This window comes from Streptomyces sp. NPDC003032 (assembly GCF_053591415.1).
Genome location: NZ_JBSFTT010000002.1, coordinates 339,368 through 395,727 on the forward strand (window position 1 = coordinate 339,368; position 56,360 = coordinate 395,727).

A 56,360-nucleotide genomic window follows, 5' to 3' on the forward strand; every position below is an offset into this window, starting at 1 on the left:
GGCGTGTGGTCGAAAGGTAGCGGATCCTCTGATGTCTGTCTCCACCTCCGTCCCGGACAAGGGCGTGGCCGTCGTCACCGTCGACTATCCGCCCGTCAACGCCCTGCCCGTGCAGGGCTGGTATGCCGTGGCGGACGCCGTCCGCACCGCCGGCCGCGACCCCGCCACGCGCTGTGTGGTGCTTGCGGCCGAGGGCCGTGGGTTCAACGCGGGCGTGGACATCAAGGAGATGCAGCGCGACAGCGGCCACGGCGCGCTGATCGGCGCCAACCGCGGCTGCTACGCGGCGTTCTCGGCGGTGTACGAGTGCGAGGTGCCGGTCGTCGCCGCCGTGCACGGCTTCTGCCTGGGCGGCGGCATAGGCCTGGTGGGCAACGCGGACGCGATCGTGGCGAGCGAGGATGCCACCTTCGGCCTGCCCGAGCTGGACCGGGGCGCGCTCGGCGCGGCCACACATCTGGCCCGCCTGGTCCCGCAGCATCTGATGCGCGCCCTGTACTACACCTCGCGCACCGCGACGGCCACCGAGCTGCACGCGCACGGCTCGGTGTGGCGGGTGGTCCCACGCGCCGAGCTGCACGACGCGGCCCTGGAGTTGGCGTACGAGATCGCCCGCAAGGACGGCACACTGCTGCGCTTCGCGAAGGCCGCGATCAACGGCATCGACCCGGTCGACGTCCACCGCAGCTACCGCTTCGAACAGGGCTTCACCTTCGAGGCGAACCTCAGCGGCCTCGCCGACCGCATCCGGGAGGACTTCGGGACGCAAGGGGAGGTCGGGGCATGACGCACACCGCACAGACAGCCAACGGAACAGCCAAGCGAACAGCCAAGGCGATGACGCCCGACGAGATCGTGGGACGCCTGGAGAGCGGGATGACGCTCGGCATCGGCGGCTGGGGCTCGCGCCGCAAGCCGATGGCGCTGGTGCGTGCGCTGCTGCGGTCCGGCGTCACTGACCTGACCGTCGTCGCGTACGGCGGCCCGGACGTCGGCCTGCTCGCCGCGGCCGGCCGGATCCGCAAGCTGATCACGGCGTTCACGACACTCGACTCGATTCCCCTGGAGCCGCATTTCCGGGCGGCACGCGAGCGTGGTGCCTTCGAACTCGTCGAGCTGGACGAGGCGATGTTCATGCAGGGCCTCACCGCGGGCGCCCAGCGACTGCCGTTCCTGCCGATCCGCGCGGGCCTCGGCTCGGACGTGCTGCGGGTCAACCCCCACCTGCGTACGGTCATTTCGCCGTACGCGGACGGGGAGGAACTGGTCGCCGTGCCCGCCCTGCGGATGGACGCGGCGCTGGTGCACATGAACCGCGCCGACCGGTTCGGCAACGGCCAGTATCTGGGCCCCGACCCCTACTTCGACGACCTGTTCTGCGAGGCCTCCGACACCGCGTACGTCTCGTGCGAGCGCATCGTCGACTCCAGGGAGCTGACCGCGCACGCGGTGCCCCAGACGATGCTGATCTCCCGGCACTCGGTGACGGGCGTGACCGAGACGCCCAAGGGCGCGCACTTCACGTCCTGCGCGCCCGACTACGCCCGCGACGAGCCCTTCCAGAAGACGTACGCCACCGCCGCCGCCGATCCACGCGCCTGGGAGGTCTTCCACGACCGCTTCCTCACCGGTACGGAGCGGGACTACCAACTGGCCGTCCAGGCCTGGCACAAGGAGCAGCGATGACGCGGACCGGTGCGACGACGACCGGGCGGACCGCCACCCGCGCCGAGTACTGCGTGATCGCCTGCGCCGAGGCCTGGCGGGACGGCGGTGAGATCCTCGCCTCCCCCATGGGCACGATCCCGTCCGTCGGCGCGCGCCTCGCCAAGCTCACCTTCTCCCCCGACCTGCTGCTCACGGACGGCGAGGCACTGCTCATCGGCGACGTCCCGGCGGTGGGCGCCGCCTCGGGTGTGACGGAGGGCTGGCTGCCGTACCGCAAGCACCTGACGATGGTGATGGGCGGCAGACGGCACGTGATGATGGGCGCGAGCCAGATCGACCGCTTCGGCAACCAGAACATCTCCTGCATCGGTGACTGGGAGCGCCCCCAGCGGCAGCTGCTCGGCGTGCGCGGCGCCCCGGCCAACACGATCAACAACCCGGTGAGTTACTGGGTCCCGAGGCATTCGACGCGGGTCTTCGTCGAGAAGGTCGACATGATCAGCGGTGTCGGGTACGACAGCGCGGCCGCCGCGGGGCCCTCCGCGACCCGCTTCCACGACCTGCGCCGCGTCGTCTCCGACCTCGGCGTCTTCGACTTCGCCACGCCCGACCACGCGATGCGGCCGGTGTCCCTGCACCCGGGCGTCACGCTCGGCCGGGTGCGCGAGGCGACGGGTTTCGCACTGTCCGTGCCGGATGATGTCCCGCACACGCGTGAGCCGACCGACGAGGAACTGCGGCTGATCCGCGAGGTCGTGGACCCACGGAGCCTGCGCGAGCGCGAGGTGCGCGCGTGACGCCGGCCCCGCCCGTCATCGAGACGCCGCTGACCAGGCTGGTCGGGGTGCGGCACCCGATCGTGCAGACCGGCATGGGCTGGGTCGCGGGCCCCCGTCTGGTCTCGGCCGCGGCCGACGCCGGGGCACTCGGCATCCTGGCCTCCGCGACCATGACGGTCGAGCGGCTGCGCGCGGCGGTGCGCGAGGTCAAGTCCCGTACGGACGCGCCGTTCGGGGTCAATCTGCGGGCCGACGCGAGTGACGCCCGCGACCGCGTCCGGACCATCGTCGACGAGGGCGTGCGGGTCGCGTCCTTCGCGCTGGCACCGTCCAGGGAGCTGATGGCCGAGCTAAAGGACGCGGGCGTGGTGGTCATCCCCTCGGTCGGCGCGCGCCGGCACGCCGAGAAGGTCGCGGCGTGGGGCGCGGACGCGGTGATCGTGCAGGGCGGCGAGGGCGGCGGGCACACCGGCGAGGTCGCCACGACGGTCCTGCTGCCGCAGATCGTGGACGCGGTGGACATCCCGGTGATCGCGGCCGGCGGGTTCCACGACGGGCGCGGCCTGGTCGCCGCGCTCGCGTACGGCGCGGCGGGCGTGGCCATGGGCACACGCTTCCTGCTCACCTCGGACTCGACGGTCCCGGACGCGGTCAAGGCGCGTTATCTGGCGGCCTCCGTCAAGGACATCACGGTCACCACGCGCGTGGACGGCCTTCCGCACCGGATGCTGCGTACGGAGCTGGTGGCGAGTCTGGAGAAGTCGGGCCGGACAGCGTCCCTGGCACGGGCGGTGCGGCACGCGGCGGCGTTCCGCAAGGTCTCCGGGATGGGCTGGACGCGAATGGCACGCGACGGCCTCGCGATGAAGCGCGGCAAGGACCTGACGTGGAGCCAGGTGCTGCTCGCGGCGAACACGCCGATGATGCTGAAGTCGGCGATGGTGGACGGCCGCCCGGACCTGGGAGTGATGGCTTCGGGGCAGGTGGCGGGCGTGATCGAGGACGTGCCGTCGTGCGCGGAGCTGGTGGAGCGGATGATGGTGGAGGCGAGGGAGGTGATGGGCAGGTTGAGGCTGGGCTGATGGAACGCGTCCGGCGACAGAACGAGCCCGTCCGGCGATCGAGGACCGGGGTCCGGGGCCGCGAGCCCCGCGACGTCAGCCCCGAGGCGGCCCGCGCGGCAGGGGCACCACCGGAAGCCCGACCGTCAACGCCGCGCGGGCGACAGGTGGTCCAGCGCCCGGTCGATGAGACCATCCGCCCCGCAACTCCGCGCCAGGGTCAGCCCCCGCTCGAGCTCCGGCACGGACCCCGCCGCGATCCCGTACTCGACGCGCGCCACCGCGTGTTCGTACGCACAGGGCGATGCCTCCAGGTACGTGGCGGCCTGGCGGTAGAGGGCGATGGAGCGCGGCCCGCTCTCCAGAGCGGCGGCACACCGCAGGGCCTCGCCGATCGCCGTGTCCGTGCCGAACCGCTCGGCCTGCATACGGGCGTCGGAGACGAGGAGCGCCGCCCGCTCGGGGTCCTCGTGGGCCAGGGCGCGGGCGAGGTCGTACGCCCACGGCGCGAGCACGGTGTTGTACTGCCCGCGCGCGGTCAACGCCTTGGCCGTGGCCTCCAGTACGCCAAGACCCTCGTCGGCGCGGCCGAGGGCGAGCAGGAGCCTGCCGCGTACGGACAGGGCGTCGGGGACGTAGATCGTGGAGGCGGAGGGCGGCGCGAAGCCGTAGCGGTCGGCGATCGCGCCCGCCTCGTCGATGTGCCCGCGCGCCAGCAGCGTGTCGATGAGCATGCTGGCCGCCTCCCAGTGCATGGGCAGGCCCGTGCCGACGCGGTCGGCGAGGCGCAGGCTCTCGCGCAGGGAGCGCTCGGCGTCGATCAGCCGCCCGCGCCTGCGGTACACATAGCCGAGGAAGGCGTGCGAGAGGGCGAGGTGTCCGCCGCTCCAGCCCGCCGTCTCGTACGCGCGCACGGCCTCGGTGAACAGGCTCTCCGCGCGGTCGAGCCGGTCCGAGAAGGCGTAGGAGCCGCCGAGCATCAGGCGGAGTTCGAAGCTCCATTCCGTGTCGGTCCAGCCGAGTCCTGGTGCGAGGCGGCCGTTGACGAGGGCACGGTCGCAGAGTTCGACGACCAGTTCCGCGTTCTCGCCGCGGGTCATGGCGTCGAAGGCGCGCAGGATCAGCAGGGCGCGTTCGGAGTTGTTCCGGCCGGCGAGTGGACCGGCGAGCGCGGCGAGCCGCCGTGACCGGCCCGGTGAGTCCTCCTCGCCCGCGTGGATGCCCTCCCACATGTAGTGCACGGCCTGCAGGCGCAGCCGCGCGGGCTCGTCGTCGAGCCGCTCCGTCTCCTCGACGATGGCGCGCAGGCCTTCTTCCAGTTGGTCGTTGTGGACGAGTGCCTGGGAGAGGCGGCAGACCGCGTCGACACGCAGGTCCTTGTCGAGGCCGCGCATGGAGAGGGCCTCGCGCAGGTGCCGGATGGTGGTGGCGGGCGAGGTGAGCAGGGTGGCGCAGCCCAGTTCGTAGAGCACGCGCGCGTGGATCTCGGGCAGCGGTGGCTCCTGAAGGGCCCGCTCCAGACAGCGGCGGGCCGCGTCGGGCGCGCCGACGGCGAGGTGTTCGGCCGCGGCCTGGCGCAGCTGCTCGACCAGTTCGGGGTCGTCTTCCGGATGGACCTCCAGCAGGTGCCGGGAGGCGGCCGCGGCGCCCCGGCCGTCGCGGGTGACGACGGCGGCGGCCACACCGTGCATGGCGGTGCGGGTGGCCGCGGGGATCGAGCGGAGGATCGTGCTCGCGATCTGCGGGTGGACGAACTCCAGGCCTTCCGCGTCGGGGAGCAGGATGCGTGCGGCGCAGAGCCGTTCCGCGCAGCGTTCGGCGGTGTCGCGGGGCATGACGGCGAGCGAGGCGGCCATGTCCAGGGAGATGGCGGTGCCGAGGATGGCGGCCGCCCAGGCGAAGCGGGTGGCGTCGGTGCCCAGCTCTTCGAGGCGGGCGATGAGGCCGTTGCCCTTGGCCGTGCGGTTGAGGGCGCGGAGCGCGTCCGCGGTGCTCTCCACCGGTTCCAGTTCGCTGTCCTGCACCTTGGCGAGCAGTTCGACCGACTCGTACGGATTGCCGCCGGTGACGGCCCACACCTCGCGGCAGAACGGGGCGTCGGCGTGCTCGCCGAGTGTGGCGCGGGTCAGGCCCGCGGCGGCGTCCGGGGTGAGCGCGCGCAGCGTGCTGAACGAGCGGGCCGACGCGGCGACCGAGGCCAGATGGCGGGCGCTCTCGCCTCTGGCGTCGCCGGGCCGGTGGGCGATCACGACGAGCACGGGCAGTTCGTCCAGGCGCCGGGCGAAGGCGGCCAGCCAGTGCAGGGTCTCCTGGTCGGCCCAGTGCGCGTCGTCGATGAGCAGGACGAGCGGCCATTTCAGCTGTGCGAGGCGCGAGACCGCTTCGACGAGGCCCTCGCAGACGCCCTGGGGGTCGGCCTGGCCTCCGCCGGGCTCGGTTATGCCGAGGGCGGGTCCCGCGATCTCGTACCAGTCGCCGAGGTATTCGCGGGCCTCGTCGGGCGAGAGGGAGACGAGTGCGGGCTGGAGGAGTTGGCGTACGACGTTGAAGGGGACGGAGGTGACCGCCTCACCGCCGCGTGCGGACCAGACCGTGGCGCGGCGGGCCTCCGCGATGCGCCGCACCTCGGACAGGAGCGCGGTCTTGCCGATGCCGGCCTCTCCGCTGAAGACGAGCAGGCCGCCCGCGTCGCTCGTGGCGTCCGCGCAGAGTTCCTCGACGGCCTGGGTCGCCGCGGCGAGTTCGACCTCGCGCTCCCACAACGGGGCCCAGGCGGCTCCTCCGGGCCGTCCCTGCGTCATCGCGCCACCTCCCGGGATCGCTCATTCGGCGTACAGAAGTCGAGACTAGCCGGGTCGGGGCCGCTGTGGAGCGCGGTCGGCGCAGGTACTGCCGCAAGGGGTGAGGGGGCGTCCGTTTCGCGGGCGGGGCGGGTCTTCGGGACGGCGGTCGGGGGCGGCCGGGGGGGCGGTCAGAGGCGCTCGATGATCGTCACGTTCGCCTGGCCGCCGCCCTCGCACATCGTCTGGAGGCCGAACCGGCCGCCGGTGCGCTCCAGTTCGTGCAAAAGGGTCGTCATCAGCTTCACTCCGGTCGCCCCGAGGGGGTGGCCGAGGGCGATCGCACCGCCGTTGACGTTGACCTTCTCCGGATCGGCTCCGGTCTCCTCGAGCCAGGCGAGGACGACCGGCGCGAACGCTTCGTTGATCTCCACGAGGTCGATGTCGCCGATGCTCATGCCGGTCTTCTTGAGGGCGTACGCGGTGGCGGGGATCGGCGCGGAGAGCATCCGGATGGGGTCCTCGCCGCGCACGGAGAGGTGGTGGACGCGGGCGCGGGGCGTCAACCCGTGTACGCGCACGGCCCTTTCGCCGGCGATGAGCATGGCCGCGGCGCCGTCCGAGACCTGTGAGGAGCAGGCGGCGGTGATCGTGCCGTCGTCCAGGACGGGCCTGAGGCCCGCCATCTTCTCCAGGGTCGTGTCGCGGCGCGGGCCCTCGTCGGTGGTGACGTCGCCGTACGCGACGGTTTCGCGGTCGAAGCGGCCCTCGTCGATGGCGCGGATCGCCCGCTGGTGGGAGCGGAGGGCGAACTCCTCCATGTCGCGGCGGGATATGTCCCACTTGGCGGCGATCGACTGGGCGCCGTGGAACTGGTTCACGGGCCGGTCGCCGTAGCGGGCGCGCCAGCCCTCGCTGCCGGCGTACGGGCCTTCGGTGAGGCCGAGCGGCTCGGCGGCCTGCCGGGACGCGAAGGCGATGGGGATCATCGACATGTTCTGTGTGCCGCCCGCGACGACGAGGTCCTGGGTGCCGGACAGGACACCCTGCGCCGCGAAGTGCACGGCCTGCTGGGACGATCCGCACTGCCGGTCGATCGTCACGCCGGGCACCTCTTCGGGGAGTCCGGCCGCGAGCCAGCTGGTGCGGGCGATGTCCCCGGCCTGGGGCCCGACCGTGTCCAGGCAGCCGAAGACGACGTCCTCCACGGCGGCGGGGTCGATGCCGGTGCGCTCGACGACCGCCTTGAGGACGTGGGCGCCCAGGTCGGCGGGGTGGACCTGGGAGAGCCCGCCCTTGCGCCTGCCGACGGGGGTGCGGACCGCTTCGACGATGTAGGCCTCGGCCATGACTGGGTACTCCTCGGTCGTGGGGCGCCGTGGGACGGCGCGCCGCTTACGTACGTACGGAGATGCCGTCCAGGACCATCGAGAGGTACTGGCGGGCGATCTCCTCGGGGCTGTGGCCGCCGCCGGGGCGGTACCAGGACGCGGCGACCCAGACGGTGTCGCGCACGAAGCGGTAGGCGAGCCGGACGTCCAGGTCGTCGCGGAAGACGCCTTCCGCGACGCCGCGCTCCAGCGTCGTCAGCCACGCCTTCTCGAAGCGCTGCTGGGAGTCGGACAGGTACTGGAAGCGCTGCTGGGCGACCAGGTGCTTGGCCTCCTTCTGGTAGATCGCGACGGCGGCGCGGTGCCGGTCGATCTCCCGGAAGGACTCCGTGACGAGCGCTTCGAGCGTCCGGCGGGGGTCGAGCTGGGCCTGGAGCACGCTGTCGTAGCCGTCCCACAGCTCGGTGAGGAAGGTGCGGAGGATCTCTTCGAGCATCGACTCCTTGGAGTCGAAGTGGTAGTAGAGGCTGCCGGCGAGCATGCCCGCGGCGTCGGCGATCTTGCGGACCGTGGTGGCGTTGTACCCCTGCTCGGCGAAGACGTCGGCGGCGATGCCGAGCAGTTCGCGGCGCCGCTCGGGCGAGGGGCTCACCTGCGCCTTCTTCTTGCTGGTGCGCTGCTTCGGTTCGCTGGTGCGCTGCTCTGGTTCGTCGGTGCTCTGCTTCGGTTCGTTGGTGCTCTGCTTCGGTTTCGACACACGGTCATTCTCCGCCTAGGCGTGCTGGCTGCTGACCGAGACCGTCTCGCCCGTCATGTACGAGGAGTAGCCGCTGGCCAGGAAGACGATGACGTTGGCTATCTCCCACGGCTGCGCGTACCGCCCGAAGGCCTCGCGCTCGGTGAGTTCGTCGAGGAGCTCCGGAGAGGTCACTTTCGCCAGGTGGGGATGGATCGCGAGGCTCGGCGCGACCGCGTTGACCCGGATGCCGTGGGGGGCGGCCTCGATCGCGGCGCAGCGGGTGAGGGCCATGACGCCGGCCTTCGCCGCGGCGTAGTGCGCCTGGCCCGCCTGGGCGCGCCAGCCGAGCACCGAGGCGTTGTTCACCAGCACGCCGCCCCGGCCGGAGGCCCGCATGCGGCGCAGGGCCGCGCGAGTGCAGCGGAACGTGCCGTTCAGCGTGACGTCGATGACCTTGTCCCACTGCTCGTCGGTCATCTCGGTGAGCTGCGCCGTCCCGCCGAGTCCGGCGTTGTTCACCACGACGTCCAGGCGGCCGTGGCGCCGGTCCGCCAGCTCGAACAGGGACTGGACCTGCGCCTCGTCGGTGACGTCGCACGGGATGCCGTCGACGCGGTCGGCGCCGAACTCCTCGGCGAGCGCCGCGACCGTCTCCTTGGTGCGGCGCGGGTGGGCGTCGCCCATGACGATGCGGGCGCCTTCCTCCAGGAAGCGGCGCGCGGTGGCGCCGCCGATGCCGGCTCCGGCGGCCGCCGTGATCACGGCGGTGCGGCCCGCGAGCAGCTCGTGTCCCGGCGGGTACGCGGGTGCGTCCATCGGGCGCCCTCCCAGTTCTGGTTCTGCTTTCTCGCCCTCGACTCGTCTACCGCTTTCAGGGTAATCTACCAAACACTTGTTAGGGAAGAGTGATGGGAGAGGGAAGGCGGGCGCTGATGGACCTCGACTTCACCGCCGGGGAAGAGGAATTCAGGCGGCGGGCGCGCGAGTGGTTGGCCGCGCATGTGCCGGCCGCGCCGCTGCCGTCCCTGGAGACGGAGGAGGGTTTCGCGGCGCACCGGGAGTGGGAGCGCGTGCTCGCGGCCGACCGCTGGTCGGTGGTGTCCTGGCCCGAGGAGTACGGCGGGCGGGGCGTCGACATCGTCAAGTGGCTGGTGTTCGAGGAGGAGTACTACGCGGCGGGGGCGCCGGGCCGCGTCTCGCAGAACGGCATCAATCTGCTCGCGCCGACGCTCTTCGACTTCGGCACCGCCGAGCAGCGTGCGCGGGTGCTGCCGTCCATGGCGACCGGCGAGGTGATCTGGGCGCAGGCCTGGTCGGAGCCGGAGGCGGGGTCGGACCTGGCGTCACTGCGGTCCACCGCGCGGCGTGCGGACGGGGGTTGGGTGCTGCGCGGGCAGAAGACGTGGTCGTCGCGGGCCGCGTTCGCCGACCGCGCGTTCGGACTGTTCCGCAGCGGGCCGTATGACACCGGCGCGGGTGCCGGTGCCGGTGCGGGCGCCAGCGCCGGTGCGGGCGCCAGCGCGGGTGCCGCGGGCAAGCCGCATCGGGGGCTCACCTATCTGATGTTCCCGCTCGACGCGGAGGGCGTGACGGTCCGTCCCGTCGGGCGCCTGGACGGCAAGCCCGCCTTCGCCGAACTCTTCCTCGACGACGTCTTCGTACCGGACGAGGACGTGATCGGCGAGCCGGGCCAGGGCTGGCGGATCGCCATGTCGACCACGGGCAACGAACGCGGCCTCACTCTGCGCTCCCCCGGCCGCTTCCTCGCCTCTGCGGACCGCCTCGCGCGGGGCTGGCGGGCGCACGGGGACCCGGCGGACACCGCTCTGCGCGACCGGGTCGCGGACGCCGTCATCGGGGCGCGTGCCTACGAGTTGTTCACGTGGGCCTGCGCGTCGCGCTTCGCGGCCGGGGAGACGGTCGGCGCCGAGTCCAGCCTCAACAAGGTCTTCTGGTCGGAGTACGACATCGCGCTGCACGAGACGGCGCTGGATCTGCTGGGCGCGGAGGGCGAGCTGACCGACGGCGCGGCGGCGGACTGGACGGAAGGGTATGTCTTCTCCCTCGCCGGGCCCATCTACGCCGGCACCAACGAGATCCAGCGCGACATCATCGCCGAGCGGCTGCTCGGCCTGCCGAAGGGACGCCGCTGATGAGGTTCCTCCTCGATGCCGAGCAGCGGGAGTTCGCGCGCTCGCTGGACGCGATGCTGTCGGCGGCCGACACGGTGACGGCCACGCGCGCGTGGGGCGCGGGCGATCTCGCGCCGGGGCGTGCGGTGTGGGCGCGGCTCGCGGACATGGGGGTCTTCGCGCTGCCGGTTCCGCAGGCGTATGAAGGTGTGGGCCCGCTGCCCGTGGAGACGGTCGTCGCCTTCGTGGAGTTGGGCCGGCACGCCGTGCCGGGTCCGGCCGCCGAGACGGTGGCCGCGGCGGCGCTGCTCACACGCCTGGCGGAGCTGGGCGAGCCGGAACCGGCCAAACGGTTCCTGCCCGGGATCGCCTCGGGCGCGGCGAGCGCGACGCTGACGCTGCCCGGCGGCGGGCCGTTGGCGCTGGACCCCGAGGCGGCGGGCCTGATCCTGGCCGTGGCCGACGGCGAGCTGCGGCTCGCGCCCGGGCACGCGCGCGTACGTCAGTCCCTCGACCCGGCTCGGCGCCTCGCCGCCCCCCTGCCCGGTGGTGAACTGCTCGCCACGGGCCCCGCCGTGACCGCGGCGGCCCGGCACGCGAGGGAGTGGGCGGCGCTCGCGACGGCCGCGCAGTCGCTCGGCGTCGGATGCGCGCTGCTCGACAGGACCGTGGCGTATGTGAAGCAGCGCACGCAGTTCGGGACGCCGATCGGAGCGTTCCAGGCCGTCAAGCACCGGCTCGCGAACGTCCTGCTACGCCTGGAGTTCACCCGCCCCCTGGTGCTCGGCGCCGCGCTGACCCTGGCACCGGCGGATGTCGCCGCCGCCAAGGTGACGGCGAGCGAGGCGGCGTACGGGGCGGCCCGGGCCGCGCTCCAGCTGCACGGGGCTATCGGCTACACCGCGGAGTTCGACCTGTCCCTGTGGCTCACGAAGGCGCGGGCACTGCGGTGTGCCTGGGGTGATCCGGGGGTGTGGCGGGGACAGGTGCTCGCGGCGCGGGGCTGAACGGGGCCCCGCGACGTACCCCAGCCGTGCTCCGGGCAGACCCTCGCAGCACAGAAGTCGGGCGCGCCGCGCACAGCGGTCGGGTGGCGCAGAGGTGGGGCGCCCGGCCGGGGGTTCGCGCGGGAGACGCGGCCCGTGCCTCGGCCCGCTGGTGACGGCGTGTTCCGCGGCCCGGGCGGGACGTTCCGCCACCCGGGCGGGCGGGCTTTCGGCGGGATCGGCGTGGGCGGTGCGCGGCGCTGCACCCCGTGCCGCGTTCGCGGAAGACGCGTCGCCCGCCTCCCACGGGATGCGATGATCAAGCGCATTGGTGAGCCGACCGAGAAGGAGGCCCCACGTGCGCGTGATCGGGCTCATGTCAGGGACCTCGTACGACGCGATCGACGCGGCAGCCGCCGATCTGACCCTCGACGGGGACCGTCTGACGCTCACCCCCCTCGGGCTGATCAGCCGTGGCTACGACGAAGGGCTGCGCGCCGCGCTCGCCGCCGCGCTGCCGCCCGCGACCACCACGCTCGCCGAGGTCTGCCGCCTGGACACCGCCATAGGCCGCGCCTTCGCCGCCGCCGCGGTCGAGGCGGACCGCGAACTGTGCGACTCGCAGGCCCAGTTGGTCGCCTCGCACGGTCAGACGGTCTACCACTGGGTGGCGGACGGCCAGGTGCACGGCACCCTGCAGATCGGACAGCCCGCCTGGATCGCCGAGGCATCGGGACTGCCGGTGGTCGCCGACTTCCGCCCACGCGACATCGCGGCGGGCGGCCAGGGCGCGCCCCTGGTCAGCCTGGTGGACCGGATGTGGCTGCGCGGCCGTCCCGGCGCCCCCGCGGCGCTGAACCTCGGCGGCATCGCCAACATCACCGCCGCCGACGGCACCGCCTTCGACACGGGCCCCGCCAACGCCCTGGTCGACGCCGCGGTGAGCGAGGCGACGGGCGGCCGCCTCGCCTACGACCTGGACGGTGAGTTCGCCGCGCGCGGCGCGGTCCACGCAGGGCTCCTCGACCGTCTCCTCGCCGAGCCCTACTACGCGCTTCCGGCACCGAAGACGACGGGCAAGGAACTCTTCCACCTGCCGTATCTGCGTACGGCCTTGAAGGGGTACGAGGCGCTGCCCACCGAGGACGTCGTCGCCACGCTCATCCGGCTCACCGCCCGCACGGTCGCCGACGCCGTCCGCTCGGTGAAGGCCTCGGAGGTCATCGCCTCCGGCGGCGGCACGCGCAACCCGGCGCTGATGGGCTCCCTGCGGGCGGAGTTGGGCGGCGGCATCCCGGTGCGCACCTCCGACGAGCTCGGCATGCCGTCCGCGGCGAAAGAGGCGTACGCCTTCGCCGTCCTCGGCTTCCTGACTCTGCACGGCCTGCCGGGAACGGTCCCGACGAGCACGGGCGCACGCCACGCGAGCGTGCTGGGCTCGATCACACCGGGGCGACGGGGCATGCCGTGGCCCGAGACGATCCCGGAGAAGGAGGCCCCGGCGCGGCTGGTCATCAACGGCCATGGGAGCCGGGGCCGGTAGGCCGCGACAGCAGCGCCCTAGGGAACTGCGGACCGGGGGACCCTGGGGAATCAGGGGCTCCACGCGTCGAGGGAGGCCGGCGGGGCCGCTCTTGACCGCCCTCTCATGTCGCTTTATGGCCCCCTCTCATGCCGCTTTCACCCGGGGCTCATACTCTGGCGCCCATGACGCAGATGACTCCCCCAGGCTGGTACCCCGATCCCGGCCAGACCGCCGGCGGTCCGCCCACCGAGCGCTGGTGGGACGGGAACATGTGGACGGATCAGGTGCGCGCCGCCGCGGGCACGCACGCGTACCCGACCCAGCCGGCCTTCCCGGCCCATCCGGGACAGGCCCCCGCGCCACGGCGGCGCCTGCGCGTCGCGATAGCCGTCGGAGTGGTGCTCGTCGTCCTCGCCGGGATAGGCGGCGGCGTGTACGCCCTGACCGCCGACGACGACAACAAGGACAACGGCGACTCCACCGCCAAGGAGCCCTCGGCCGGCGCCCCCCAGGACCCCGGGACGCCCGATTCGCCGCGGTCACCGGACGGCTCGGAGACCCCGAACGCCCCGAACGCCCCGAAGGCCCCAGGGCAGGAGCCCGGCTTCGCGAGCGACACGGTGAGCGGCATCAAGATCCCCGTGCCGGACGGCTGGGCGGGCGGCCCCACGCAGGTGGGCGCCGGGGTGCAGACGGACCCGATCCCCTGCCCCGGGAACCCCGAGGAGCGGTGCACTCGCGGCAGCGCGTACTCCCAGCCCGCCGAGAAGCTGGGCATCGACGCCAAGACGCCCGAGGCGGCCGCCAAGGAGGACATCAAGAAGAACGCGAAGGAGGGGTACGGCGGCAAGACGTACGGCCGTATCACCTCGCACAAGGTGCTGGCGTCCAAGTCGATCACCGTGGCGGGCCAGAAGGGGTACTACGTCCGCTGGAAGGCCGTCACGGAGAAGAGCGACGACGGATACGTCGAGTCGCTCGCCTTCCCCTCCCCCGCCGACAAGTCGAAGCTCGTCATCGTCCGCATGGGCATCGACGACAACGCCAAGGCGCCTTCGCCGTCCTACATGGACCAGATCGCCAAGGGCATCAAGGCGGGCCCCACAGGCGGCGGCGGAGGAACCGGACAGGACGTGTAGGACACGGGGCCGGACGTTCAGCACACGGGAACGTGCGGATGATGCCGCGGGCCGGTGCGGCAGCACGCGTGGGCCCGATGGACCGGGCGGGGTTCCTCGCCGCTCAGGAGGAACCCCGTCCGGCCCGGGGGTGCGCGCCGCCCCCGTCCCCACGGTGCGGCGCGGGCAGGCCCGGGTCTCGTCATCCAGCAGACCCGGGCCCACGATCAGGTGAGGCCGAGCGCGGGCAGCACGCACGCCTCGACGAAACGCGTCAGATACTCCTCGTCGGCGTGCGCGCCCTCAAGGACCGGTCTGGCCCGCAGCACGCCGAACAGCTGCACTGTGAGGAACTCCACCGCCGGATGCCCCTCGGCGATCTCACCGCGCTCGACGCCGCGCCGGATGATCACGTCCATGGCCTGGAGCTCCGGCTCGACCAGCGTCTCGCGCAGCACCCGCTGCAGGTCCACGTCCTGGAGGACCGCGTGGCTGAGCGCCTGGACCAGCATCGTGTCCCGCCCCGACTGCTCGCCCGCGGCCCGGGCCGCCTCGCGCAGGTCCCCGGCGAGGCTGCCGGTGTCGATCCCCTCGAACCGCACGCAGCGGTTGGCTCGCAGCGCCGCGGCCACGAATTGGGGCTTGGTCTTCCACTGACGGTAGAGCGTGGACTTGCTGCACCGGGTTCGGGCGGCCACGCCCTCCATGGTCAGCGCCTCATAGCCGCACTCGCGGAGCTGGTCGAGGACGGCGTCGTAGAACTCCTGCTCACGCTCCGGCGTGATCTTCGAGCGACTCGTCGTCGACGTCATGGCTCTTCTCCTCGGTACGGCGGCCGGATCAGCTCGATCAGCCCTCATCGATACGCCAGTGTACCGGTACGCCTTCGTATCGGTACACTGGCGTATCGATGAGCGAGGCGATTCCTCGCTCGGCACCGCACTACCCAGTCATCATGCAAAGGGGCCGGGGGATGGAATCCCGAACCGAGCCTGCCGAACGGGAGCCGGGCATAACGGTCCGGGAGCCGGACATATCCGCCCGACCGCCCGTCGTCCGCGAGCTCCTCCTCGTCGTAGGACTCTTCCTCGTCTACAAGTTCGGCAGGCAGCTCGCCAACGGGCACACCGGCGAGGCCTTCCACAACGCGCACCGCGTGTGGGACGCCGAGCGGGTGCTGCGCCTGCCCGGCGAGGGCGCCGTGCAGGACGCGCTGCTGAGCAGCGAGACGCTGATCCACGTCGCGAACACCTATTACGCGACCGTGCACTTCCCGGCGACGCTGCTCTTCCTGGTCTGGCTGTACGCGCGCCGGCCCCGGCACTACGTCTGGACGCGGCGGGTCCTGGCCGCGCTGACCGCGGCCGCGCTCGTGCTGCACCTGGGCTTCCCGCTCGCGCCGCCTCGGATGCTGGACGCCGCGCGCCTGGTGGACACGGCGCAGGTGTACGGACCCTCGGTCTACGCCTCGAAGCCCGCCACCGACACGATGGCCAACCAGTTCGCGGCCATGCCCTCCCTGCACTTCGGCTGGGCGCTGATGCTCGCCATCGGCATGATCGTCGCGACCTCGACGCGGTGGCGCTGGCTGTGGCTGCTGCATCCGCTCCTTACCCTGCTCGTGGTCGTGGGCACCGCCAACCACTACTGGCTCGACGCGCTCGCGGCGACCGCGCTGCTCGGCATCGCGCTCGCCGTCATCAGGCCGCCGCTTCCGGCACGGTCGCTGGTCGTACGGCGCCGAGGAGCCACGTCCCGGTCCCAGCCCGATGCCGCGCCCTCGCCCGCGCCCGAAGCCGCGCCCGCGCCCGGAGCGGCGCCCGCGCCCCCCTCGCCCGCGTCGGAGCCGGGCCTCTCCCCCGCCGTCCCGGAATTGATCGTCTCGGGGGCCCCACGGTGAGCGCCACACTTCTCGCCGTCGTGCTCTCCCTCGTCTCGGCGGGCGCGTACGCCGCCGCGGCCGTCGCTCAGGAGCGGCTCGCCTCGCGGGTCGCCGAGGGCGAGAGCGGGGTCCTGCGGATGCTCGGCAGCGGCATCTGGTGGTCCTCGGTCGGGCTCAACGCGGCCGCCGCGCTGCTGCACGTGGCCGCCCTGAAGTACGGGCCGCTCACGCTGGTCCAGCCGCTGGGGGCGCTCACCCTCGTCGCCGCCGTGCCGCTCGGCGCGCGGCTCGCGGGGCGCCGGGTCACGCGCCTGGAGTGGCGCGGCACCGGCCTCACGCTCATCGGCCTCGGCGCGCTGCTCCTGACCGCTTCGGGACCGGCGCCGGACGACACCCTGACGGTGCCCGAGGCGCTGGTCGTGGCCGCCGCGACCATGGCGGCCATCGGGATGCTCTCCCGGCCGGGTACGCGGCCGGGGCTGCGGCACGCGACCGCGTCCGGCTTCGCATCCGGCGTCGCGTCGGCGCTCACGCAGACCGTGACGGTCGCCGTGACCGACCGCTCGGGGCCGCTGCTCAGCCCGCAGGTCCTGATCGTCGCGCTGCTGGTCGCGGCGTTCGCCGCCGGTGGCCTGCTGCTCTCGCAGACCGCCTACCGGGGCGGCCTCGGCGCGCCGCTCGCCGTGGTGACCCTGTCCAACCCGCTGGCGGCCTCGGTCATCGGCGTGGCGCTGCTCGGCGAGCGGCTGCGCGGCGGCGCCGGCGGGCTCCTCCTCGCGGTGGCGGGCGCGGCGGTCGCGGCGTACGGCGTCGTGGTCCTCACCCGGTCGCCGTCGCCGCGGGGCCCGGCGGACGAGCCGGAGCCGGACTTCCTGCCGTCGATCCCCGGCCCGGCCGTGGAACCGGCGGCGCTGCGCCTGTCACGGCCCTGACGGACGTACGTACGCATGTCAGTCCGTACGTACGTGAGAAACGGCGTCGGCCGCACTTCCCGGGCGGGGAGTGCGGCCGACGCCGTTGTCGTACGGAACGGGCACGGTCACCCGAAGCCGCGGGAGTCCTGCTTGAGGGCCGTGTCGACCGTCAGGGCCGTCGCCACGACGAGGCTCAGGAGCGGCTCGGGCAGCTGGTAGTGGATCTGGAGGACGTAGTTGTCCGCGGTGGTGAACATGGTCTTGGCGAGACCTTCCCAGGTCTTCGTGATCCGGGCGACCTCGTTGTCCGCGTGGTCGACGATCGAGAAGTTCCAGGCGCGCCAGTTCTCCGCCTTGATCGCGCCGACCTGCTGGCCGTTCACCACCATCGCGAAGTTGATCTTGCCGATCATGTTCTGCTGGACGATCTCACCGACCGGTGAGCCGTCCGCGCGCTCCACGATCACCCGCGACTTCATGAACTTCCGCGGGCGGGTCAGCATCATCTGCGGCTGGCCGTACGCGTCGCGGATCTCCAGCTTGTGCGTCATGAACTGGTCGATGCTCGCGACGAAGCGCGCGGCCTTCTTCAGAAAGCTCTGGCCGACCTGCACGACCGAGCCGAGCGTGTTGCCCGACTGGTCCATGACGCTGTACTCGTTCGTCAGCTCGATGAGTTTGGCCTTCTGGTTCACCACCAGGACCGGCTCGGTGAACAGCGTGCCGCCGCCCTGAGCGGACGGCGCGACGCCGGCCTGCTGCTGGACCTGGCGCTGCACCTTGGCCGGGTCGGCCATCGGTGGCGCCACCGGCGCGGCCTGCGGGTACGCCTGCGGCTGGCCGAACTGACCCTGCGGGGTCTGCGGGGCCTGCGGCTGCTGCGGGACCTGCTGGGCCGGGCTGGTCTGCTGGGTCCACTGGGAGCCGTCCCACCAGCGGAGCTGCTGGGGGTTGCCCTGGGGGTCCGGGTACCAGCCAGCAGGAGTGTTCGAATGCGTTGTCACCCGGGTGACCCTACCTTCCGGGCGGGGCGCGAAGAACCCCCTCAGAACGCCACGTCGACCCGCAGATCGCCCGCCGCCTCCCGCAGCTCCACCGCTCCGATCGTGCCCGCCGCCCGCACATCGGCCTCCGCCGCCGCGAAGCGGTCGAGGGTCGCTCGCGGTGCCGTGGCCGCCGCCCCCGTGACCTCCGCCCGCATCGACAACCGCGCCCGCGACTTGGCCTTGCGGACCGCCGCGATGGCCTCCGACGCCGTGTCGAGGACCGCCGCGTCGCCGGCGTACCGGCGCGGTCCGCCGGCGTCCGGCCAGGCGGCTCGGTGCACCGAGCCGCTCCGCCACCACGACCAGACCTCCTCCGTGGCGAACGGCAGGACCGCGCGCGAGCAGTTCGTCGCGCAGCTTTTCGTCCCGGCCGCTGTTGCGGACGTACCCGCGTTCGCGCGCGGTGCGGGCGGTGGCGCCCGCCCGCTTCGCGTACGCGGCGCCGGCCGCGTGTCGAGCCGCAGTTCGCGCCACCACGTGACGTCGGTGGTGTCGCCGAAGACGGGGACCTCGATGCCGAAGAGCGGGGTGCGGACCGTCGTGCCGAACAGGTCCTGGTACCGCTCGTCGTCCGGGTGGGCGACCAGCGCGACACAGGCGGGCGGCAGTTCGGGGCGGGTCGTCTCGATCAGGACGGCGCGGTCGTCGGCCCGGCGGAAGGAGAGCCGGTGGTACGCGGCGGGCCGCTCCCGGTCCTCCAGCTCGGCCTGGGCGACCGCCGTGCGGAACGTGACGTCCCACAGCGTGGGTGCCTCGGCGACGTACGCCTCACCGCGCGCGAGGTTGTCCAGGAACGCCTGCTGCGAGGTGGCGCGGGCGTCCGCGTCGATGGTCTGGTAGGTGCGCGACCAGTCGACGGAGAGCCCGAGCTTGCGCCACAGCTCCTCGAAGACCTTCTCGTCCTCGACGGTGAGCCGTTCGCACAGCTCGATGAAGTTCCTCCAGGATTTGGGCAGTTGGCGCCTTCCCGGCTTCTCCGGCGGCGTGAAGCCGGGGTCGTACGGCAGGGCGGGGTCGGCAGGCCGTTGTCGTCCCATCCCTGAGCGACCCGCTGACCGTGGGCGGCGGGGTGTCGATGGAGAAGACCTCGTCCCGCGTCTTCGAGCGGTCGAACGCGAATACACCCGACTCGTCCCAGCGCCGCGACCATTTCTCTTCGAGCCCGTCGAGGACGGGCTTGGCGGGGGCCCCGGAGGGGCGCGGGGAGGAGTTCGTCATGCCCCTGGATGCCATCCGCGGCGGTTCACGACGGCCTCTCCTCTATCGGCGCCTCTCCCCATTGCTGCTCCGGGGCCCCGCCGACCCTCAGCCGGTGATGATCGCCGGGTCGCTGACGCCCGCCGCGCCCGTCTCCACGTGGCCCGCGAGCCGCCGCAGGAAGCCCGTGTCCGTGTCGGACTTCACGGTGAGGTCGTACCAGCGCCTGGTCGCCCGCAGATCGACGGTGTGCTGCACGTCGGCGCCCGCCTTGACCTTGAAGGTCTGGGGCGTGCCGCCGTAGGCGTTGGTCAGCGTGAGGTTCACGTCCGCGCTGCCCGCGTTCCTCAGCGTCAGCGTGAGGTTGCCCGTCGTCCGGTCATGGCGGGCGGTGACCTCGGGGCCCGCCTTCTTGCCGGGGCCCTTGAAGGTGCGCAGGAAGCCGTTGGGGCCGAACACCGAGAGGTCGTACGTGCCGCTGGAGTACGCCGAGTTCCAGGTGTCGGAGACGGTCTTGCCGGCCTCCGCGGTGTACGTCCAGGGGCCGTCGGTGCGGTTGGCGGAGCGGACATGGAAGCAGACGCCCGCCTTGTCGCCGCCGCCGAAGGTCAGCGTGAACTTCCCGGCCGCCGGGTCCGCGCCGCCGTCGACCAGCGGGGCGTACGGCAGGGCGCGGGCGGGCCGGGAGCCCGGTTCCTGCCGGGGCAGCTTCGGGTTCGCGGGCGCCTTCGGCACGTAGTCGGGGTGGCGCTTGTTGTCCGGCGGCTCGTAGGCGGCCGTGTCGGGCAGCCGTGCCGGGTCCGTGTCCTTGCCGCTGAAGTCGAAGGCGGAGGTCAGGTCGCCGCAGATCGCGCGGCGCCACGGCGAGATGTTGGGCTCGCGCACGCCGAAGCGCCGCTCCATGAACCGGATGATCGACGTGTGGTCGAAGACCTCGGAGTTCACGAAGCCGCCGGTGCTCCACGGCGAGACGACGATCATCGGGACGCGCTGGCCGAGGCCGTAGTGCCCGGCCGCGTAGGAGGCGTTGCCCGGGAAGTAGTCGAGTGTCGTGTCGACGGTGGACTTGCCCTGGGCCGCGTCCTTCGGCACGTACGGCGGGACGATGTGGTCGAAGTAGCCGTCGTTCTCGTCGTAGGTGACGAACAGCGCCGTCTTGGCCCACACCTCGGGGTTGGAGGTGAGCGCGTCGAGGGCCTGGGCGATGTACCAGGCGCCGAAGTTCACCGGCCAGTTCGGGTGCTCGGTGAAGGCCTCGGGGCAGGCGATGTAGGAGACCTGCGGGAGCTTGTCGGCCTTGACGTCGGCCCTGAGGATGTCGAAGTAGCCGTCGCCCGCCTTGGCGTTGGTGCCGGTGCGGGCCTTGTCGTAGAGCGGGTTTCCGGGCTTGGCGTTGCGGAACTTGTTGAAGTAGAGGAGGGAGTTGTCGCCGTAGTTGCCTCGGTAGGCGTCGTCGATCCAGCCCCAGTGCCCAGCCGCGTCCAGGCCGTCGCCGATGTCCTGGTACACCTTCCAGGAGACGCCCGCCTGCTCCAGGCGCTCGGCGTACGTCGTCCAGTCGTACCCCGCCTCCTGGTTGCCGAGGACCGGCCCGCCACCCTTGCCGTCGTTGCCGACGTGACCGGTGAGCATGTAGTAGCGGTTGGGGTCGGTGGCCCCGATGAACGAGCAGTGGTAATCGTCACAGATGGTGAAAGCGTCGGCGAGCGCGTAATGGAACGGGATGTCGTCCCGTTTCAGGTACGCCATCGTCCGCTCGGACTTCGCCGGGATCCACTGGTCGTACTTGCCGTTGTTGAACGCCTTGTGGCCGCCGGCCCAGTCGTGGTCGAGGCCCGCGATGAACTGCATGCCGAGGTCCTCGGCGGCGGGGTGGAAGGGCAGCACCTCCTTGCCGCCGCTGGGCTGGTTCCAGACGGGCTTGCCGTTCGGCAGCGTCACCGGGCGCGGGTCACCAAAGCCGCGTACGCCCTTCATCGTCCCGAAATAGTGGTCGAAGGAACGGTTCTCCTGCATCAGGACCACGACGTGCTCGACGTCCTGAATGGTGCCGGTGCTGCGCCTCGCGGGCAGGGAGGCGGCGCGGGCGATGCTCTGGTTGAGCACCGCGTAGGCCGCGGTGCCGCCGGCGACCTGCATGAAACGGCGCCGATTGAGTTCAGGCATGAATATTTCGACCTCGTGTTGTGTGGGGGACGCGAGCGGGTGAAGTGTGCCAAGGGGAGCAAGCGATACGGAAGGGCCCGTGTCCGGCGGGTGAAGAGAAGTCCAACCTCTGGCGAGCGGGACACAAGGCGCTGTGATTGACGTTCCTGTCTCGGGGTAGACGGTCCCGTCACGGGGGTAGGTGCCGTAGGCAACCATGCGGCACGATGGGGCGCCGCCGATCCGTCTCACCGCCCAGGGAGAGTCCATGACTGTGCGCGTCCACGGCACGTGTGCGCCCGGATTCGAGCGCGTACGCGAGGAGTTCGAGCGGAATTTCACCGAGCGCGGTGACCTGGGGGCGGCCGTCGCGGCCACGGTCGACGGTACGTTCGTCGTGGACCTGTGGGCCGGTGACGCCGACCGGAGCGGCACGCGTCCCTGGGAGCGGGACACGCTGGTGAACGTGTACTCCACGACCAAGGGGATGACGGCGCTCTGCGCCCATCTGCTGGTGGAGCGCGGTGAGCTGGACCTGGACGCGCCGGTCGCGCGGTACTGGCCCGGGTTCGCACGGGCGGGCAAGGCGGACATCCCGGTGCGCTGGCTGCTGAGCCACCGCAGCGGGCTGATCGCGCCCGGCGAACCCATGGGGCCGGGCGCGGTGTACGACTGGGAGAAGGTCACCGAGGCGCTGGCGGCCACCGCGCCGTGGTGGCGGCCGGGCTCCGCGCAGGGCTATCACGCGGTGACGTTCGGCTTCCTGGTCGGTGAGGTGGTGCGGCGGGTCACCGGCGTCTCACTCGGCACCTTCCTGCGCTCGGAGGTGACCGGGCCGCTGGGCGCCGACGTCTTCATCGGTACCCCGGAGAGCGAGCACGGGCGGTGTGCGGACATCGCACCGCCCGTGAGCGCGGCCGACGGGACGTCCTCGGGGCGCGGTGTGTTCGCCGAGGCTCCCGAGCCCCCGGTCGGCGGGCTCGACGACCATCCGATGGCGCCGGTCACGCTGGCCTTCTCCTACCTGCCGCTGCGCGACGTGAACGGCGCGGCCTACCGCGGCGCGGAGATCCCCGCGGCCAATGGCCACGCCACCGCGCGCGGACTCGCCACGGTGTACGGAGAGTTGGCGGGCGGCAGGCTGCTCGCCGCCGACACGGTGGAGCGGCTGCGCACACCGCAGGGCGGCGCCGACGAACCGGACCTGGTGCTGCGGGTCGGCACGCCGCTCGCCGAGAGGTGGCCGTGGGGCCTCGGCTACATGCCCAACCAGTACGGGCAGGCGGGGCCCAACCCGCGGGCGTTCGGGCACGGGGGCATGGGCGGGTCGTACGCCTTCGCCGATCCGGAGAACCGTGTCTCGTACGCGTACACGATGAACCGCATGGGCGCCGGCACGTCCGGCGAGGATCTGCGCAGCGTCCACCTGGTCGGTGCGCTCTACTCGGCGCTGGGGTCGCGCGGGCGCGGGTGATCCCGGGTCCGATGATGGGGGCATGACTACAAGCAGACGAGCCGTCTTCTTCACGGGAGAAGAGTCCGACGCCCGGTACGAGACCCCCACCACCGGCGACGAACGCGCGATGCTGGTCAACTTCCTGCGGGCCCAGCGCGCGACCCTGGAGATCAAGTGTGCGGGGCTGTCGGGGGAATTGGATCACCGTTCCGTGGCTCCCTCCGCGCTGTCGCTGCTCGGTCTCGTCCGGCACCTCACCGACGTGGAGCGCCGCTGGTTCCGCCGGGACCTCGCCGGGCAGGACGCGGCGCCGCTCTACGCCACGCCGGACAACGCGGACGAGGACTTCGACGGCGCGGTGGCGGAGCCGGGCGCCGTCGCCGCGGCCTGGGCGGCGTGGCGCCAAGAGGTGGAGTTCGCCGAGAAGTTCGTCGCGGAGGCGGCCGACCTCGACGTCGAGGGCAGGGATTCCTGGCTGGGCGCGGTGTCGCTGCGCTGGGTGCTCGTGCACATGGTCGAGGAGTACGCGCGGCACAATGGGCACGCGGATCTGATCCGGGAGCGGATCGACGGTTCGGTGGGACTGTGACATTCCCTCCTTGCCTCGTCCCCTCGGTCGGGGAATAGCCGGGCGATCTTGGTGGTCATCCTGTACGGAAACCGAGACCGGAACCGAGCGGTACGGACCCGAGCGAGGGAGCGAGCCGGATGCCCATGGCGTACGTATTCACCGAACACGGCGGTCCCGAGGTGGAGGCCTTCGTCGACCTGCCGATACCGGAGCCCGGACCGGGGCAACTCCTCGTCGCGGTGCGCGCGGCGGGCGTGAACCCGGTCGACTGGAAGCTGCGGGCGGGCAAGCGCAGGCCCGGGCAGGGGCCGCTGGTGGGGCCGGAGGTCCTGGGCAGCGAGGTCGCCGGGGTCGTGGAGCGCGTCGGGCCCGGGGTGGAGGGGTTCGCGGTCGGGGACGCGGTGTTCGGCAATCCGGTCACCGGCGGGTACGCGCGGTTCACGCTGGTCCCGGCCGACATCGCCGCGCACAAGCCGGACGCCCTCTCCTTCACGGACGCCGCCGCGCTGCCGGTCGCGGCCGCCACCGCGTACGACGGGCTGCGGCAGCTGGATCTGCCCGCCGGGGCGACTCTGCTGATCACCGGCGCCGGGGGCGGGGTCGGAGTGGCCGCGACGCAGATCGCGCGCCACTTCGGGCTGCGTGTGGTGGGCACGGCCGGCGCGGGCAAGAAGGAGTTCGTCGAGTCGCTCGGCGCGGTCCATGTGGCGCGGGGCCCGCGACTGGCCGAGCGCGTGCGGGAGTCGGCGCCGGGCGGCCGTATCGACGCGGTCTTCGACCTGGTCGGCGGCGCGGACCTGGCGGAGGTCGCGGAGCTCCTGACCGACCGCGGCAGACTGATCACGGCAGCCGCCAAGGAGACCGTCACGGAACTGGGCGGCGCCGCGGTCGCGCGCGCCCGGACGGCGGCGGTCCTGGACGAGGTAGCCCTGTTGGCCGTGTCCGACGTCCTGCGCCCACACGTCACGGCCACCTACCCCCTCGCCCGCGCCGACGAGGCGCTGCGCGCGGTGGAGGACGGCCATGCGCGGGGCAAGATCGTGATCGAGGTGGGAGCGTGAGGGGCGCGGCGGCGTCGGACGCGTCTTCCTGAGCCGGCGGGCGAAGCGGCGTCGATGACCTTTCCCGCCCCCGCGCCGCAAGCACCCCGCCCCCGGACGAGTCCCTCGGCTTCCGGCTGCTGCGGCGCGCGACCGAGTCCTGGGCCGCGCGGGCGCCCGCCCACGCGGCCGCCTCAGAGGTACCGGGGAAAAAGAGAGGACGGTTCCGTTTGTCCATTGGTACCTTCCGGATCATGGAATCCGTCAGTGAGAAACAGATCCGCGCCTCCTTCGTGAACTGCTCGAAGGGTGAGGCGACCCGGCTCACGCTGCCGGCGGGCTTCGCCGAGACCGCATGGTCGGACCTGGACTTCCTGGGCTGGCGCGACCCCAAGGCCCCCGAGCGCGGCTATGTGGTGACGTGGCGGGACGGCAAGCCCGTCGGCATCGCGCTGCGCGCCTCGACCGGGCCGCGCAAGAGCCTGCTCAAGTCCAGCATCTGCTCGGTCTGCGTGACCCCGCAGTCCGGCTCCGGCATCACCCTGCTCGTGGCGCCCAAGGCGGGAGCGGCGGGCCGCCAGGGCAACACGGTCGGTCTGTACATCTGCGCGGACCTGGCGTGCTCCCTCTACGTGCGCGGGAAGAAGACGACGGTGTTCGCCCGCCGCATGGAGGAGAGCCTCTCACTGGAGGAGCAGAACGCCAGGACCCTGCGGAATCTGCACGGCTTCCTGGACCAGGTCCTCGCCGGTTAGGTCAGGGCTCCCGCACAGACGGGTCCTACAGCGCGCGGGGGTCCACCAGTTGCAGCGCCAGCGTCGGTGACGGCTCGGCCAGGCCGGGGCCGCCCGCCTGTGCCCAGGCGAGTATCCCCTCCAGCGACTCGTCGTCCGTGACGAAGCCGACCCAGGCCGCCCGGCCGCCCCGCCTGCGCCCCTCGTTCGAGGGCTGGACGACGACGATGTTGGCCTGGCCGCACGGCCCGAGGCAGTCGCTCGTGCGCACCGCGAACCGGCCCCGCGAGGCCGCCGCCGCGGACCGCAGCCGCTCCAGCTGCCAGTCGTGGTCGATGCCGGGGTTCTTGCGGGCGTCGCCGCAGCAGCAGCCCCGGCACACGACGAGCGTGCAGGGGCGGCGGGCGGCGGCACCGATGGAGACGACGGGACTCATCCCGTGATCATGTCAGCTCGGTCCCGCCCGGCTCCCCGCGGCCCAGGTACGCGAGCCCGGGATGCGCCTGGCGGTAGCCGTCCACCAGGCGCCGCGCGACCGTCACCGAGTCGACCAGCGGATGCAGCGCGAACGCCTTGACCGCGGTGGCGAGCGACCCGCTCCGCGCCGCGGCGAGCACCTCGCGCTCGACGGCCTTGACGGAGCACACCAGGCCGGTGGCGTGGCCCGGCAGCGGGTCCACCGTCATGGGATGGGCGCCGTTGGCGTCGACGGAGCACGGCACCTCGATGACGGCGTCCGCGTCCAGGGCGGCCAGGGTCGTGCCGTTGCGCACATTGAGGATCAGCGTCGCCCGTTCGTCCCGCGCGATGGCCCGCATCAGCGCGAGGGCGACCTTCTCGTACCCACCGGACTCCAGGTCCTCCTCGGCCCGCTCCCCCACGCCCGCCGCTTCCCGGTTCTCCGCCATGTACGCCGCCTCGCGCTCGGCGAGGGTGTCGTCCCACGCCTTGAGGGCGGAGGTGCCCGGGTCCTGCACATCGGCGTAGAAACGGGCCTGCTGGTCGTGGAGGAAGGCGCCGCGGGTCCGCTCGGCCTGCTGGTAGGCGCGTACGGTGTCGCGGTTGAAGTAGTAGTAGTGCAGGTATTCGTTGGGGATCGCGCCGAGCGACTGGAGCCAGTCGGCGCCGAAGAGCCTGCCCTGTTCGAACGAGACGAGGAGTCCGGGGTCGGCGAGCAGGCGCGGCAGTTCGTCGCGGCCCGCGACGCGCAGGCCGCGCAGCCAGCCGAGGTGGTTGAGGCCCACGTAGTCGATGAAGGCCTCGTCGGGGTCGGCGCCGAGCACCTGCGCGGCCCTGCGGCCGAGGCCGACGGGCGAGTCGCAGATGCCGATGACGCGGTCGCCGAGGTGGCGTGACATGGCCTCGGTGACCAGGCCCGCGGGGTTGGTGAAGTTGATGACCCAGGCGTCCGGGGCGAGCCGGGCGACGCGCCGTGCGATGTCCACGGCGACGGGCACGGTGCGCAGTCCGTACGCGATGCCGCCCGCGCCGACCGTCTCCTGCCCGAGGACGCCCTCGGCCAGCGCGACGCGTTCGTCGGCGGCACGCCCCTCGAGGCCGCCGACGCGGATCGCGGAGAACACGAAGTCGGCGCCGCGCAGCGCCTCGTCGAGGTCGGTGGTGGCGGTCACGGCGGGCGCTTCGGCGACGCCCGTGGCCTGTTCCGCGAGGACGCGCGCGATGGCGCCGAGCCGCGCCGCGTCCAGGTCGTGCAGGACGACGTCGGTGACGCGGCCCTCGGCACGGTCGCCGAGGAGGGCCCGGTACACCAGCGGAACGCGGAACCCGCCTCCGCCGAGAATTGCCAGCTTCACGTCTACAACCGCCTTCTGTCGGAGCGTTACCACTGGGGCTCACGTTACGTACGATGACGCGGCAGCGTTCCGACCCCCCACGGAGGTAGCGCCCCGATGACCCTTTGGACCGCACCGGCGACGACCCTTCGGCGGGCGTCGACCGCCCTGTTCGGCGCCGTCACCCTGACGGTGGTGATGACGGGCGGCGCGGCATCGGCCTCGCCCGGCGGCTGGCAGGAGTCGGGTACCTCGTACGTCAACTCCCTCACCGGCAGCCAGGGGCTCGCGAGCCGCGCGGACGGCAGCCTCCTCCACCGGGGGCTCGGCTCGATACCGCTGGACCTGCGCGTCAAGGGCTGGGGGCACGTGGGCGACCCCGACATCGCGGACGGGCACACCTTCGACGCCTACCAGGGCGGTGACGGCGCGAAGTCGAAGATGTTCGCGGTGACCACGCCCGGCGGGCAGCGCCACCTCTACGAGCATCGGCTCGACGCGGGCGAGAAGCTCAACAACTCCTTCGCCGCCGTCTCGCCCGACACGCGCTGGCTCGTCTCCGGTGAGTGGGGCGACCAGAAGCGCCTCCAGGTCTTCCCCGCGCCGCTGCTCAACCCCTCCACGCCACCGACCGGCGGGGCGCTCCCCCAGGCCGGGCAGATCACGCTCGACAAGCCCGTGCGCGACATCCAGGGCTGTGACTTCGTCTCCGCCACGCGGCTGGTGTGCGCCTCGAACGACGCGTCCAAGGAACTGTTCCCCGAGGACCGGCCCGTCCTCCGGATCGACCTGGACCGCGCGCTCGACGGGCGGCCCGTGACCGGCCGCGTCTCCTCCCTCTTCGCCTCGCCGCGGCGCAGCGTCTGCTCCGGCTCGTTCGAGACGGAGGGCGTGGACTACGACGCGGCGCGACGGACGCTGCGCGTCGAGGTGGTGCCGCCGACGCCGTGCCTGGTGACGACGGCGGTGTACGCGTACAGGCCGACGACGGGCTGAGAGTAGGGGGGCCCGCTGTCCGCCTGACGGACAGCACGTGTGGGGCGCCGCCTCACAGGGGAAGGTCGTGATCATGACACAGCACGACCAGCAGGTGACCGACGCCTCCCCCGCCCACGAGCGGCGTCCGATACGGCAGTTGCTCGCCGCGTCGGTCGGCAACGCCGTGGAGTGGTACGACTGGTACGCGTACACCTTCCTCGCCACGTACATCGCCGGCCAGGTCTTCCCCAAGGGCTCGGGGAACTCCCTGGTGCCGCTGCTCTCCACGTTCGCCGTCTTCGCCGTCGGCTTCTTCATGCGGCCCGTGGGCGGCCTGCTGATGGGCGCCGTCGCCGACCGGCGCGGCAGGCGGGCCGCGCTGACCGTCACCATCCTGTTGATGGGCGGCAGCAGTCTGCTGGTCGGCCTGACCCCGACGTACGCGTCCGTGGGCGTGCTCGCACCGGTGGTGCTCGTCGCGGCGCGGCTGCTGCAAGGCCTCTCGGTGGGCGGCGAGTTCGCCGCGTCGACGACGTTCCTCGTGGAGTCGGCGGGTCCGGGGCGGCGCGGCCTGTTCTCCAGTTTCCAGTACGTCTCCACGAGCGCGGGCCAGCTGGCCGCGTCGGGCGTCGCGGCCCTGCTGGTCGCCACGCTCTCCGACGGGCAGATGGACGGCTGGGGCTGGCGGCTGCCCTTCCTGCTCGGGGCGGTGCTCAGCCTGGTCGGCTTCTGGATCAGGCAGGGCGCGTACGAGACACACCGGGCGCCCGCCGAGCGGGGCGAGCGGCCCGGACTCCTCGACGCGCTGCGCCACCATCGGCGTCAGTCGCTGCTGATCTGCGGCATCACGGCGGGCGGCACCATCGCCTACTACACGTGGACGTCGTACCTGCCGACGTACGCCGAGCTGAACACCGGCATCGGCAAGAGCCAGGCGCTGCTCGCGGGCACGCTCTCGCTCGCGTTCTTCGCCCTGCTCCAGCCGGTGGGCGGGCTGCTCTCCGACCGCGTCGGGCGCAGGCCGCTGCTGCTCTTCTTCGGCATCGGGTTCGCCGTTCTGAGCGTGCCGCTGCTGAAGTCGCTCTCCGGGTCGTTCGTCTCGCTGCTGCTCGTGCAGTGCGCGGGGATGGTGCTGCTCACCGGGTTCACGTCGATCTCGGCCGCCGTGAACGCGGAGGTGTTCCCGGCGCGGGTGCGGGCCGCCGGGATCGGCTTCCCGTACTCGCTGACCGTGGCGGTGTTCGGCGGCACGGCCCCGTACGTGGGAACCCTGTTCAAGGAGATCGGCTCTCCGGGGTTGTTCCCCTGGTACGTGGCCGTGCTGTGCCTTTTGTCGTCGGTGGTCTATTTGCGGTTGCCGGAGACGGCGCACAAGGAGCTTGAGCGGTGAGCCCCGGCAGGGGCGCGGGGAACGGCGCGACCAGCCACATCCGGCCCGCGGATTCACACGACGGCGATCGAACGGCCCGCCCACTCCGGGGCCGCTTCCGCGAGGCCCTTGAGGTGCTCCCGGATGTCGTCCGGGAAGGGCGCCGCGCGGCCCGCGTTCTGGTCGACGTGGACCGCGAGCAGCTCCGTGGTGGCCACCGGGGCCGCGTCCGGGGCAGGTTCGGCCCCGGCGTCCTCGACGACGTACATCTCGTGCGTGAAGCGCGCCTTCTTGGCGTCGGCGCCCAGCAGGCGGGTGCGGACGGCGAGATGGACGCCTTCCGGGACGTCGTTCAGGTAACGGATATGCGCCTCGACCGTGTAGAGGGAGCAGCCGGTGGACTCGCGGTAGCCCGCGTGCAGGCCCGTCTCGATCATCATGGCGTCGGTGGCGTAGCCGAAGACGAGGACGTAGAAGGCCTCGCTCATATGACCGTTGTAGTCGATCCACTCGGGGCGGACGGTCCGGTACAGGAGGGGCAGGGTCACTTGGCGTCCTTCCGCTGCTTGGGCAGACGGCCCGTCGCCCGCAGTACGTCGATGACGCCCTGGTCACGCTCGGCGACGAGGTCCGCGATGGTGCGCCCGGCCGCCTCCTCGTCGCATCCGGCGACCACGGCGTCGTACAGCCTCTTGTCGAGTTCGGGGGCTTCCAGGCGCGTCCACGGCGACTTCAGGGAAGGGCCGAAGTGGTCGAGCATGTGCGCCATGCCGCCCTCGCCGCCCGCGAGCGCGAAGGTGAGCATGGGGCCCATGAACGCCCAGCGCAGGCCCGGCCCTTCGGTGATGGAGTCGTCGATCTCCTGGACGGTGGCCTCGCCGTTGGCGACCATGTGCAGGGCCTCGCGCCACAGGGCTTCCTGGAGGCGGTTGGCGATGAAGCCGGGGACCTCGCTCTTCATCGTGATCACGGACTTGCCCGCGGTCTCGTAGAAGCGGGACGCCCAGGCGACGGCCTCGGGGTCGGTCCGCTCGCCGCCGACGACCTCGACGAGCGGGATGAGGTACGGCGGGTTGAAGGGATGCCCGACGACGAGGCGGCCGGGCGTCGTGGCCTCGGTCTGCATGTCGGTCATCGGGTAGCCGGAGGTGGAGGAGGCGATGACGACCCCGGCGGGCGCCGCGGGGTCCAGCCGGGCGAGCAGGTCGCGCTTGAGCTCCAGCTTCTCGGGGGCGCTCTCCTGCACGAACTGGGCGTCGGCGACGGCCTCTTCGAGGGACGCGGCGACGGTCAGGCGGTCCTGGGACGCGCCCTCGGCGAGCCCCAGCTGGGTGAGCGCGGGCCAGGCGGCCCCCACGAGGCGGCGCAGCCGCTGCTCGGCGTCGGGGGCGGGGTCCCAGGCGGTGACGTCATAGCCACGGGCCAGAAAATGGGCGACCCAGCCGCCACCGATCACTCCGGCGCCGACACAGGCGACGCGGCGTACTTCTTCAGGGGTGGTGGTCGTGGTCATGAGGGGGTTCCTTTCCAGCTGCGGCGGGGTGGCGCCCTGGGGGGCGCGGGGAACTGCGCGACCAGCCACATCCGGCCCGCGGCTGAGACACCGCACAGTCCGGCGAAGCGCTAGACGCGGGCCTTGAGACCGAGCTTCCGCCGGGCCTCGTCCGGCGTGGCGACGCGCGACCCGAGCGACTCGGTGATCCGCACAGCCCGCTCCACAAGCTGCGCGTTCGTCGCCTTGTCGCCCTTGCCGAGATAGAGGTTGTCCTCCAGACCGACGCGGACCTGGCCACCGAGCAGGATGGACTGGGCGACCCACGGCATCTGCATGCGGCCGAGCGCGAAGCTGGCCCACTGGGCGCCTTCGGGAAGCATGTTGACCATGGACTGCAGGACGCCCGGGTCGGCGGGGGCACCCCACGGGACGCCCATGCAGAGCTGGAAGACGGTGGGGTCGTCGAGCAGCCCCTCGGCGAGGAGCTGCTTGGCGAACCACAGCTGGCCGGTGTCGAAGATCTCCAGCTCGGGGCGGACACCCAGCTCCTGGATGCGCTTGGCGCCCTGACGGAGCATGTCGGGCGTGGAGATGTAGAGGTTGCTGCCGTCGCCGAAGTTGAGCGAGCCGCAGTCGAGCGTGCAGATGTCGGGGAGCAGGTCCTCGACGTGCGGGAGGCGGTCGAGGCCGCTGACGAGGTCGGTGCCCGGCAGGTGCTTGAGCGGCTCGTCCGGGTCGATGACGAGGTCGCCGCCCATGCCCGCGGTGAGGTTGATGACGACGTCGGTGCCGGTCTCCTTGATGCGCTCGACGACCTCGCGGTACAGGCGCGGGTCGCGGGAGGGGGCACCGCTCTCCGGGTCGCGGACGTGGATGTGCACGACGGCGGCACCCGCCTCGGCGGCCTCCACGGCGGACGTGGCTATCTGCTCGGGCGTGACGGGCACGTGCGGGCTCTTGCGGACGGTGTCGCCGGCGCCGGTCAGGGCGCAGGTGATGATGACGTTGTCGTTCACGGGCATGCGGAACTCTTCCTCGGGGGGTCGGGGTCGTAAGGGGGCGTACGAGAAGTCAGTGCGCGGTCAGCGTGGCGTCGACGTAGGCGGTGAGGGCCTCGTGCATGTCGTCGGGGCTCGTGCCGGGGCCGTCGGGTGCGCAGGCGAGGACCTGTGCGGCGAGGCCGTCGATCAGCGCGGTCAGGCGCAGCGCCGCGGCCTCGGGGTCGGCGGGGCGGAATACGCCTTCGGCGACGCCGCGCCGGATGACGTCGGCGACGGTGGTGCGCCACTGCCGGTAGTAGTCGGTGTGCAGGCGGCCCACGGCGGTGGAGCGGGCGGCCTCCGCCCACAGGTCGAGCCAGACGCTCCACTGCCGGCGCTGCCGCGCGCTGCGCGGGATCTGGAGCTCGATGAGCTGGCGCAGTTCGTCGGCGGTGTCGGCCGCGTCCGCGACGCGCGCGGCCCGGCGGGCGGTGTCCTCGTCCATGCACCAGCGCACGGAGGCTTCGAGGAGGTCGTCGCGGCCCGGGAAGTGGTAGTGGATGGCGGCGGTGCTGGTGTCGCAGGCCGCGGCGATGTCCTGGACGCGGACGGCGTGGAAGCCGTGCTCGGCGATGAGGCGCACGGTCTCGCGCACGATCTGCAGGGGCCTGCCGCCCTCCGTGAGCGGCCCCCCGGCGCGCTGCCGCCGGGCCGGGGGCGCGGCGTCCGGCGTACCGAGGAGCCAGCCCGCGTCGACGCCGCCGGTGGCGGCGATGCGGGCCAGCTCGGCCGCGGTGAACCGGCGTGTGCCGCCGAGGGAGCGGGACAGCTTGGAAGGGTCCATGACGATCCGGCGCGCGAACTCCCGCTGGGTCACACCCGCGTCGGCGATGACCTTGCGTACACGCTCGGACACGTCGTCCCGCTGCTCTGGCTGCATGGTGGGCCACCGTACATACGTGTTGCGATGAGCACAACATTCGTACGCCGGAATCCCTGCCCCCCATGGGATTGTGCTGCTGACTGGCGCATCAGTCAGTGGGCGGAGGACGCCCGGGCCCGCCCCGCCCTGCGGGAGTGTTCAGCGGGGAAGGCCGTCGTGCGGCGCCGGATCGCCGCCCTCGATGAGGAGATCATCCGCCTGGCCGGGCGCGAGCGCCTGCCGGCCCGCGTCGGCGCGGCGGGCGGCACGGAGCGCCGAGGCGGGGCGGGCCGCCGCGGGTACCGCGAGGTGGAAGGGGCATTCGGTGCTGCGCGGTGGCGGGGCGTCCCGCAGCACCTCGTCGAGGCGGATCCGCAGCGCCCGCGCGGCCGCCGGGTCGTCCTGCGGGAGCCCGGCGAGGCCGCGCAGAGGCAGGATCTCGGCGAAGGCGCGGCCCGAGAGCTTCGCGGCGCGCAGCGCGTGCGCCCAGCGGATGCGGGCGAGGACCAGGTCGCCGTGGTCGGCGGCGAGCCGCCCCAGCAGGGCCAGTTCATGCGCGGCGCACTCGGGGCGGTGGCCCTCCTGGTAGGCGGACACGGCCGTCAGGTGCAGCCGTTCGGCGGCTTCGATATCGCCGCGTGCGCCGGCGACGAGGGCCCGCAGTGTCGCCGCCTTCGCCCGCAGGAACGCCTCGCCGGTCTCGTCCGCGTAGGCCTCCATGCCCCGCGCGAAGCTCTCCGCGGCCGCCGTGTCGCCGTCGCCCGCGGCCGCGTAGCCGAGCAGGGCCTTCACCCAGGCGGCCTCGTGCTCGGAACCGATGAGCAGAAGCTCCTGGTGGGCGCCGTGCCAGGAGCGCAGGGCGGACGCGCGGTCGCCGAGGCGTTCCTGCGCCATGCCCGTCATGATCCACGCGGTGGCGGCGGAGTGCGGGTCGACGCCCGCCAGGAGCTCCCTGGCGGTGACGGCGGCGGTCAGGGCGGGCCGTGCGCGGTCCTCGGCGACGAGGAGCTCGCTGTGGAAGAGCTGCCAGATGCCGGTCTCCCAGCCGTGCCGGTAGGCGTCGAGGGCGGCTTCGGTGCGGTCGGCCACCGCGCGCGCCTCCGTCAGGCGCTCCTGGCGTACGTGCACGGCGAGGGCGAGCGCGCCCACGAACGCCACGCCCGCGTCCTGGCCCGCCTCCTCGGCCGCGGGCACGGCACGCCGCAGCAGTTCCTCGTCGCCCCGGTCCTGGCGGATGTTGACCCCGAGCCAGCCGCACCACGCCAATGCCTCGGCGTGCCAGGGGGTTCGGGGCGGGGTGTCCCGCAGCGCGCGGGCGAGCCGCTCGCGCCCTTCGGCCTGGCGGCCCGCGGCGGTCCAGTAGAGGGCGAGGCGTGTGGCGATGCGGGAGGCGAGCAGGGCATCGGAGCCGTCGCCGCCGGGGCGTTCCCCGGCGCCCCGGGTGCGGTCCGTGCCCTGGAGCCAGTCGAGGCAGGCGGAGACCTCCGGCGCGACGGCGCCCATCTCCGCGTACGCCTCCCGGAAGCCCCCGGTGCGCATGCGGTGCGCGGTGCGTTCGGCGAGGGCGGCGACCCAGCGGGCGTGGCGGCGCAGCGCCGCGGGCTCCTCGCCGTGCTCGGCGAGGGCGGCGCGCGCGTACTGGCGCACGGAGACCAGCATCCGGTAGGTGGGGCGCTCCGGGGAAGGCGAGAAGACGAGGAGCGACTTGCCGGCGAGGCAGGCCAGCATGGCGGGCGCGCCGGGTCCCGCGACGGCCGCCGCGGCCTCGACGGTGAAGCCGGTCGCGAAGACCGACACGGCCCGCATGACCGCCCGCTCCTCGGGGGTGAGGAGGCGGTAGCTCCAGTCGACGGCGGCGCGCAGCGTGGCATGGCGAGGGTCGGCCGACCACAGCCGGGTGTCCAAGTTGCCGCGGCGGGCCCGGAGTTGACCGACGATGATGTCGAGCGGCGCGGTCACCGCCTTGGCCGCGACGAGTTCGATGCCGAGCGGCATCCGGTCGACGGCGGCGCAGACCTCGCCGATCTCGTGGTCGAGCGCGGCGTCGGCGGCCGCGGGGGCGAGGCGGTGCAGACGGGTGCGGAACAGCCGCGCCGCGTCGTGGGCGCTCATGGGGCACAGTGCGTACGGGTGCTCCCCGGCGACGCCCAGGCACTCCCTGCTGGTCGCGAGGATGCGCAACGCGGGGCAGGAGGTGAGGAGTTCGGCGGCCACCTCGCCCGCGTCGCCGAGGACGTGCTCGCAGTTGTCGAGCAGCAGGAGTGGGCGCGCGCGGCGCGCGGCCGTAGCGCGCACCCGCAGCCGCGCGGCACGCGGCACGAGCCCGCCTGTTGCGATCCCCATGGCCTCGGCGACGGCGGCGGTGACCCCGCCGGGCGGGCACGGCACCAGGTCGACGCGCCACACCTCGGCGCCCGCCTGTTCCTCGCGGGCCGCGACGGCGAGGGCCAGCCGGGTCTTGCCGAGACCGGCGGCGCCAACGACGGTCACCAGTCCGGGCCCCGCCAACCGGCGCGACAGCTCCCGCAGTTCCTCGCCGCGACCCACGAAGTTCCCGTCGCGGGCATGGTCCTGCGGCGCCCATGGTGGTGGCGGGGCGGACCGAGGGGCAGGGGGCGGGGCGGAAGCCGGAGTGGAGACCTCGCCGCGGCCCATGGAGTTCCCGTCCGGGGCATGGTCCTGCGGCGCCCACGGTGGTGGCGGGGCGGACCCGGGAGCAGGGGGCGGGGCGGAAGCCGGAGTGGGGACCTCGCCGCGGCCCATGGAGTTCCCGTCCGGGGCATGGTTCCGCGGCGGGGCGGACTCCGGGGCGGGCCGGCGCTCCGGGGGGCGCGCGGGGGCAGGAGCCGGGGCAGGGGCAGGGGCGCGGGCGGGTGTGGCCGCGAGGACCTCGCGTTGCGCGGCGCGCAGTTCGGGGCCCGGCTCGATGCCGAGGCGTTCACGCAGATCGGCGCGGGCGACGCGGTACACCTCCAGCGCCTCGGCCTGGCGCCCGCTCGCGTGCAGGGCCTTGATGAGCAGGGCGCGCACCCGCTCCCGGTCGGGGTCCTCGTGGACCGCGGCCCGCAGCTCCTCGACGAGCGCGGGCGGATCGGCCGACGGGTCGGGCGCCGTCATGTGCGCGAGGACGTCGAGTTCGGCCTCGGCCCGCTGTTCGAGCGCGGAGAGTCGAAGCGCTTCAATCCTGGCCCGCTCCTGCTCGACGAACGGCAGCGGGGGCAGTCCGGCGAGCGGCGGCCCCGGATGGCCGCGCAGCAGGTCGCGCAGGGCGGCGGCGCGCGGGGCCGCGCCGCCGCGGGCGCGCGCGGCGCCGAGCCCGGCCTCGAAGCGCCGCACGTCGAAGGTGTGCCCCGTCAGGTCGAGGCGGTAGCCCGCGGGTCCGGTGAGGATGAGGGCCGGGGCGTGCGGGTGCAGGGCGCGGCGCAGCTTGGCGACGGCGGTGTGCAGGGCCGCCGTGGGGTCCTTGGCGCGCGCCCCGGTCCACAGCTCGGCGAGGATCCGGCCGCCGCTGACCGCGGACGGCGCGTGCAGCAGCAGGAGCGCCAGGAGCGCCCGCTGGAGCGCGCCCGGGACCGGCACGGGCCGCCCGGAGTCGTCGCGCACGACGAACTCGCCCAGTAACTCGAACTCCATGACCGCCATCGGATCACGCCCGGGGTGCGCGTTGCCAGCGGTTCTCCGGACAGGCTCACCGCCCGCTCGCCCGCGGGGACATCGGGTGGACAGGTTTTGGACAGGGCGCCCCGTGATTCTTGGGGCGTGATGAGGAGGCCTTCGTGCTGAGGCTGGCGCTGCAGACCCTGCGTACGCGACGTGCGCTTTTCGCGGGTTCCCTCGCCGCGGTCACGCTCGCCCTGGTCCTGCTGACGGCGTCGGGCGTGCTGCTGGAATCCGCGCTGCGCGGCGAGGGCGAGGCGAATCGCTTCGACGCCGCGTCGCTCGTCGTCACCGGCGACCGGGACGAGGGTCTGGACGGCAAGGACCACTCCCCCGGTTTCGGCGACGTGGAGGCGCCGCTGGTGCCCCGGCCGCAGCTGCCGGGCGTGCTGACCGCACGCGTCGAGCGGGTCGAGGGGGTCCGGGACGCGGTGCCCGACCTGGCCTTCTCCGCTCAGGTCGCGGGCGCCGACGGGCGGCCCGTGGGGCCCGCGCTCGGGGAGCGTTCACTCGGCCACGGCTGGGACAGCGCGCGGCTCACGCCCTACCGGTTGCGGGAGGGGATGCCCCCCAAGGGGCCGCGGGACATGGTGGTCGACGCCGCTTCGGCCGCGCGTGGCCGGATCCATGTCGGCGACAAGGTGCGGGTGTTCACGAGCGTGGAGGGGCGCGGAACGTACCGCGTGAGCGGTGTGGCGGCGCCGCCGCGCGCCGGGTTGACGAAGGACCAGGTCGCGCTCTTCTTCAGCGCCGCCACCGCCGCGCGGCTCGCGCCGCCGGGCGGTGACGTGCACGCGATCGCCGTGACCACCGACGCCGGGGCGGACCCGGCGGCGGTGGCTTCGCGTGTGCGGGACGCGCTGGGCGCCGGGGCGGGCGTGCGGGTGCTGACCGACACGGCGAGCGCCGAGATCTCCGTCAGCGACGTGCAGTTCCTGGACACGCTGGTGTTCGTGGTGAGCATGGGCTCCCTCGCGGTCTTCGTGGCGCTGTTCGTGATGGCGAGCGGTTTCGCCTTCGCCGTCCTCCAGCGGCACCGCGAGATCGCGCTGCTGCGGGTGATCGGGGCCACGCCCCGGCAGGTGAAGCGCATGCTGGGCTGGGAGACGCTGTGCGTCGCGCTGATCGGCGCCGCGATCGCCGTGCCGCTCGGTGCGGCCCTCGCCGAGCCGCTGGCCCGGGGCCTGGTGGACCTCGGCATCGCGCCCGAGGAGCTGACGGTGCGGGTCGAGTGGCCGCCGCTCGCCGGGGCCGCCGCGGTCGGCGTCCTCATCACGCGGCTCTCGGTGGTGGCCGCGGCTCGGCGGGCGGCCCGGGTCCGCCCGGAGGAGGCGCTGCGCGAGGCCGAACTCGCCGACCGCCGCCTGCCGTTGTCGCGCGCCCTGACGGGGTGCGCGTTCCTTCTGTTCACCGGGTGCTTCCTGTTCTTCGGCATCGCGATGGGCGGGGTGCAGGGCGCGGGGCTCGCGTTCGGCGGTGTGCTGACGCTGCTCATCGCGGCGGCCGTCCTCGGGCCCGCCCTGGTGCGTCCGCTGGTGCCGCTCGTGGGCACGCTGCTGCGCCCGCTGTTCCGCCGCACGGGGCGGCTCGCGCTCGCCAACAGCTCGGCGGGGCCGCGCCGGGTGGCGTCCGCCGCGGTGCCGCTGATCCTGATGATCGGCTTTCCGGTGTCGGCGCTGTTCATGCAGACCTCGCAGCAGTCGACGGCCAAGGAGTGGGCGGCCGAGCGTCTCCTGGCCGACCACGTCCTGGTCCCCGAGGACGCGACGGGCCTGCCGCCCGCCGTCGCCGAGGACGCCGCGCGGCTTCCCGGCGTCGCCGGGGTGTCGGCCACCAGCGGCGCCTGGGTACGGGTACAGGTGCGCACCGACGAGGCGGAGAGCGTCAACTCCCCCGCGCTCGCGGCCGATCCGCGGCTGACGGACGCCCTGGACCTGCATGTGCGCGAGGGCAGCCTGAAGGGCCTGACGGACGGCACCGCCGTGGCGGTGAGCCAGGAGCAGGCGAAGGAGTACGGCTGGCGGGTCGGCGACTCGGTGCGGATGCGGCTGCCCGACGGCACGCGGACGAAGCTGCGGATCGGGGCGCGCTACGACCGCTCCCTCGGCTTCGCCGATCTGCTCGTGCCCAGCCGGGTGCTGCGCGCCCACACGCCCGACCCGCTCCTCGACGCGGTGTACGTCAAAGCCGAACGTGGTGGCGGACAGAGGGCGCTCAGCCAGGAGCTGGCCGAGCTGACCGGGACGTGGCCGATGGCGCGGGCCGCCGACCGTGACGCGGTGCGGGCCGCGGGGGCCGACGAGGCGGCGTCGCAGACGTGGCCCGCGTATGTGTTCAGCGCGCTGATCGCCGTGTTCACCGCGCTCGCCCTGGCGAACACCCTGGTGATGGCGGAGCTGGCGCGCACCGGGGAGTTCGCGGTGCTGCGCCTCGCGGGCGCCACGCGCAGGGACGTGCTCGCGCTGGTCGCCGGGGAGAGCTCGGTGGTGGCGGCCTGCGGACTGCTGCTCGGCGGGGGTGTCGCCGCCGTCGTGCTGGCGGCGACCAGCGTGGCGCTGAGCGGTCGCGTGGACCTCGCCGGCCCGCCCCTGTTCCTCGCCGGGGCCGCCGTCGGCGCCGTCCTGCTGACCCTGGTGGCCGCGCTGATACCGGCCTCGCGGCTGCTTCGTGACCGTACCCCGTGAACGTATCCGATCCGGAGGAAACCCCCATGACCCTGCCCGATCAGGAGGCACGCCGGTCCGCGCCGCTGACGCGCTCCGCTCTGCGTCTGAACCAAGTGACCCGGACCTACGGCCACGGCAACGGCACCGTGCACGCGCTGCGCGAGGTGTCCGTGGCGCTGCCCGCCGGGTCCTTCACCTCGGTGATGGGCCCTTCCGGTTCCGGCAAGAGCACCCTGCTGCGGTGCGCGGCCGGGCTCGACCGGCCCACGTCCGGTGAGGTGTTCCTCGGGGACACCGACATCAGCAGGATGCGGGAGCGGAAGCTGACGATCCTGCGCAGGGAGCGGATCGGATTCGTCTTCCAGTCGTTCAACCTCGTGCCCTCGCTGACCGCGCGGGAGAACATCCTGCTGCCGTTCCGGCTCGCGGGGCGGCGCCCCGACCGCGACTGGATGCGGGACGTGATCGCGCGGACCGGGCTCACCGACCGGCTGCGGCACCGGCCCGCCGAGCTCTCCGGCGGCCAGCAGCAGCGCGTGGCGGTGGCGCGGGCGCTGGTCACCCGGCCCGAGGTGGTCTTCGCGGACGAGCCGACCGGTGCACTCGACCTGGGCTCGGGGCAGGACGTGCTGCGCCTGCTGCGGGAGGTCGTCGACACGACCGGGCAGACGCTGGTGATGGTCACGCACGACCCGCAGGCCGCGTCCTACGCCGACCAGGTCCTCTTCCTCGCCGACGGTGTGATCGTCGACGCGATGGAACGGCCGAGCGCGCAGCGCGTCTCCGACCGCATGTCGCGGCTGGGGTCCTGAGATGCTCAGGCTCGCGTTCACGGGCATCCGTCAGCACCGGTACGGATTCGTCGGCGCCCTGTGTGCCGCCGCGATGGCCGCCATGCTGATCGCCGCCTGCGGAATCCTGGTGGAGTCGGGGCTGCGGGCGGCGCCGCGGGCCGACCGGTTCGGCGCCACCACGGCGCTGGTGCGGATGGACCCGGACGTCGTGATCCGCACGGGCTCGGGACAGAACGTCGACCACGAGAGCTATCCGCTGGACCAGCCGCCCCGGCTGTCCGAGCGGCAGGTGGCCCGGCTCGGCGGGGTGCCGGGCGTGCGGCGCGTGGTGACGGACACGCCCTTCTACGCCCAGGCCGTCGCCGCGGACGGGTCGCCGCAGGCGGGGCCCGACGACGGCGTCACCGAGGGGCACGCGTGGGAGGCCGCCGCCCTGACTCCGTTCGCCCTGGCGTCGGGGAAGGCGCCGGGCGCGGCCGACGAGGTGGTCCTTGACGCGGGCACGGCCGCGCGCGGAGGCCACGAGGTCGGCGACCGGGTGCGGATCGTCACCGCCGAGGGCGCCGCGACCTACCGCGTCTCGGGGATCGCCCGCCCGCGCGGCCGGGACGAACTGCCCGACCAGTCCTCGCTGTTCTTCACCAAGGACACCGCCGAGCGGCTCGCAGGAAGCGGCGGGAAGGCCGCCTACGCGGGGGTGTTCGCCAAGGGGCTCTCGGCCGACGCGGTGGAGCAGCGGGTGCGTGCGGCGCTGGACGTGCCGCACCTGGATGTCCTCACCGGTGACGCGCGCGCCAAGGCGGGGGCGCCGGGCACCACGGAGCGGCTCGCGTCGACGACGCTGCTCTTCGGGCCCATGGCCGGCATCGGCGGTTTCCTCGCGGTGTTCGTGCTCGGCGGCACCATCGCGCTCGGGGTGCTCCAACGCACCCGGGAGATCGCCTTGCTGCGGGCGGTCGGTGCGACGTCCTGGCAGGTCAGGCGGATGGTGGCGGCCGAGACGCTGCTCGCGGCCACGGCCGGTCTGCTGCCCGGCCTCCTGCTCTGCGTGCCGCTGTCCGGGGTGATCCTGGACCGCCTGCACGAGCGCGGCACGGCTCCGGAGGCGTACGAACTCAGCCTCGGCCCGCTGCCGTTCCTGCTCGCCGGGGCCGCCACCCTGCTGCTCGCGCTGATCGCGGCGCTCGCGGCGGCGGGGCGGATCTCCCGCGTCCGGCCCGCCGACGCGCTGCGCGAAGCGGTGGCGCCGCGCCGTCCCGTCACCGTCACCCGGGTGCTGCTCGCGCTGCTGCCGCTCGGCGGCGGCATCGCGCTGTTCTTCGCCACGCAGCACATCGGCGGCGAGGTCGGGGTCGCCTTCCAGTATCTGATCGTGCTGCTCCTGATGGGCGCGGCGGCGCTCCTCGGGCCGCTGCTCGCCCGGGTCCTGGAGCCCCCGCTGGGCGCGCTGGTCTCGGCGCTCGGCGGGGTGACGGGGTGGCTGGCGCACGCCAACTCCCGGTTCTCCGTGCGACGCGTGGCCTCCATGGCGTCGGCGCTGATGCTGACCGTGGCGATGGCCTGCACGGTGCTGCTCGTCACCGGTTCGCTCAACCGCATCACCGCCGAGCAGACCGACCGGCGCACCCGGGCGGACCTCGTGCTGCTGCCCGGCGACTCCCCCGGGCTGCCGGCCGACGTCACCGAGGCGGCGCGTGGCCTGGACGGTGCGGGCGCCGTCGCGGCCACCCGCTCCACCACGGTCATCTCGGAAGTCCTCGGCACCCCGGACATCCTCGGCGCGCAGGCGCTCGACCCGGCGGCGGCCGGCGAGGTGATGGACCTCGGCCTGCGCGAGGGCTCACTGGCGAGCCTGGAGAAGGACGGCACCGCCGCCGTCAGCCGCACCTACGCCAAGCAGCGCGGTTTCGGCCTCGGGGACCGCTTCCAGGGCTGGCTCGGCGACGGCACGAAGGTGACGCTGACCGTCGGCGCCGTCTTCGACCGGCCGCTGGGGCTCGGCGACATCCTGCTGTCCGAGCGCTATCTGGGACCGCACCTGCACGAGAACCTCACCGACTCGGTCCTGGTCCGTGCCGCGCCCGGCCAGGGCGAGCGGCTGCGCGCGGCGGCCGCGGCGCTCGCCAAGGACCATCCGACGGTCGAGGTGACCGACGTGGACGAGTACGCCCACGGGCTGCGCACCTCGCTGGCGCGCAACACCACGGGCACCTACCTGGTGCTGTCGGTCCTGGTGCTGTTCACCGCCGTATCGATGATCAACGGGCTGCTCATGGGGACGGCCGAACGGGCCAAGGAGGTCTCGCTGCTCCGTCTCCTCGGGGCCGGCCCCCGGCACATCACGGGAATGCTGTATCTGGAGACGCTCATCGCCGTGCTGATCGGCGCCGCGACGGGCACGGCCATCGCCGTCACGGGCCTTGCCGGGGCGAACGGCGCTTTGACGGGGTCCACCGATTTCAGCATTCCCCCGGTCGGATACTCGCTGATCCTCGCGGGCGTTGCCGCATTGGCGCTGATTTCGACCGCTCTGCCCGCGGCACTCGCGCTGCGCAATCGCCCCGACGGGGTCCTTCCGTCCGTCTGAATACGTCGGTTGAGAACCGGTAGAACCGGTTCTCAACCGAGTTGAAAGACGAACGTAAGTACGGGACTTCATACTCGGACCAGATCTACACGGAAGCCGCAACAACATGTCGACGGAGGGGGATTCCGGTGCACCTCATGGAGATCTTGCGATATCGCCCGGTGCCCGCGGCTGCGGTGTTCTTCGGGATCACCCGCAGGTGCCCTCTCCACTGCAAGCACTGCTCGACCAGTTCCATGCTTGACAGCGAGGAATATCCCGAAGGGCTCTTCCGGCGCTTCGCCGAGACCTTCACGGCCCGAAACCGGCCGGAATTCGTCCTCATGTCGGGTGGTGAAGCCCTGCTGCGGCCGCGCCTGGTCCAGGACATCGCGGAACGCTCCCGCGCGGTGGGCGCCCGCACCCATGTGCTCTCCGGCCTGTACTTCGCCGAGCACGGGCGCATCCCACGTCCCGTGAAGCGGGCCATCGACGCGGTGGACCACTTCTCCGCGAGCCTGGACGTCTTCCACGAGGAGGAGGTCCCGCGGGCCGCGGTCTTCCGTGTCCTGAAAGAACTCATGGACGACGGCAAGCAGGTCAGCCTCCAGCTGACCGGCACGGGCCCGGGTGACCCGTATCTGGCCGACCTCACCGCCGAGGTCCGCCGGGTCTTCGACGACCGGGTGCCGATGCTCGTGGCCCCGGTCAGCCCGCACGGCCGCGCGGACGCCTGGCTCAAGCAGGCGCCCCTCCCCCGGGGCGAGGTGGCGCCTGCTCCCTGTGCCGTCTCCGCCTGGCCCGTCATCGGATTCAACGGGCAGGTGACGGCGTGCGGGAACCAGGACGTGATGGACGGCAAGGTGCCCCTGCCGCCCCACCTCTACCTCGGCCACATCGCCAAGGACGACTGGCCCACCATCAAGGAACGGGCCATGGGCAACCCGATGGTCCGGGCGATCCGGGCGACCGGCCCCGAGTACCTGATGGAGCGCCACGGCTCGGGCGGCGGCTGCGGCGCCGAGGGCTACTGCCAGACCTGCTGGGTGCTCTCCAAGGACCCGGCCGTGCCCGCGAACGTACGCCGTCTGGCACTCGAACCCACCACGCGCCTCGTCGAGGAGCACACCGAGGAACTCCTCGTCGAGGCCGGCCCGGTCTCCTTCGCCCAGCAGTACGGAATCACCGAGTACGCCGAACTGATCACCCTGGGCCTCACCGAGGCCACGGCGCCGACCGGCACCCAGCAGACCGCGGGGAGCACGCCATGACCGCGCTCACGCACCAGGACATCCTCACCATCCGCCGCGAACGCGGCTCCTCGGTCCTGCTGTTCCTCACCGACCGCTGCCCGGTGGGCTGCGCGCACTGCTCGGTGGACTCCCGCCCCGACAGCCCACGCATCACCGACTTCACCCTGCTGGAATCGCTCGTCGACCGGCTCGCGGAGATGCCGGAGCTCACCATGGTGGGCATCTCCGGAGGCGAACCGTTCGTCGAGCGGCGCGGCCTCACCCTGGCCGTGCGGCGGCTGGCCGACGCGGGCAAGCACGTGGTCATCTACACCAGCGGGTTCTGGGCGGCCTCGCCGCGCGCCCCGCAGTGGATCGACCGGCTGCTGCCCCTGACCACCGCGATCTACCTGAGCACCGACGCCCACCACGTCGACGGTCAGGGCCCGGAGCGGTTCGTCAACGCCGCGCGGGTCGTCGCACGGCACCGCGTACCCATCGTCGTGCAGTGCGTCGACGAGGGCGACAGCCTGGACACCACCCGTGCCTCGCTCACCGAGGCGCTCGGCCCCGACTGGCCCGCGCACGCCGAGCTGATCCCCACCCACGGGCTCCCGCACGGCAGGGGCGCCGCGCACTACGCCTGGCGGCAGCGCACCGCCGGGCGGGACTTCGGACCCTGCGACGTCGTCGACGCCACGGTGGTGCGCTACGACGGCCGCGTCACCGCCTGCTGCAACGAATCCGTGATCATGGGCGCGGGCCCGGCCGCCCTGCGCCGCGACACCGCCGACGGGACGGAGGCCGTGAGCGCCGTCCGCGGGTTCCACGACGACGACTTCTTCCGCGCCCTCGGCTCGGTCGGCCCCGGTGTCCTCACGGGGCTGCCGCGCTACCGCGACCTGGCGGACCGCGAGTTCTCCTCCATCTGCGGACTGTGCTGGACGATGACGAAGCGGCGCTCCGGGGAGAGCAGGCACGACGCGCTGCTCGCCGCCCTCGCCGGCCTCACCCGATGAACCGGTAAGCCCGCGGTCCGGTTTCCCGCCCGTGACCCGCCCGCCCGCGCCCCTCACTCCGGACTCCGCGTACCGCGAGACAGGAGAACTCCTCATGACCACCCGGCACAGCCGTGTGCTTCTCGCGAAAGTCGAGTTGCTGCTGCCCCGTCTCGCCGCGACATCGCGGGAGCTGTGGAATTCACCGCGACTTCGTGACCTCTATCCCGAGTATCTCTGCATGCTGCACACCGCGATCCGCTCCACCGTGCCCCTCATGGAATGCGCTCTGGAGGAGTCGAGGAGCCGTGCGGAGAACGATCCGGCCGCCGCCGTCCTGGCCACGTATCTCTCCCGGCACATTCGCGAGGAACAGGGCCACGACGAATGGCTCAGACAGGACCTGGAAGCCCTCGGACACGACCCCGAAGAGCCGTTGCGCCGTGTGCCGGCCGCGTCCGTGGCCAATCTGGTGGGCGCCCAGTACTACTGGATTCGGCATTACCACCCCGTCTGTCTGCTCGGGCATATCGCGGTCCTCGAAGGAAATCCACCCGCGCCCGGACTCGTCGACGAGCTGACGCGCCGCACCGGGTATCCGCGCGCCGGATTCCGCACCCTGGAGCGCCACGCCGCGCTCGACGTGAAACACCGTGACGAACTTCTGCGCACCATCGACGGAATGCCGCTGACGCACGACCTGGCCACCGCCGTCGGCCTCAGCGCGCTGCACTCCGTCGACGCCGCCGACGCCGCCCTGCGGACGGTGCTGGCCTCCCGCCGGGCCCCGGCCCTGGCGGCCACCCAAGCGTGAGGGGGCGCCCATTCCCCTCACATCCGGTGGTCCGCCGACCGACGGACCACCAGTCAACCAAGGAGGAACGCCATGTCGTTCGACGCTCTCAAAGAACTCGCCGCCGCCGGTCACAACTTCAAGGGCGCCAACCCGCAGCAGCTCGACGCGATCTCCTCCCTCAGCCAGGAGGAAGTCACGCTGCTCAACTCCATCAAGTCGCGTCTCGACGCCGCGGAGGACGTCGTGTCGCACAGCAACAGCCCGCTGAGCGGCGCCTTCGTCTGGTAGTCCGACGCCCGACGAGCCACCCGCCGTACGCCGGCTGATCACCATGAGGGCCCAGGTGCTTTCCCGCCTGGGCCCTGCGGCGCGACCACGAGAGGTACGCACACACGGGGAGGGATGCAACGGTGTTGCAGTTCAACGTGCTCGGGCCGCTCGCCGCGGTCACCCAGTCGCAGCAGCTCGCGCTGGGACCGTTCAAACAGCAGGTGCTGCTCGCGGTCCTGCTGAGCAGGCCGGACTCGGTGGTCCCGGTGGACCGCCTCGTCGACGCCCTGTGGAGCGAGGACCCGCCGCGCAGCGCGGGAAAGAACCTCCAGGTGTACGTCCACCATCTGCGCCGCACGCTGGCGCACGAGGACCCGGAGGCGAGTGCCAGGCTCCTGCACCAGAGGCCCGGCTACCGCCTCGCCGTCGACCCGGAGTCGATCGACATGGTCCGCTTCGAGCACGGCATCGACCTGGCCCGGCGGGCCGCGGCACAGAACGACGCGAGCCGCGTCGACAGGGTGATCCGCGAGGCCATGTCGCTCTGGCGGGGCAGACCCTTCGTCGGTCTGGAGGGCGTGGCGCCGCTGGACGCGGAGGCGGCCCGCCTCGAGGAGCGCCGCCTCTCCGGCCTGGAGGCGTGGTTCACCGCCCGGCTCCGACTTGGGCTGCACCACGAAGTGCTCGACGAGGTGGAGCCGCTGCTCGCCGAGCACCCCTTCCGGGAACAGTTCCGCGCCCAGCACATGCGGGCGCTGTGCGGGGTCGGCCGACAGAACGACGCGCTCATCGCCTACGACGAGACGCGCCGCCTGTTCTCCTTGGAGCTCGGCCTCGAACCGGGCGCCGTGCTCCAGCAGTTGCAGCAGGAGATCCTGGAGGGCGGACCGGTGGCCCAGGTGGGGCCCGCCGCTCCGGGCGCCCCCGAGCGCGCGGGCGGTCTCCCGCACGAGCCGCGACAGCCCATCGGAGCGGTACAACTTCCCCCCGGCCTGCCGGACTTCACCGGGCGTGAGCGGGAACTCGGCGAGCTGCTGCCCGACGTGGAGGCACACGCGGAGCCCGCGGCGCGCTGGCGGGTCACGGTGGTGACGGGCCCGCCGGGCGTCGGCAAGTCGTCGCTGGCGGTCGCCGCGGCGCACGCGGCGGCACAGGCGTACCCCGGCGGGATCTTCCACGTCGACCTCAGCGACGGGCGGGGGCTGCCGCGCTCCCCTGCCGAGGCGCTGGCGGAACTCCTCCAGCAGCTCGGGGAGCCCGCCGAGCTGCTGCCGCCGGATCTGCCCGGTCTTGTCAGGCGTTACCGGGCGCTGTTCGTGCTGCGCGTACCGGCACTGCTGGTCCTGGACAACGCCGTCCGCGAGGCCCAGGTGCGGCCGCTGCTCCCCAGCGCCGCGCTGGCCACCACCGTCGTGACCAGCTGCTCTCGTCTCGCGGGTCTGGACGGCTCCCAGGTGCTCGAACTGCGGCCGCTGGACGACCGCGACGCGCTGGAGCTGCTGCGGCGCGTCACCGGCGCCGCGGTCGTCGACGCCGACCCGCGGGCCGCGCGGCGCATCGCACGCTTCTGCGGCGGACTCCCGCTGGCGCTGCGCATCGCGGGCGCCCGGCTCGCGTCGCGGCGGGTCTGGCCGCTGGCCAAGCTCGCCGACCACGTGGAGTCCTCCTGCGGTCTCGACTGGTTCACGGTCGGCGACATCGATCTGCGCCGCAGCCTGCGGCGCGGCTACGGCACGCTCACGGACGAGGACTGGTCCGACCTCCAGCTCCTCGACACGGGCGGCGACTTCACGTTCATGGACGCCTGGCTCCGGCTCGGTGGCGAGCCCGTCGACACCGCGCGGACACTGAACCGGCTGTGCGACGCGCACGCGCTCACCAACGTGCGGCTGCCGGGCCCGGACGGCGCGTGCCTGTTCCGGCTCGGCGCCTTCGTGCGCGACCTGGCCCTGGAGAGGACTCCGCGGCGTCGGCACGGCACCAAGATCCAGGCGGACTGTCCGGTCACTCCCGCCTGCGCAGGACCTTCCCCAGGTCGCTGACGATCCGCAGGGCCGCCTCCTGCCTGCCGCCGTCCAGCGCGCCGATCTCCCTCGCCAGCGCGTGGACGGCGGCGGGCCCCACGGGTTCGGCGACGGCCGGCGCGGCGAGCCGGGCGCGCCGGGCGCCCTGCACGAGGGCCAGCGCCAGCGACGCCTGGTCCGCGAAGAGCGCCAGGAGCTCCATCGCGGCCAGCGGGGTACGCACCAGCGGGCTGCGGTCCAGGACTTCGAGGACACCGAGCGGTTCGTCGCCGCACAGCAGCGGCGCCGCCATCAGCGCCTTGGGCACATAGCTGGTGGACTCCGCGATGTCGCGCGCGAAGTGGGCGTCGCTGTCGACATCGTGCACCTCCACGGGCTGGCGCGACTGCAGCACCCACCCCGCGATGCCCCGCCCGGCCGGGAAGCGGCGGCCCACCAGGCCGTCCTCGCCCTTGCCCGCCACCGCCTCGAAGACCAGTTCCCCGCTGTCCTGGTCCAGCAGGGCGATGGAGCCGGCCTGCGCGTCGAAGATCGCCGCGGCGGTGCGGACCACGGAACGCAGCAGCGCGCGGTGGACGTCGTCCTCCTGCGCGCCGCCCTGCGCCGCGAACGGCCCGGTGTCGTCCATCTACTGGCTCCTCACATTGGCCGAGGCGAGAAACAGCGCCTGCTTGACCTGGAAGGCGGTCATGCCTCGGTGCTTGCCCACGATCCGTGCGCACAGCCCCGCCACGTGCGGGGTCGCGAAGCTGTTCCCCGTGCAGCGCCGGGTGGAGCCGCCGGGCCAGGCCGCGGGCACCTGCACCCCACGGGCGAAGAACTCCACCGGCGGACGCGGGTTGTACAGGAGCAGCCCGGGGTCGTCCTCGTCGTGACTGCCCACCGAGATCACCGAGGAGAACCGCCAGGGGAAGCTCTCCACCGGCATGTTGTGCGCGGAGGCGACGAGCAGGCTGCGTCCGAAGTACGCCTGATCGGCGAGGTCGTGGAGGACGGGGGCGAACTTCCTCCGGGTGGTGGACAGACTCATGTTGATCACGTCGTAGCCACGCTCGACGGCCCACCGCACGCCCGCGATCAGTGCGTCGCCCGAGCCCCGGAAGCCGGTGCTGAGGACCTGGACGCTGTCGACCTCGCACTGCGGCGCCAGGCCGCGGATGATCGACGCGCAGGCGGTGCCGTGCCCCGTGGAGTCCCCGCCCGCGACCCGGACGACCTCCCACCGGGGCGTCCCGTCGTCGTCCTCCCCGGCCTCCCGGACGAGATAGGAGGCGTTGACCGGACCGACCAGGGGGTGCCCGGTGTCCACACCGCTGTCGATCACGCAGACCCTGACGCCCCGGCCGCTCGCGCCGCCCCACGCCCAGTCCGCGCCGTCGTCGGCGCCCTCGCCCGCACCCGCGCCCGCCCAGTCGGTGCGGATCTCGATGGCCTCGCGGTCGCGGCCCAGCAGGTGCCAGGTCAGGCCCTCGGGCGCGGCCGTCATCGCACACCGTCCCGCACCGCGCGGGCCCTTCGCGCCCCCACGAGATGCCCCTTCGCGGTGAAGTGCCGTTCAGCCCGCGCGGCGGCCTCGGCGGCCTCGGCCCGACGGCCGAGCGCCGACACGGCGTGCGCGCGGTCGAGTTCGGCCGTGGCCAGGCAGGTGGGCGAGTCCGTCCGCGCGGCGGCCCGCAGGGCGGTGGCCAGATGTGCGTCGGCCGCTGCCGCGTCGCCCTGCCCGGCGGCGAGGCGGGCCCGCATGCCGTACACCTCGCACGCCGCCGCGGGCATGGCGCTCACCCCGTCCCGCACAAGCGTGTCGAGCAGGGCGTGGACGGTGTCGGGCGGCGCGTCCCGGGTGAGCAGGACGCGCGCGAGGTCGCGTACGGCGGTGGCGTGCAGCTGCGGGTCGCCGAGGCGCTCCATGCCGTCGGCGGCCTCGCGCAGCAGGAGTTCGGCCGCCTCCCAGCGTCCGGCGAGCTGTTCCACGCCGGCCATGAAGAGGCGTACGGCGGGGACCGCGAAGTGGTGGCCGAGGTCGGTGAGGGTGCGCAGCGCGTCGTCCAGGAGGCCGCGGCCCTCGTCGAACTCGCCGCGCATGGCGAGCAGGACCGCCGTCGGGCAGCCCACGGTGGCCCTCCCCACCAGGCGTCCGGCGAGGTGGTCGCCGCGGAAGGCGTGGCAGCTGCGCAGCGCGGAGCCGACCGGTTCGGGGCCCAGCCACAGCGAGACGGCGAGGGCGCCGAGGATGCCCGCGCGCTCCAGTTCGGCGCCGGCCCGCACCGACTCGTGCAGGGCGCGCTCCAGATGCTCGGCCGCCTCCTGGTGCCGGCTGCGGCTCTGCCGTTCCTGGCCCATGGCGAGGAAGGCGCGGGCGAGCCCGAGCGCGTCGTCGGCGTCGGTGAACACCGGGATCGCGGCGCGTGCGGCATCGAGAAGAGCCCCGAAGCCTTCCGTTCCCGGCTCCAGGTAGCCGAGTTGCAGCCGGACCCTGGCGGCGGTCCGCGCGTCCCCTGTCTGCCGCGCCTCGTCGAGCAGGCGGCGCATCTCGGCGACCGCCTCCTCCGCGTCGCCTGCGGCCAGCCGTGCCTCGGCCAGCGAGGTCCGCACCGCGAGCGCGGCCGGGGAGCGGTTCCCGGTCAGCGCGAGGGTCCGGCGCAGCAGGCCGACCGCCCAGTTGATGTCGCCGTGGGCGAGCGCGTCGGTTCCGGCCCGCCCGAGGTGGGCGGCGGCGGCCTCCGCGGTGCGCCGGACGCCCGGGTCCCCGGGGTCCAGCTCGGCGCGGAGCCGGGAGGCCTGTTCGAGGTGGGTGCCGATGGTGTGGTGGTCGTCGGGGGCGCGGCGCTCCACGTGCGCGGCGAAGCTCTCGTGTCCGCGGGCCCGAAGGAGTTTGGACATGCCGGTGTAGACCTCGTCGCGGATCAGCTGGCCGGCCGGGCGCCATCGCGGGTCGCCCGCCGGGCCGGGCTCCGCGGGCTCCAGGAAGCGGCGTCGCGCGAGGTCGCGCACGACGGGTTCGGCCGCCGTCCCGTCGGGGCCGGCGAGCGCGGCGAGGTCGGCGGCGGTGAACTCGGCACCGATCACCGAAGCGCGCTCCAGTACGGCCCGTTCGTCCGGGGCGAGCCGGTCGAGCCGGGCGGCGACGATGGCGCGCACCGACAGGGGTACGTCGTCGGGGTCGGCGCCCTCGGCGACCATCTCCATGATCTGCTCGACGAAGAGAGGGTTGCCCTCCGAGCGGCTGACGAGCCGGTCCATGGCGCGCTCGGGGAGCGACGGCGGCACGAGATGCGCCACGACGTCGTCCGGTGCGCTGCCGCGCTCGTCCGGAAGGCGGCCGCTGAGGCGCAGGACCAGCTCCCGGCAGTCGTCGCCGGCGAGCGGCGGCACCACGAGCGCGGTCGCGTTGAGTTTGCCGCTGCCCCAGCCGGCGTGCTGTTCGAGGAGGTCGGGCCGGGCGAGGCAGAGCACGAGGACGGGCGCGTCCTGCACCCAGTCGGTGATGTGGTCGAGCGCGCCGAGCAGGTCCTCGTGCGCCCACTGCAGGTCGTCGATGACGAGCACGAGCGGTTCCTGGCGGGCCAGGGCGGTGCACAGCCGCTGGAGCGCCCAGCAGGTCTCGTCGTACGAGGTGCCCGAGCGGCCCGTGGTCGCCAGGCGGGCCAGGGCGGTGGCGACGGCGGCGTCGGGGCCCTGGGTGCCGAGGAGCGCGGTGAGGCGCTCCCGCGGCGCCTCGCCGAGCAGCCGCCGCAGGAGGTCGGCGAGGGGCGCGAGCGAGCCTTCGCTGCCGTAGGGCGGGCAGCCGGTGCGGGCGACGGTCGCCCCGGCCCCGGCGGCCACGGTCGCGAAGGCGCGGGCCAGCCTGCTCTTGCCGACGCCCGGATCCCCGTACAGCGTCACCAGATGACAGGCGCGGTCCCGGCGCACCCGCCCGAACGCCAGGTCCAGCTGCGCGAGTTCGTCCCGCCGGTCGACGAGGGCGACGCCGCGCCCGCGGGACGCCCCGTGCTCGGGCGAGCCCGCCGAGAGGAGCCGCCAGGCGGGTACCGGGTCACGTCTGCCCTTGACGGTCAGCGGTGGCACCGGGACCGTCTCCGCGGCCTGCGCGATCAGGTGGTGGGTGTCGGCGCCGATGAGGATCTGCCCGGTGGGCGCGTGCTGTTCGAGACGGGCCGCCACGTTGACGACCTCGCCGGACACCAGGGCGTGCCCGGCGTCGGCGTCGCCCGAGGTGACGACCTCGCCTGTGTGGATGCCGATGCGCACGGCGACCGGTACGCCGTGCGCACCGTGCGCGGTCTCGGCGAACGTCTCGACGGCCGCGAGGATGTCGAGCGCGGCGCGGGCGGCACGCAGCGCGTCGTCCTCTCGGACCGCCGGGATGCCGAAGACGGCCATCACGGCGTCACCGATGTACTTCTCCACGGTCCCGCCGTGCCGTTCCAGGCAGTCGCTCAGTACGGCGTAGTAGCGCAGCATCACGTGGCGCAGCGCCTCGGCGTCCAGGCGTTCGCTGAGCGCGGTGGACCCGACCATGTCGCAGAAGACGATGGTGACGGTCTTGCGGCTCTGGGCGGTTCGCTCGCGCACGCTGTCGCCTCCCTCCCCCATGTGCCCCATGTGCCCCATGTGCTCCACGGGTCCCGCGTGGTCAGAACAGGACGCCCCCGATGATCGGTTCCGCGCTGTGCGCCTCGACCTCGGGGGCGCGTTCCTGGATGCGGGCCTGTACGTCGATCAGGGTCTCCACCTCTTCGTCGGTCAGCTCGGACAGGGCTTCGCGTCGGCCGTCGGGCAGTTGGTCGACGGGGAATCCGGCGCCGCGCAGCAGCTCCAGGTTCTTGTTCTCGGTCTGTGTCCGGTTCCCGATCCGGTTCTGGTCGTCGCTCCCGACACCGGTCACCTTCTCGCCCCTCCCGTAGATCCACACCACCACGCCCACGACACAGAGCGCCGCTCCCGCCGTGCGGAAGACGAAGCCGACACTGAACCAACCGGCGAGCACGGCGCCGAGCGGTGGCGCCGCGAGCTGGAGCAGGACGGGAAAGGCGTTCGCGGTCGACGTCACACGGCCGATGAGTTCCTGCGGGGTCTCCCGGTGCAGGACGTACGGGAAGACGACCATGATCCCGGCCGCGGCGAAGCCGATGCCGAACGCGACGGACATCCACAGCAGGGGAAGGCCGTCGACCCCCGCGCCCAGGCCGAACCCGATGCCGCCGACCAGCGCGCCCACGGTGATCTGTGCGAGGCCGAGGAGCACGAAGGGCCGCGCCCGCGTCCCCCACTGGCTGATCGCCAGGGTGCCGAGCACGGCGCCGAGCCCGACCGCCGCCACCACGTACCCCAGGTCCTGTTCGCCGACGGACAGTTCGCGCATGGCGAGCGGGGAGAGCGTGTCGAAGGCGAGGACGAGGAAGAGGGTGGCCGCCATGCTGCCGATCACGGCGATCAGCGCCGGGGTGCGGGCGATGAACGCCACGCCCTCGACGGTCTCGGCCCACAGCTTGCCCTTGCCCGCCCCGTGCCGTTCCCCGGGGTACCCCGCGTCGTCCCGGGCGGGCCGCCGGGGCAGCCGCACCGCGCAGAGCAGCAGGCCGGAGAGGACGAAGGTGGCGGCGTCGGCGACGAACGCGGCGCGCACGCCCCAGAGGGCGACGATCAGCCCGCTGAGGGCGGGGCCCGCGATCTTCGCCGCCTGGTTGGCGAAGACGGTCAGGGACATCGCGGACAGCATGTCGCGCTCGGGGACCACGGAGCGCAGGGTGCTCTGGTAGGCCGGGTTGAACAGCGCCGAGAAGGAGACCTTGAGCACCACCAGGGTGAGCAGCACGGGCAGTCCGGGCGCGGCGAGGAAGCCGAGCACCAGGCCGGCGCGTGCCACGTCGCAGCCGATGAGGACGGCCTTGCGGTCGCGTACCCGGTCGGCGAGCGCCCCCGCGACCGGGGCGAGCAGCACCAGCGGCACGGCGGTGGCCACGCTCACCGCGGCGAGCGCTCCCGCGCCCTGGTCCCATACGTAGGTGACGAGGACGATCAGAGCGAGGTAGTCGAGCCAGTCACCGATGCTGGAGACGACCTGGCTGGCGAACAGGACACGGAAGCGGCGGTGCCGCAGAGCCGCGGCCATCGCGGGCGGCTTCGCCATCACAGGGCCCCTTCCCTCTGTGTGTCGGCCAGATCCTCGAAGACGCGGATCACCGACCGCGCCGTGTGCAGGGCCGACCTGCTCACCGCGGCCGTCAGCCGTTCCTCCAGGGGCAGTTCATCGAGCAGCCGGCGCAGCTGCGCGCCGTGACCGACATCGGCGGCGGCGTGCCGGGCGAGCGTGCGGAAGGCGCGACGCGGCAGTCCGGTGCGCGCGCCGAGCACGGCGGCGACGTCGGGGCGGGGCGGGCTGCCTTCGAGGACCGCCTGGTACCCGAGGAGGCAGACGGGGTGGAGCCGGTGGATCCAGAAGTACTGCGCCCCGCAGAGCGCGGCTACCTCGCCGGGCGGCACGCTCCGCCAGACTCTCGCGGGGTCGTGCCCGAGGGCGGCGAGGTCCTCGCGCACCCACTCGTCGTGGCCGCGCTCCTCCTCGATGTGCCGCTCCCAGTAGGGGATCAGGGCGGCGGCCGACGGGTCCGCGTCCTTGCGTACGAGCTCTTCGCAGCGGTCTCGGGCGGACTCCATCAAGGGCACGGACGCCCGGATGATCTGGTGGGTGAGAACGAGGAACTCCGGGTAGATCAGGGCCGGCCGGTGCACCGCCCAGATCCTTTCGAGCGTGGCCCGCAGACCGGGCAGGAGCAGCCCGAGGGCGGCGTCGACGCGCGTGCCCGCCCCCGTCACGCGGCACCTCCGCCGAGTCCGGCCAGGTCGCGGTAGCCGCTGACCGCGTGCCGGGCGAGGAATCCGTCCGCGCCGCGCTCCTGGAGGAGCCCGCCGATCCGCTCCTCCAGCAGGCGGGTGCCGGGGCGTCGCAGGTAGGCGTCGGCCGCGGACTCGGCGTCCGGTGTGCCGAGGGCGCTGACGCACGTACCGCAGTACCCGGTGCCCCCGCCGCGGTTCTCGGTGTTCTCGGTGCGCAGGGCGTCGGCGAGGTGGAGCGGTCCGAAGGCCCTGATGCCGCGGAGCAGGGGGCGGTCGACGAGCCTGCGGCGGATCGTCGGCCAGTCGTCGTCGGCGACGTGGCCGAGGCGCAGGTGGCGGGGGAGCCGTCCGCCGAGGCCGTCGACGACGTTCTGGTTGCAGCAGGTGACCACCGTGCCGTCGAAGGCGACGACCGGCCACGCCGCCATCGCGCACGGGGAGGCACCGCGTGGCAGCTCGGCGGGGCCCGCGCCGGGCAGCCACCGTGCGGCCCGGCCCGCCGCGCGTACCTCGGCGACCAGGACGGGCACGCGGTCGCCGAAGGCGCGGCGGATGTCGTCGGTGACCTCCGCCAGATAGGGGTCGTCCGGGCCGAGGCCGGTGACCTGGACGCTCACGTCCTTGCCGGCGTCGAGGAGCCCGCGCAGGACGTCGAGGACGCGGGCCCGCTCCACTTGGGCCTCGTGGAAGACATCGAGGCTGGCCGCCACGTGGTCGACGGCGGCGAAGGCGTCCGCGACGGGGCGCGGGACACGGGCGCCGTCGCGGGCGAAGAACATCCCGGTCTGGACCTGGGTGCGGGTCCCCGCGGCCCGCGCCGTTTCGGCGAGGTGCTTGACGAGGCGCGGCCTGAGCAGCGGTTCGCCCCCGGTCAGGAGCAGGAAGTCGGGCCGGTCGTCGGGGCGCAGGGTGGCGGCGAAGGCGGTCAGCGGTGCCGCGTCGAGCTGCTCGGAGTCCATCGAGGAGGCGGTGGAACAGTGCGCGCAGGAAAGCGGGCACCGCCTGGTGAGCGTCATCAGGAGAGCGGCCGCGGGCCGGGACCGTGCCGCGAGCAGGTCGAGCAGGTGCATGGGTCCGCCTCCTCCCGGCGCCCGCGCCGTCCGGCCCATGCCCCGGCCGGACACGACGCCCTGCACCGAGCTTCACCGCCCCGGCTTGTCCCCCGGTATGCACCTGCTTGCGGAACCCTTGCCTACCGGCCCCGGGCCCGGCCCCGCGCCCGGCGTCCGCTAGCCCTCCTCCGGCACCGGCAGGATCTGCCGCAGACGCGGATCGGGGTGGAAGCCCCTGCGCCACTCGCGGGGGTAGCCGACGGAGGCCTCCACGTGGCGTACTCCGTCGTGCCAGGTGGTGCGGGGGATGTGCAGATGGCCGTAGACGACGGCCGCCGCGTCGTACTTCACGTGCCAGTCCGCGGACAGTTCGGTGCCGCACCACAGGGCGAACTCGGGGTAGCGCAGGACCCGGGTGGGCTCGCGGAGCAGTGGCCAGTGGTTGATGAGGACGGTGGGCAGGCCGGCGGGCCGCTCGGCGAGGCGCTCCTCGGTGAGTTTGACGCGGGCGCGGGACCAGTCGTCGCGCGTCGCGTACGGGTCGGGGTGCAGGAAGTACTCGTCGGTGCAGACGACGCCCGCCTCATGGGCGACCGCGAGGGCCTCCTCCTTGGTGTGCGTCCCTTCGGGGCGGAAGCTGTAGTCGTAGAGCAGGAACAGCGGGGCGACGGTGACGGGGCCGCCCGCGCCGCGCCACACCGGGTAGGGGTCCTCGGGCGTGGACACGCCGAGTCCGCGGCAGAGCGCGACGAGATGCTGGTAGCGCTCCTCGCCGCGCAGCTGGACCGGATCGTCCTTGGGCGTCCACAGTTCGTGGTTGCCGGGCG

General features: G+C 73.2%; 46 protein-coding genes (1 of these 46 cut by a window edge). 24 read left to right on the forward strand and 22 right to left on the reverse strand.

Annotated features, from left to right (window positions below; all coding sequences use genetic code 11):
* Positions 1-31 precede the first annotated feature (31 nt).
* The 4 genes from ACWDZ7_RS04040 to ACWDZ7_RS04055 are packed head-to-tail and all read left to right on the forward strand — an operon-like array spanning position 32 to position 3,529.
* A complete protein-coding gene (locus ACWDZ7_RS04040) occupies positions 32-787 on the forward strand; it encodes an enoyl-CoA hydratase family protein (RefSeq protein WP_451794599.1) in 756 nt (251 codons plus the stop codon).
* The gene (locus ACWDZ7_RS04045) at positions 784-1,686 is read left to right on the forward strand and encodes a CoA transferase subunit A (RefSeq protein ID WP_451794601.1); all 903 of its coding nucleotides are present in this window, start codon (positions 784-786) and stop codon (positions 1,684-1,686) included. The genes ACWDZ7_RS04040 and ACWDZ7_RS04045 overlap by 4 nt, the downstream gene beginning before the upstream one ends.
* Positions 1,683-2,465, forward strand: a complete 783-nt coding sequence (locus ACWDZ7_RS04050; RefSeq protein ID WP_451794602.1) for a CoA-transferase subunit beta — start codon at positions 1,683-1,685, stop codon at positions 2,463-2,465. Before ACWDZ7_RS04045 ends, ACWDZ7_RS04050 begins: the two co-directional genes overlap by 4 nt.
* 17 nt (positions 2,466-2,482) lie before the next feature.
* Complete coding sequence (locus tag ACWDZ7_RS04055; RefSeq protein WP_451794780.1) at positions 2,483-3,529, forward strand: NAD(P)H-dependent flavin oxidoreductase; 1,047 nt, start codon at positions 2,483-2,485, stop codon at positions 3,527-3,529.
* A gap of 125 nt (positions 3,530-3,654) precedes the next feature.
* Here ACWDZ7_RS04055 and ACWDZ7_RS04060 read toward each other — a convergent pair whose 3' ends face one another.
* The 4 genes from ACWDZ7_RS04060 to ACWDZ7_RS04075 all read right to left on the reverse strand — a co-directional run bounded on the left by ACWDZ7_RS04060 (position 3,655) and on the right by ACWDZ7_RS04075 (position 9,174).
* A complete protein-coding gene (locus ACWDZ7_RS04060) occupies positions 3,655-6,309 on the reverse strand; it encodes an ATP-binding protein (protein WP_451794603.1) in 2,655 nt (884 codons plus the stop codon).
* Positions 6,310-6,479: 170 nt separating this feature from the next.
* Positions 6,480-7,637 carry an acetyl-CoA C-acetyltransferase gene (locus ACWDZ7_RS04065; protein ID WP_451794605.1) on the reverse strand — a complete coding sequence of 386 codons (1,158 nt, stop codon included), beginning with the start codon at positions 7,635-7,637 and terminating at the stop codon, positions 6,480-6,482.
* Between the two features lie 46 nt (positions 7,638-7,683).
* On the reverse strand, positions 7,684-8,271 hold the full coding sequence (locus ACWDZ7_RS04070) for a TetR/AcrR family transcriptional regulator (RefSeq protein ID WP_451794782.1): 588 nt from the start codon (positions 8,269-8,271) through the stop codon (positions 7,684-7,686).
* A 120-nt stretch (positions 8,272-8,391) separates the two neighbouring features.
* Positions 8,392-9,174, reverse strand: coding sequence for an SDR family oxidoreductase (locus tag ACWDZ7_RS04075; RefSeq protein ID WP_451794606.1), 783 nt, complete (start codon positions 9,172-9,174; stop codon positions 8,392-8,394).
* Between the two features lie 116 nt (positions 9,175-9,290).
* On the opposite strand from ACWDZ7_RS04075, the gene ACWDZ7_RS04080 reads away from it, so the two are divergent.
* The 4 genes from ACWDZ7_RS04080 (at position 9,291) to ACWDZ7_RS04095 (ending at position 14,140) form a co-directional block, all read left to right on the forward strand.
* Positions 9,291-10,511 carry an acyl-CoA dehydrogenase family protein gene (locus ACWDZ7_RS04080; protein WP_451794784.1) on the forward strand — a complete coding sequence of 407 codons (1,221 nt, stop codon included), beginning with the start codon at positions 9,291-9,293 and terminating at the stop codon, positions 10,509-10,511.
* A complete protein-coding gene (locus tag ACWDZ7_RS04085; RefSeq protein WP_451794608.1) occupies positions 10,511-11,497 on the forward strand; it encodes an acyl-CoA dehydrogenase family protein in 987 nt (328 codons plus the stop codon). The genes ACWDZ7_RS04080 and ACWDZ7_RS04085 overlap by 1 nt, the downstream gene beginning before the upstream one ends.
* 337 nt (positions 11,498-11,834) lie before the next feature.
* Entirely contained in the window at positions 11,835-13,019 is a 1,185-nt protein-coding gene (locus tag ACWDZ7_RS04090) for an anhydro-N-acetylmuramic acid kinase (RefSeq protein WP_451794609.1), read from the forward strand.
* Positions 13,020-13,183: 164 nt separating this feature from the next.
* Positions 13,184-14,140: a DUF2510 domain-containing protein gene (locus ACWDZ7_RS04095; RefSeq protein WP_451794611.1), complete on the forward strand. Its 957-nt coding sequence runs from the start codon at positions 13,184-13,186 to the stop codon at positions 14,138-14,140.
* Between the two features lie 206 nt (positions 14,141-14,346).
* Here ACWDZ7_RS04095 and ACWDZ7_RS04100 read toward each other — a convergent pair whose 3' ends face one another.
* Complete coding sequence (locus ACWDZ7_RS04100) at positions 14,347-14,931, reverse strand: TetR/AcrR family transcriptional regulator (protein ID WP_451516073.1); 585 nt, start codon at positions 14,929-14,931, stop codon at positions 14,347-14,349.
* 161 nt (positions 14,932-15,092) lie between these two features.
* Here ACWDZ7_RS04100 and ACWDZ7_RS04105 point away from each other — a divergent pair, with 161 nt between their 5' ends.
* On the forward strand, positions 15,093-16,019 hold the full coding sequence (locus ACWDZ7_RS04105; protein ID WP_451794612.1) for a phosphatase PAP2 family protein: 927 nt from the start codon (positions 15,093-15,095) through the stop codon (positions 16,017-16,019).
* The gene (locus ACWDZ7_RS04110; RefSeq protein ID WP_451794613.1) at positions 16,016-16,933 is read left to right on the forward strand and encodes a DMT family transporter; all 918 of its coding nucleotides are present in this window, start codon (positions 16,016-16,018) and stop codon (positions 16,931-16,933) included. The genes ACWDZ7_RS04105 and ACWDZ7_RS04110 overlap by 4 nt, the downstream gene beginning before the upstream one ends.
* A 107-nt stretch (positions 16,934-17,040) precedes the next feature.
* Here ACWDZ7_RS04110 and ACWDZ7_RS04115 read toward each other — a convergent pair whose 3' ends face one another.
* From ACWDZ7_RS04115 to ACWDZ7_RS04125, 3 genes are all read right to left on the reverse strand, one after another.
* Positions 17,041-17,919 carry a phospholipid scramblase-related protein gene (locus ACWDZ7_RS04115; RefSeq protein ID WP_451794614.1) on the reverse strand — a complete coding sequence of 293 codons (879 nt, stop codon included), beginning with the start codon at positions 17,917-17,919 and terminating at the stop codon, positions 17,041-17,043.
* Positions 17,920-17,960: 41 nt separating this feature from the next.
* Positions 17,961-18,998, reverse strand: a complete 1,038-nt coding sequence (locus ACWDZ7_RS04120) for a class I tRNA ligase family protein (RefSeq protein ID WP_451794615.1) — start codon at positions 18,996-18,998, stop codon at positions 17,961-17,963.
* 268 nt (positions 18,999-19,266) lie between these two features.
* Positions 19,267-21,324 carry a phosphocholine-specific phospholipase C gene (locus ACWDZ7_RS04125; RefSeq protein WP_451794616.1) on the reverse strand — a complete coding sequence of 686 codons (2,058 nt, stop codon included), beginning with the start codon at positions 21,322-21,324 and terminating at the stop codon, positions 19,267-19,269.
* Positions 21,325-21,571: 247 nt separating this feature from the next.
* Between ACWDZ7_RS04125 and ACWDZ7_RS04130 the strand changes: the two genes are divergently transcribed.
* The 4 genes from ACWDZ7_RS04130 to ACWDZ7_RS04145 all read left to right on the forward strand — a co-directional run bounded on the left by ACWDZ7_RS04130 (position 21,572) and on the right by ACWDZ7_RS04145 (position 25,125).
* Entirely contained in the window at positions 21,572-22,777 is a 1,206-nt protein-coding gene (locus tag ACWDZ7_RS04130; RefSeq protein ID WP_451794617.1) for a serine hydrolase domain-containing protein, read from the forward strand.
* Between the two features lie 22 nt (positions 22,778-22,799).
* Entirely contained in the window at positions 22,800-23,348 is a 549-nt protein-coding gene (locus ACWDZ7_RS04135) for a DinB family protein (RefSeq protein WP_451794618.1), read from the forward strand.
* 119 nt (positions 23,349-23,467) lie between these two features.
* Positions 23,468-24,391 carry a quinone oxidoreductase family protein gene (locus ACWDZ7_RS04140; RefSeq protein WP_451794620.1) on the forward strand — a complete coding sequence of 308 codons (924 nt, stop codon included), beginning with the start codon at positions 23,468-23,470 and terminating at the stop codon, positions 24,389-24,391.
* A gap of 233 nt (positions 24,392-24,624) precedes the next feature.
* Entirely contained in the window at positions 24,625-25,125 is a 501-nt protein-coding gene (locus ACWDZ7_RS04145; protein WP_451794621.1) for an FBP domain-containing protein, read from the forward strand.
* A gap of 25 nt (positions 25,126-25,150) precedes the next feature.
* Here the strand turns inward: ACWDZ7_RS04145 and ACWDZ7_RS04150 are convergent, their stop codons facing one another.
* Together ACWDZ7_RS04150 and ACWDZ7_RS04155 are read right to left on the reverse strand one after the other, a co-directional pair.
* On the reverse strand, positions 25,151-25,540 hold the full coding sequence (locus ACWDZ7_RS04150) for a (2Fe-2S) ferredoxin domain-containing protein (RefSeq protein WP_451517209.1): 390 nt from the start codon (positions 25,538-25,540) through the stop codon (positions 25,151-25,153).
* Positions 25,541-25,547: 7 nt separating this feature from the next.
* Positions 25,548-26,918 (reverse strand): 6-phospho-beta-glucosidase, encoded by a 1,371-nt coding sequence (locus ACWDZ7_RS04155; protein WP_451794622.1) that lies wholly within the window; start codon positions 26,916-26,918, stop codon positions 25,548-25,550.
* A gap of 96 nt (positions 26,919-27,014) precedes the next feature.
* On the opposite strand from ACWDZ7_RS04155, the gene ACWDZ7_RS04160 reads away from it, so the two are divergent.
* The gene (locus tag ACWDZ7_RS04160) at positions 27,015-27,893 is read left to right on the forward strand and encodes a hypothetical protein (protein ID WP_451794623.1); all 879 of its coding nucleotides are present in this window, start codon (positions 27,015-27,017) and stop codon (positions 27,891-27,893) included.
* Positions 27,894-27,966: 73 nt separating this feature from the next.
* Positions 27,967-29,265 carry an MFS transporter gene (locus ACWDZ7_RS04165; protein WP_451794624.1) on the forward strand — a complete coding sequence of 433 codons (1,299 nt, stop codon included), beginning with the start codon at positions 27,967-27,969 and terminating at the stop codon, positions 29,263-29,265.
* 53 nt (positions 29,266-29,318) lie between these two features.
* Here the strand turns inward: ACWDZ7_RS04165 and ACWDZ7_RS04170 are convergent, their stop codons facing one another.
* The 5 genes from ACWDZ7_RS04170 to ACWDZ7_RS04190 form a co-directional block, all read right to left on the reverse strand.
* Entirely contained in the window at positions 29,319-29,792 is a 474-nt protein-coding gene (locus tag ACWDZ7_RS04170; RefSeq protein WP_451794626.1) for a thioesterase family protein, read from the reverse strand.
* The gene (locus ACWDZ7_RS04175) at positions 29,789-30,757 is read right to left on the reverse strand and encodes a 3-hydroxyacyl-CoA dehydrogenase NAD-binding domain-containing protein (RefSeq protein WP_451794628.1); all 969 of its coding nucleotides are present in this window, start codon (positions 30,755-30,757) and stop codon (positions 29,789-29,791) included. Before ACWDZ7_RS04175 ends, ACWDZ7_RS04170 begins: the two co-directional genes overlap by 4 nt.
* A gap of 110 nt (positions 30,758-30,867) precedes the next feature.
* Positions 30,868-31,761 (reverse strand): 3-keto-5-aminohexanoate cleavage protein, encoded by an 894-nt coding sequence (locus ACWDZ7_RS04180; protein WP_451794630.1) that lies wholly within the window; start codon positions 31,759-31,761, stop codon positions 30,868-30,870.
* Positions 31,762-31,810: 49 nt separating this feature from the next.
* The gene (locus ACWDZ7_RS04185) at positions 31,811-32,659 is read right to left on the reverse strand and encodes a TetR family transcriptional regulator C-terminal domain-containing protein (protein WP_451794632.1); all 849 of its coding nucleotides are present in this window, start codon (positions 32,657-32,659) and stop codon (positions 31,811-31,813) included.
* A 141-nt stretch (positions 32,660-32,800) separates the two neighbouring features.
* Positions 32,801-36,274, reverse strand: coding sequence for an AfsR/SARP family transcriptional regulator (locus tag ACWDZ7_RS04190; protein ID WP_451794633.1), 3,474 nt, complete (start codon positions 36,272-36,274; stop codon positions 32,801-32,803).
* A gap of 143 nt (positions 36,275-36,417) precedes the next feature.
* Between ACWDZ7_RS04190 and ACWDZ7_RS04195 the strand changes: the two genes are divergently transcribed.
* The 8 genes from ACWDZ7_RS04195 to ACWDZ7_RS04230 all read left to right on the forward strand — a co-directional run bounded on the left by ACWDZ7_RS04195 (position 36,418) and on the right by ACWDZ7_RS04230 (position 47,662).
* Positions 36,418-38,982 (forward strand): FtsX-like permease family protein, encoded by a 2,565-nt coding sequence (locus ACWDZ7_RS04195; RefSeq protein ID WP_451794635.1) that lies wholly within the window; start codon positions 36,418-36,420, stop codon positions 38,980-38,982.
* Between the two features lie 26 nt (positions 38,983-39,008).
* Positions 39,009-39,776: an ABC transporter ATP-binding protein gene (locus ACWDZ7_RS04200; RefSeq protein WP_451794636.1), complete on the forward strand. Its 768-nt coding sequence runs from the start codon at positions 39,009-39,011 to the stop codon at positions 39,774-39,776.
* 1 nt (position 39,777) lies between these two features.
* On the forward strand, positions 39,778-42,345 hold the full coding sequence (locus ACWDZ7_RS04205) for an FtsX-like permease family protein (RefSeq protein ID WP_451794638.1): 2,568 nt from the start codon (positions 39,778-39,780) through the stop codon (positions 42,343-42,345).
* Positions 42,346-42,482: 137 nt separating this feature from the next.
* Entirely contained in the window at positions 42,483-43,595 is a 1,113-nt protein-coding gene (locus tag ACWDZ7_RS04210) for a radical SAM protein (RefSeq protein WP_451794640.1), read from the forward strand.
* Positions 43,592-44,575, forward strand: a complete 984-nt coding sequence (locus ACWDZ7_RS04215) for a radical SAM protein (RefSeq protein ID WP_451794642.1) — start codon at positions 43,592-43,594, stop codon at positions 44,573-44,575. Before ACWDZ7_RS04210 ends, ACWDZ7_RS04215 begins: the two co-directional genes overlap by 4 nt.
* A 94-nt stretch (positions 44,576-44,669) precedes the next feature.
* Complete coding sequence (locus ACWDZ7_RS04220) at positions 44,670-45,368, forward strand: iron-containing redox enzyme family protein (RefSeq protein ID WP_451794644.1); 699 nt, start codon at positions 44,670-44,672, stop codon at positions 45,366-45,368.
* 72 nt (positions 45,369-45,440) lie between these two features.
* Positions 45,441-45,638, forward strand: coding sequence for an aroma-sacti cluster domain-containing protein (locus tag ACWDZ7_RS04225; RefSeq protein WP_451794646.1), 198 nt, complete (start codon positions 45,441-45,443; stop codon positions 45,636-45,638).
* A 122-nt stretch (positions 45,639-45,760) separates the two neighbouring features.
* Entirely contained in the window at positions 45,761-47,662 is a 1,902-nt protein-coding gene (locus tag ACWDZ7_RS04230; RefSeq protein ID WP_451794647.1) for a BTAD domain-containing putative transcriptional regulator, read from the forward strand.
* Here ACWDZ7_RS04230 and ACWDZ7_RS04235 read toward each other — a convergent pair.
* The 7 genes from ACWDZ7_RS04235 to ACWDZ7_RS04265 form a co-directional block, all read right to left on the reverse strand.
* Entirely contained in the window at positions 47,625-48,272 is a 648-nt protein-coding gene (locus tag ACWDZ7_RS04235; protein ID WP_451794649.1) for a GAF domain-containing protein, read from the reverse strand. The two genes, ACWDZ7_RS04230 and ACWDZ7_RS04235, sit on opposite strands and share 38 nt — an antisense overlap.
* Positions 48,273-49,130 carry a S8 family peptidase gene (locus tag ACWDZ7_RS04240; RefSeq protein WP_451794650.1) on the reverse strand — a complete coding sequence of 286 codons (858 nt, stop codon included), beginning with the start codon at positions 49,128-49,130 and terminating at the stop codon, positions 48,273-48,275.
* Positions 49,127-52,216, reverse strand: a complete 3,090-nt coding sequence (locus ACWDZ7_RS04245; protein WP_451794652.1) for an adenylate/guanylate cyclase domain-containing protein — start codon at positions 52,214-52,216, stop codon at positions 49,127-49,129. The genes ACWDZ7_RS04240 and ACWDZ7_RS04245 overlap by 4 nt, the downstream gene beginning before the upstream one ends.
* 61 nt (positions 52,217-52,277) lie before the next feature.
* On the reverse strand, positions 52,278-53,774 hold the full coding sequence (locus ACWDZ7_RS04250; protein ID WP_451794654.1) for an MFS transporter: 1,497 nt from the start codon (positions 53,772-53,774) through the stop codon (positions 52,278-52,280).
* Entirely contained in the window at positions 53,774-54,460 is a 687-nt protein-coding gene (locus ACWDZ7_RS04255) for an iron-containing redox enzyme family protein (RefSeq protein WP_451794655.1), read from the reverse strand. The genes ACWDZ7_RS04250 and ACWDZ7_RS04255 overlap by 1 nt, the downstream gene beginning before the upstream one ends.
* The gene (locus ACWDZ7_RS04260) at positions 54,457-55,551 is read right to left on the reverse strand and encodes a radical SAM protein (protein WP_451794657.1); all 1,095 of its coding nucleotides are present in this window, start codon (positions 55,549-55,551) and stop codon (positions 54,457-54,459) included. The genes ACWDZ7_RS04255 and ACWDZ7_RS04260 overlap by 4 nt, the downstream gene beginning before the upstream one ends.
* Positions 55,552-55,710: 159 nt before the next feature.
* Positions 55,711-56,360: the 3' portion of a metallophosphoesterase family protein gene (locus ACWDZ7_RS04265; RefSeq protein WP_451794658.1), read on the reverse strand. The gene runs 202 nt beyond the window's last position; the window shows 650 of its 852 coding nt (coding positions 203-852); its start codon lies off the right edge, out of view; it ends in the stop codon at positions 55,711-55,713.

What these genes read in the sequence shown, in the direction of transcription:
- ACWDZ7_RS04040 (WP_451794599.1), top strand. Translation starts at nt 32, where the DNA reads ATGTCTGTCTCCACCTCCGTCCCGGACAAGGGCGTGGCCGTCGTCACC.
- ACWDZ7_RS04045 (WP_451794601.1), top strand. Translation starts at nt 784, where the DNA reads ATGACGCACACCGCACAGACAGCCAACGGAACAGCCAAGCGAACAGCC.
- ACWDZ7_RS04050 (WP_451794602.1), top strand. Translation starts at nt 1,683, where the DNA reads ATGACGCGGACCGGTGCGACGACGACCGGGCGGACCGCCACCCGCGCC.
- ACWDZ7_RS04060 (WP_451794603.1), bottom strand. Translation starts at nt 6,309, where the DNA reads ATGACGCAGGGACGGCCCGGAGGAGCCGCCTGGGCCCCGTTGTGGGAG.
- ACWDZ7_RS04065 (WP_451794605.1), bottom strand. Translation starts at nt 7,637, where the DNA reads ATGGCCGAGGCCTACATCGTCGAAGCGGTCCGCACCCCCGTCGGCAGG.
- ACWDZ7_RS04075 (WP_451794606.1), bottom strand. Translation starts at nt 9,174, where the DNA reads ATGGACGCACCCGCGTACCCGCCGGGACACGAGCTGCTCGCGGGCCGC.
- ACWDZ7_RS04080 (WP_451794784.1), top strand. Translation starts at nt 9,291, where the DNA reads ATGGACCTCGACTTCACCGCCGGGGAAGAGGAATTCAGGCGGCGGGCG.
- ACWDZ7_RS04085 (WP_451794608.1), top strand. Translation starts at nt 10,511, where the DNA reads ATGAGGTTCCTCCTCGATGCCGAGCAGCGGGAGTTCGCGCGCTCGCTG.
- ACWDZ7_RS04095 (WP_451794611.1), top strand. Translation starts at nt 13,184, where the DNA reads ATGACGCAGATGACTCCCCCAGGCTGGTACCCCGATCCCGGCCAGACC.
- ACWDZ7_RS04100 (WP_451516073.1), bottom strand. Translation starts at nt 14,931, where the DNA reads ATGACGTCGACGACGAGTCGCTCGAAGATCACGCCGGAGCGTGAGCAG.
- ACWDZ7_RS04105 (WP_451794612.1), top strand. Translation starts at nt 15,093, where the DNA reads ATGGAATCCCGAACCGAGCCTGCCGAACGGGAGCCGGGCATAACGGTC.
- ACWDZ7_RS04120 (WP_451794615.1), bottom strand. Translation starts at nt 18,998, where the DNA reads ATGGGACGACAACGGCCTGCCGACCCCGCCCTGCCGTACGACCCCGGC.
- ACWDZ7_RS04125 (WP_451794616.1), bottom strand. Translation starts at nt 21,324, where the DNA reads ATGCCTGAACTCAATCGGCGCCGTTTCATGCAGGTCGCCGGCGGCACC.
- ACWDZ7_RS04130 (WP_451794617.1), top strand. Translation starts at nt 21,572, where the DNA reads ATGACTGTGCGCGTCCACGGCACGTGTGCGCCCGGATTCGAGCGCGTA.
- ACWDZ7_RS04135 (WP_451794618.1), top strand. Translation starts at nt 22,800, where the DNA reads ATGACTACAAGCAGACGAGCCGTCTTCTTCACGGGAGAAGAGTCCGAC.
- ACWDZ7_RS04140 (WP_451794620.1), top strand. Translation starts at nt 23,468, where the DNA reads ATGCCCATGGCGTACGTATTCACCGAACACGGCGGTCCCGAGGTGGAG.
- ACWDZ7_RS04145 (WP_451794621.1), top strand. Translation starts at nt 24,625, where the DNA reads ATGGAATCCGTCAGTGAGAAACAGATCCGCGCCTCCTTCGTGAACTGC.
- ACWDZ7_RS04150 (WP_451517209.1), bottom strand. Translation starts at nt 25,540, where the DNA reads ATGAGTCCCGTCGTCTCCATCGGTGCCGCCGCCCGCCGCCCCTGCACG.
- ACWDZ7_RS04160 (WP_451794623.1), top strand. Translation starts at nt 27,015, where the DNA reads ATGACCCTTTGGACCGCACCGGCGACGACCCTTCGGCGGGCGTCGACC.
- ACWDZ7_RS04165 (WP_451794624.1), top strand. Translation starts at nt 27,967, where the DNA reads ATGACACAGCACGACCAGCAGGTGACCGACGCCTCCCCCGCCCACGAG.
- ACWDZ7_RS04175 (WP_451794628.1), bottom strand. Translation starts at nt 30,757, where the DNA reads ATGACCACGACCACCACCCCTGAAGAAGTACGCCGCGTCGCCTGTGTC.
- ACWDZ7_RS04180 (WP_451794630.1), bottom strand. Translation starts at nt 31,761, where the DNA reads ATGCCCGTGAACGACAACGTCATCATCACCTGCGCCCTGACCGGCGCC.
- ACWDZ7_RS04185 (WP_451794632.1), bottom strand. Translation starts at nt 32,659, where the DNA reads ATGCAGCCAGAGCAGCGGGACGACGTGTCCGAGCGTGTACGCAAGGTC.
- ACWDZ7_RS04190 (WP_451794633.1), bottom strand. Translation starts at nt 36,274, where the DNA reads ATGGAGTTCGAGTTACTGGGCGAGTTCGTCGTGCGCGACGACTCCGGG.
- ACWDZ7_RS04200 (WP_451794636.1), top strand. Translation starts at nt 39,009, where the DNA reads ATGACCCTGCCCGATCAGGAGGCACGCCGGTCCGCGCCGCTGACGCGC.
- ACWDZ7_RS04205 (WP_451794638.1), top strand. Translation starts at nt 39,778, where the DNA reads ATGCTCAGGCTCGCGTTCACGGGCATCCGTCAGCACCGGTACGGATTC.
- ACWDZ7_RS04210 (WP_451794640.1), top strand. Translation starts at nt 42,483, where the DNA reads ATGGAGATCTTGCGATATCGCCCGGTGCCCGCGGCTGCGGTGTTCTTC.
- ACWDZ7_RS04215 (WP_451794642.1), top strand. Translation starts at nt 43,592, where the DNA reads ATGACCGCGCTCACGCACCAGGACATCCTCACCATCCGCCGCGAACGC.
- ACWDZ7_RS04220 (WP_451794644.1), top strand. Translation starts at nt 44,670, where the DNA reads ATGACCACCCGGCACAGCCGTGTGCTTCTCGCGAAAGTCGAGTTGCTG.
- ACWDZ7_RS04225 (WP_451794646.1), top strand. Translation starts at nt 45,441, where the DNA reads ATGTCGTTCGACGCTCTCAAAGAACTCGCCGCCGCCGGTCACAACTTC.
- ACWDZ7_RS04235 (WP_451794649.1), bottom strand. Translation starts at nt 48,272, where the DNA reads ATGGACGACACCGGGCCGTTCGCGGCGCAGGGCGGCGCGCAGGAGGAC.
- ACWDZ7_RS04240 (WP_451794650.1), bottom strand. Translation starts at nt 49,130, where the DNA reads ATGACGGCCGCGCCCGAGGGCCTGACCTGGCACCTGCTGGGCCGCGAC.
- ACWDZ7_RS04250 (WP_451794654.1), bottom strand. Translation starts at nt 53,774, where the DNA reads ATGGCGAAGCCGCCCGCGATGGCCGCGGCTCTGCGGCACCGCCGCTTC.
- ACWDZ7_RS04260 (WP_451794657.1), bottom strand. Translation starts at nt 55,551, where the DNA reads ATGCACCTGCTCGACCTGCTCGCGGCACGGTCCCGGCCCGCGGCCGCT.